Here is a 56050-nt window from a genome sequence, read left to right on the forward strand (position 1 = left end):
GTGGGATGGGATGCGTCAGGAGGTGGTGGGGGGATCAGGCGGTGGCTTCCCTGAGAAGTTCGCGGCCGTAGTCGTTGCCGTTGGGGGTGCGGACCACGGTGTGCATGTGGAACGGGGCGGGCTCCTCGTTACTGAGGAAGACGCCGGTGTGGTGGTCCAGTTCCAGCACCACCACCGGGCTCTGCACCCGGAAGTAGAACGCTTCCTCCCCCTCCCAGCCGCCGATCCAGCTGAAAAACGTCTCACCGTAGTGCTCCTGGATCTCCCGGCGGCGCGCGGCGCGGGGACCGTCCGGGAGGTAGGCGATGAAGTCCTCCACCACGGCGTCAAGCAGCTCCCGGGCTCCGGGCGGCATGCCGGTGACCGGGATGCCCTCGTACGGGATCACCCGGTTGTCCTGGAAGCAGCCGCCCAGGTGCCGTTCGTCGCCCGGGTGGAGGCGGCCCGCGGGCATGGCCGGATCCACCATCGCCGCATAGACAACAGCGCGTTCCTGCAGGTCTTCGGGCAGCGCGGCCATCAGCTGCCGGGCCAGGGCGATGCGCTCCTTGAACACCTTGACGCCCTGGTGCGGGCCGGCGTCGATCATGTCCGGTTCGGCGCCCATGAATACCGGCGAGACCACCAGCTGTGTCCCGGCCACCAGGCAGTTCAGCGCCGCGTGGTGGCCGAACAGCTGCCACCCCCACGGCTCAGTTTCGGACGGCTCCCCGTACAGGGCGAAGTTGTAGCTGAACTCGTTCATGAGCAACGGCAGCTCCACCAGGTCACCCAGGAAGCCATTGATGCGCATCAGGTTCCGCACCAGTTCAAAGCCGGCCGGGCTCAGCGAAGCCTCCATCACGCCCAGCACCGCGTCCCGTACGGGGGCGACAATCTCATCCAGGCGCAGACCGGTATCGTGCTGCATGAATTCGGGGTTGGCCCAGCTCTGCCACTCCGGCGCGTCCACGGCGTAGCAGAGCTTCCCGGCCTGGTCCGCGGTGACAGTACCCAGCAGCTTCCGCGCCGCAGCCACCATGGCCGCGGTGGGCGCTTCCTCCCCGGGCCGGGCCTGCGCCAGCGGGTAGAGGCCCTCCCGGCGGACACCGTCGCTGGTGATCCCGGTGAACGGCTGCGGATAGAGCTTCCGCCAGCCCTCGATCATGGGCCCGGCGAACGCGTCGGTCTTGGCGGCCTCGGCGTACCCGCGGGCATCCAGTCCGCGGATGTCCGCCACGCGGGGGTGGTCCGGGGCGAAGAGGTAATCACGGAATGACGGCGTCGACACGGGCGCTCCTGGTTTCGGGGGTAGGTGCAGGTTCTTCAGGACGTGCGGGAGGAAAAGCGGGCGCCCAGCCCGCGGCAACGGACAGCGCGGCGGCGGCTTCCACCGGGGAGTTGCCGCGCCAGGCCACGTGCTGGTCGGGACGGACCAGCACGGCGGGAGCACCCCACAGGTCCGCAGGGTGCGTGCCGTCGACGGACGGCCCGACGACGGCGACGGTCACCGGGATGCCCTTCCGGGCACCGGCGGCCAGGACCGGCTCGAAAAATGCTGCGGCGTCCGCCCCGCCCAGCGATCCGGCGTCGGCCAGCAGGGTGAAACCTGGCCCCAGGGCGCTGTACAGGGAACGGGAATCGGCCAGCCAGGCGTGCGGCAGCAGTGCCCCCGGAGACGCGGACGGGACGTAGCGGATGGGGTCTTCGGCGGGGAGGGCTGATCCGTCCGGCAGCACCACGGGCGAGCCGCCGTACGCGTAGCCCAACACCAGGCCGAGCGAATCGAACTCGCTCTGCTTCACGGCGAGCGCCTGGCGGGCAGCGCCGCGGGCGGCGTCCCCCGCCGGCCCGTCCGCACGCAGCTCCGGATCCGCGAAGTGGTAGGCCAAGGCCTTGCCGTTGGCCGCGGCGTCGCGGATGGTGCGCGCAGCCACGGGCCGGCGCTCGACCCCGTAGCTGGCGAGGAGTCCGGGACCCGCCCAGCCGTTGATGGTGGCGGCGAGCTTCCAGGCCAGGTTGGCGGCGTCGCCGATACAGGTGTTAAAGCCGTGGCCTCCCCAGGGCGGGTTGAGGTGGGCGGCGTCCCCCACCAGGAAGACGTTGCCGCGGCTGTAGTCAGGAGCCAGCAGCATCCGGGCCGTCCACGGGTCGGTGGCCACCACCTCGATGTCCACGTCCGAGCCCACCAGGGAGCGGACCATCGCGGCCGCATCCCCGGCAGTGACCGTCACCGAGGGATCCACGCCCTGGACGATCGCCCACCACGTGCCGTCACGGTCCATCGGCCCCACCATGCCGGAGGTCTCGGAGCCCACCACCCAGTACTGAACGGCCGGGTCCAGGGCGACGGCGGATGCCAGCGATTTCGAGCGGAAAAGGATGCTGATGTTGGACAGCTCGGCGGAGCCGCCTTCCAGCCGCAGTCCCAGGCTGCGGCGCACGGCGGAGGACCCGCCGTCCGCGCCGATGACGTACTCCGCGGCGAGGGTGCGTTCGGCCCCTGCGGGGTCCCTAACGACGACGGCGCAGGGTTCCGTGGCTGCCCCGCCTTCCGGGGCGCTGACGCCGGTAACCGTCCACCCGGGCAGGAAGGTCACCAGCGGGTGGCGTTCGGCGGCGGTGCGGAGCACCTCTTCGAGGACGGGTTGCGGTACCTGCTGCCCGCACTCCGGCTGCGGTCCGTACCGGCCAGGGACCAGCTGGAACGCGTTGCGGAACCGGCGCAGCTCATGCGCCGCAGGGCCGGTGAGGCCGGTGCAGAAGATGACGTCCTGGGCGTACTCCACCGGCAACGGCGACGCTTCCCGCAGGGTGTCGGCAAGGCCCAGGCGGCGCAGGTGCGTCATGGTGCGGGCGTTGGTGGTCTTGGCGCGCGGACGGGTGTGGTCCAGCGTGGTCCTCGGTTCGATGACGGTGCTGGGCACGCCGCGGGCAGCGAGGTCCAGTGCCAGGAACAGGCCGCTGGGGCCGCCCCCGGCGATCAGGACCTGCACCTCCGCAGGAAGGTCCGCAGCGGACTGGAGGGAGCCCATCAGGCACGGCTCCGCAGGGAAAGATCGCCCACCGGAGTGGTGAGGGTGCCCAGTTTCTCAATCTCCACTTCCACTGTGTCGCCCGGCTGCAGGAGCCACTGCGGGGTGCGTGCATAACCGACCCCTTCGGGGGTGCCGGTGGCAATGACGTCCCCCGGGTGCAGGGTGAAGGTTTCGCTGATCAGCGAGATGATGGCCGGAACAGAGAAGATCATGTCCCGGGTGTTGCCGTTCTGGGCTTCGATGCCGTTGACTCGGGTGCGGACCTGGAGCCCGTCGCGCAGGTCGCCCACCTCGTCGCGGCTGACCAGGGGGCCCAAGGGTCCGCTGAAGTCGCCGTTCTTGCCCAGGGTCCACTGCGAGGTGAGCTTCTGGGCCCTGCGGGAGGTGATGTCGTTGAACGTGGAGTACCCAAAGACGGCATCCGACGCGGCTTCTTCGCCGGCGGACTCCACGCGCCGGCCGATGTAGGCGGCCACTTCGCCTTCCCAGTCCAGCCCTGCCTCGCCCGCCGGCACCGGCACGGGAACGTTGCCCACGGAAAGGGACGCCGTCCACCGCGCGAACAGGGTGGGGTACGGCGGCAGCTCCTGGTCCTTGAAGCTGCCCTCGGCCACGTGCGCCTTGTAGTTCAGCCCCACGCAGATCACCCGCGCGGAGGCGGGGACCAGCGGCACTTCGGCGACACTGCCGCGCTCCAGCCAGCCGTCGCCGTCGGACGCTTCGGTGTGTGCCGCGCCGGCAACCAGGGCTGCCGCCTTGTCCTGCCAGCCCTCGGCGTCGGCCCAGAAATCGTTGACGGACGTGAGCTGAAGGACGCGGGAGCCTGCGAGCGCCGCCACCCAGGGTTCGCCGTGGTGGGTGATGCCGATGAACTGCATGGGAGGCCTTTCGGTCTGGTCCGGGGTGCGCGTGCTGCCCCGGCGTGATGGTGGGAAATCAGTGCTGTTCCGCGTGGCGGCGGAAGAAGTCGAGTGTGGCGGCAATGGCCCGCTCCGCGGCGCCGCTGTTGCCGTCCGGGCTGGTCCACATGTGGTCCGCGCCCTCGAGCAGGAGGAGGTCGACGGCGTTGCCCGCGCCTTCCAGCGCAGCGGCCAGCGAGGTGGACTGGGCTGCCGGGACGAAGCGGTCCGCCGTGCCGTGGATGAGGAGGAAGGGCGGGGCGCCTGCGTGGACGTAGCTGAGCGGGCTCGCGGCCCTGGCCTTGTCCGGGGCGTCGGCGGGCTGTGCGCCAATCAGCAGCGCTTCGCGGGATCCCGGATCATCCGCCCGGGCCACGGCGTCCGGTCCCGCCTGTTCGCCCATCCTGAGCAGGTCCGTGGGCGGGTACCAGGCCACGACGCCGGCAACGGAGTCGTCGCTGTCCGTCCCGTCGGTGCCGCCCTGGCCCGCAAATTCCGCAGCCCCCGCGGTCAGGCCCAGGAGGCTGGCCAGGTGCCCGCCGGCCGAATCGCCCCAGGCGTAGATGCGGTGCGGGTCCACGCCGTATTCGGCCGCGTGGGTGCGGAGCCAGCGGACAGCCGCCTTGGCGTCCGCCAGCTGGGCTGGGAAGGTGGCCACCCCGCTGAGGCGGTAGTCCGCCGAGGCCACCACGAACCCTGCGTCCGCGAGCTGCTCGATGGGGCTGAGTCCAAAACCGTCAACAGCGGGGCCCAGTGAGGACCGCTCACCCATCCGCCAGCCGCCGCCGTGGAAATGGACCACGGCGGGCCGGGCGCCCTGGCGCGTTTCTCCCGCAGGAAGGTAGAGGTCCAGCAGCAGCGGCTCCGCGTTCCGTGGCCGGGCGAACTCGATCCCCTTGAGGATCCGCGGTCCCGTCATCGTTGACTCCATGTGTAGCGCGCCGTTTCTGTGCTGGGTGTAGTGAAGCGTTTAGTGAACTGCTGGATGGGCTGGGCGGGGGCCGCAACGGGCCACCCGTTCATTGACTCAACTCTGTGCCATGGGCCGGCCTGCACGCGCCGCTAGTTTCACTGAATGAAACTGGTTCGCCCAGCACTGGATCCTCCCACGGGGTGCGTGCGCCGGAGTTGAACCTGACGCGGCGTCAGGTTCTACGGTGGGCGAGATGGAACCACCGGAAGAATCCCGCTGGAGTTGGCGAGATTGGCGCCCTGCTGGACGGGTCGAAAGGAAGTTCCGGTTCCCTGCAAAAACTGCTGCGGAGGCAGCTTGAGGCCTTAAGCGAGCAGGCGCTGCAGGTCCTGGTGGCGCACCTCCAGGCGGCGCGGGAGACGCTCTGAAAGTTCCCGCAGCCGGCGCTTAGCTGACCAGGATCTGGGTGGCGGACTCCTTCAGCTTCCCGTTGGCCCACTTCATCTGGCGGATGGTCTGCGGGTGGCACTTCTCCGCCAGGGCCAGGAGGTTCTTGTCCTTCATCCCCTGGGCGGCCTGGGCCAGCAGTTCCCAGTCCGCTGACACCCCGCAGGCCTTCAGGTAGAGCTCGCGGAGGTCGCGCAGCAGCAGCATCCCGGTTTCGGGGCGCCGGCCAACCATCCCGCTGCCCTTCTCCCGGATGGTTTCCATCAGCCCTGCTTCACTGCGGGGCTCCGGGTCCAGGTTTTGGCCGTAGTTCTTGGCGATGTGCGCGATGTCCCGGACGTGCTGCTGCGACCAGCGCGCCAGGTCCCGGGCCAGGTGGTAGATCTCGTGGTCCACCTTGTGCCGCTCGGAGACGACCAGCAGATGGTGTGCCAAGTCATTTTCGGAGCGGTGCATTTCCTCCAGTACCAGCCCGAATTTCATCGTGCGACTCCTGCCGTGCCGGTTGCCTCGTCCGCCAAAGCGGTGGCGATGCCCTTGGTCCTGGCGCCTTCCGGGAAGTCGCCCACCGGAGCCGACGCCGTGGTGGTGGGCGCCTGGGACGGCCCGTCGCCGCCGGAAATGCGGGTAACGCGTGCTGCCGCCGTCTTGAAGATGGGCTGCTTGGACGCCGCATCCCAGTCGGTGATGGTCAGTTCGTTCGCTGCGCGCCCTGCCCCGTCCGGCTGGTGTCCGCCGTTCGTGTCCCAGTAGCCGTAATGGAAGGGTAGGAAGAGGACGCCGTTCCGGATGCCGCTGATCCGCACCTTGGCACGGACCGAACCGCGGGGTGTCTCCACCTCGGCAAGGTCGCCTTCGGCGATCCCGTACGCGCCGGCGTCGTCCGCTGACAACTCCACCCAGACGTCCGGCGCGGCCGCCTGCAGCTCAGGTGCCCGTCCCGTCTTGGTGCGGGTATGGAACTGGTAGAGCGTGCGGCCGGTGATGAGCTGGAGGGGGAAGTCCTGGCTGGGCAGCTCGTGCGGCGGCATGTATTCGGCGGCCTTGATGATGGCCTTGCCCTCCGGGTTCAGGGCCTTGTACTCCGTGGGTTCCACGGGCGCACCGGTGATGAGGTCGCGGCCGTAGGTTTCGCAGTAGTCGGGGTGCGCCCAGAATTTTCCGTCAGCGTAGATGCGCTCCGTACCGTCCGGATTTTCGTCGTTGCAGGGCCACTGGATGCCGGAGCCGCCGCGCAGTTTGGCGTAGGTGATGCCCGTGTAGTCGCAGGGCCGGCCGCGGGTACATTCCTTCCAGGCCTCGAAGGCGGATTCGGGGTCGTGCCACTTGATCAGCGGCTGCCCGTCCTTGTCCTGCAGGCCCATGCGGTGGGCGTAGTCGATGAAGATCTCCAGGTCCGGCCGGGCCTCGCCCGGCGGGTCCACGGCCTTCTCGGAGAGGTGGACGGTGCGGTCCACATTCGTGAAGGTGCCGGTCTTCTCGCCCCAGGTGGCGGCGGGAAGGACGACGTCGGCCAGCTGGGCGGTCTCGGACAGGAAGATGTCCTGCACCACCAGGAACAGGCGGTCCTGTTCCAGGATGCCGCGGATGCGTGCCAGCTCGGGCAGCGAGACGGCCGGGTTGGTGCCGCTGACCCACAGCATCCGGATGGAGCCGTCCTCCGCGTACCGCATCATCTGCATGACGTGCGTGGGCGGGGAGTAGTGCGGGATGGACATGGGATCTATGTTCCAGACCCTGGCCAGGTCCTGGATGTGCGCATCGTTGGACCAGTTCCGGAAGGCGGCGAGGTCGCCGTCGGCCCCGCATTCGCGGGTGTTTTCGGCGGTGGGCTGGCCGTTCATCTGCAGGATGCCGCAGCCGGGTTTGCCCAGCATGCCGCGGATGATGTTGACGTTGTTGACCTGCACGGCGGCGGCCGTGGCCTGGTTGGACTGGTAGAAGCCCTGCAGCACCGTGGACAGCAGCCGCTCCGCGTGGCCGATGATGCTGGCCGCCTCGGAGATCTGTTCCGCCGGGACGCCGCAGATTTCCGCCACGAGAGCCGGAGGGTAGTTCTTGACCTCTTTTTCGAGCTCCGGGTACCCCACGGTGTGGGCCCGGATGTACTCCTGGTCCACCCAGCCGTTGGTGATGATCTCGTGCAGGATGCCGTTCATCAGGGCCACGTTGGTGCCGGGCCGCGGCGCCAGGTGCACGGTGGCGGCCCTGGCCACGGGCGTCCTGCGCGGGTCCACGCAGATGATCTTCGGCGGGTTGGGGCCGGCCAGCCGGTCCAGCATGCGGGTCCAGAGGACGGCCTGGGTTTCGGCCACGTTGTGCCCGTACAGCGCGATGACATCGGCGTGGTCCACGTCCGTGTAGGAGCCGGGCTGGCCGTCGCAGCCGAAGGATTCCTTCAGGGCCTCGCCGGCAGTCGCGGTGCACAGACGCGTGTTGCCGTCCACGTGGTTGGTGCCGATGCCACCGTGGGCCATAGTGCCCAGGGTGTAGTACTCCTCGGAGAAGAGCTGGCCGGTGGTGTAGAAGCCAAGGGCGCTGGGGCCCTGCTCCGCGAGCAGCGCCTTGGACTTGTCCACGATGCGCTGCATGGCGGTGTCCCAGTCCGTCTCCACCAGCTTTCCGCCCTCGCGGATGAGGGGTTTGGTGAGCCGGTCCCGGGAGGCGTTGGCCTGCCAGCCGTAGAGGTCCTTGGGGCCCAGGCGGCCGTGGTTGACGCGGTCCACGGCCCGTCCCCGCACGCCGACGATCCTGTTGTCCTTGACGGCGATGTCCATGGCGTCGCCGTTGGAATGCAGGAGCGACGCCGTCTGGACCCATCGGTCCACGTCTTCCGGCGCCACCCCTTCTGCCAGGTGGGTATCCACCCTGACCGGCCAGTCAGCGCCGCTGCCGTACGGCGTCCGTGTCCCCCATGGTTCAGCTATTCGGTCAATCCGAGCCATCTGTCCATCTCCTTACAGGAACCGGCGGACAGCGCAGAAACGGCGCTGTCCCTATCGGATTCTGTACCCGGAATGGCTGGCTGGAAACGGGCTTCTTAGGCCTGGTTGTCCTGCAGCGGACGCCGGGCCAGCCACGCGGCCACGATGGCGCCGGAGATGTTGTGCCAGAGCGAGAAAACTGCGGACGGCAGTGCAGCCAGCGGAGTGAAGTGTGCGGTGGCGAGCGTCGCGGCCAGGCCGGAGTTCTGCATGCCCACTTCGAAAGCGAGGGCGCGGCGGGCTTTGTCGTCCAGGCGGCCCAGCTTGCCGGCCAGGTAGCCGAGGCCCAGTCCAAAGCCGTTGTGCAGCACCACGGCAAGGAACACGATGGCCCCGGCCTCAATGATCTTGTTGGCGCTGCCGGCCACCACGATGGCCACGATCAGGGAGATCACGACGGCGGACGCCCACGGCAGCGCGGGCAGCACCTTGTCGACGAGCTTCTTAAGGAAGACCCGGGCGAGGAGCCCGGCGATCACCGGCAGCAGCACGGTCTTGACGATGTCCAGCACCATGCCCGCGGCGTCGATCTGCAGGTAGGAGCCAGCCAGGAACAGGACCAGCAGCGGGGTGACGATCGGGGCGATCAGGGTGGAGACGGAGGCCACCGCCACGGAGAGGGCAACATCGCCCTTCGCCAGGAAGGCCATGACGTTCGAGGCCGTGCCGGAGGGTGCGCAGCCCACCAGGATCACGCCGACGGCCAGTTCGGGCGGGAGATTCAGGGCACCGGCGATCAGCCAGCCGGCGCCGGGCATGATCACGTAGTGCGCCACGATGCCCAGGGCTACAGCCCACGGCCGCTTGGCCACCGCGGCGAAGTCCGGCGGGGTGAGGGTCAGGCCCATGCAGAACATGATGATGCCCAGCAGGTAGGGCACGCTGGGGGCCATGGGCTTGAAGACTCCGGGGAGCAGGAAACCGAGGATGCCTGCGACAACCACCAGGATGGGGAACACGGTCACCGCGATGCGGGCGATTTTGCTTTCCGCTTCGAGCGCGGGGTTGACGGGTGTTCCGTCCGAATTCTGGGGTTTAGTTGCCTCAAGCATCCAATCATGGTGGCACCGGCTGGTATGGTTCCGCCAATTGATGACCGTGAACGGTAACAACGGCGGAACCACATGGAGTGGCAGCCTTGGGCGGCATCAGCCTTTCAAAGCTGCTTCCGGAGCTCCATCTTCCGGATCTTGCCGCTGGCGGTGCGCGGCATGTCCTCCACCACCACCATCGACTTGGGGATCTTGTAGCGGGCAAGCCGGCCGTCGAGGAAACTGCGGAGCTGCTCCGCGGTCAGCGATTCCCCCTCGCGCAGGGTCACGATCGCCTGCGGGACCTCGCCCCACTTGTCATCCGGAATGCCGATGACGGCCACGCCGCCCACGGCGCCGTGCGCGGAGATGACCGCTTCCACCTCTGCCGGGTAAATGTTCTCCCCGCCGGAGATGATCATGCCGGCCGAAGCCGTTGGGGTGGTCACGCTGGTGGACGACCTGGAACGCCGCGGCCTGGTGGAACGGGCGCAGGGCAAGCAGGACCGGCGCGCAAAAATCATCGTCTCCACGGCTGAGGGGCGGAAGATGCATGCAAAAGCCCGCACGGCCATGGACGCGGCGGAGCTGAACCAGCTGGCTGTGCTGTCCGGGGAAGAGTCCCAGGAGTTGAAGCGGCTGCTCCGCAAGGCCCTGTGGGGTGCGGCGGAGTAATGTGCGTGTTCCCGCGGCGCGGGGTTTCAGTTCCCGGCCGTCGTCCGCCCGGAGCTCACGGATTCGTAGTGTTCCACCAAAGGGAACGGCTCGTAGAACCTGTGCAGAAGCCCCCGCCACTGCTGATACTCCCGGGATCCCCTGAAACCGACGGTGTGGTCCTCCAGGCTGTCCCACTCGACCAGAAGCAAGTACGTGTTGGGTGTCTCGATGGAGCGCGAGAGCGACAGCGAGATGAAACCGGGCATCGACGCGATAATCGGGCGGGCGTGGTCGAATGCTGCCTCAAATTCTGCTTCCCGGCCTGCAATGACAGGCAGCAGCGCGTGTTCGGTAATCATGGGGCAAGTTTGGCAGACGCCGGGACAGCCGCGGACGGACGCCTGCCGTGGTTAGCTTTAGCCCTACCCGGGGGAGAAGCCTGATGACAACAAACGTTGAAGAACTCGCATCCGACATGATGAGGTTTGCCTTTCTGCTGCGGCACTTGAATCTTGTGGCAGTGGCCCTCAAATGCGAAGCCTTTGCACGGGCGCTTCAGAGTGAACCAACGCAGGAGTCCGTGGAGGAGGTCCGGCTGTGGCTCCGCGGGGCAATGAAAGGCGGCAGCGGGAGCCTCAGCGACAGGTACGTGCAGAAGGAGGGAGCGGTGGACGAGGTCCTTAACGCCGAGTACGAGGGGCTCCTCCAGAAGTTCACGGATTTTGTCAACGCTGGGCCTGAATCGAAAGAGAGTGCCGCCGCTGCGATGTTCGGCGACGGCAGCACGTACTTCCGCCTGGTTGAGGTTCCGGTCCGCAGGGGATGGTTCTCACGCACCGGGACGTACACGTACGAGGTAGCCACCGGGCCGGGAGCCACCTGCCTGGTGACGCGGGATCAACTCGGTGACGCTGTGGGCTATGGACCCGGGCGCTCCCGGAAGGACTGGCAGGAGTGCCAGATGACTGCTGACCGCCTGTTCCGGGAGGCACGCAAGGAGGACTGGGTCCACTACTCCAGCTCCTGGGTGGTTCCGGATGAGGTACTCCGCCGCCACTGGTAGCGGAATGGCCGCCAAAGGATCAGGCCGGCTTCGAGCACACAAACATGACGGTGCGGATGCGCCGTTCGGCGAGGTTGGCCACCTGGTTGGCCGTCATCTGCGCGAAGCTGTCACCGAGGAAGGTTGCGAACGTCACCGGTGGTGGCCCTTCCCGCTGGATCTTGGCACGCATCTTCTGGAACCAGGCCAGGCTCTCCTCCGTCGAGTCCAGCTCTGAAATGACATCGAAGCCTGCTGCCGGAAGGAATTTCCGCATCTCTTCCAGGGTCGCGGGAAAGCTGGTGGAGGAGTCAGCGGCCCACGGCACCGGGTAGTGCACTTCACCTCCTTCACCCTGCAGGACGTCGTAGGCCACAAACCTGCCGCCGGGCCGGAGGACGCGGAACGCTTCGGCGTACAGCGCGGGCTTATCGGGAATGTTCATCGCCACATGCATGGTCAGTGCGGCATCCACCGATTCCGCCGGCAGGCCGGTGGCGGTGGCGTCCCCAACGCGGAAGCGGGTGCGGCCGGACATGCCGGTCCACTCCGAGAGCGCCCCCGCCACCTCGCAGAACTCCGGCGTGAGGTCCACGCCCGTGACCGTGCACCCGGCCACCTCGGCGAGAGTCCGTGCCGGCCCGCCCAATCCGCTGCCAAGATCCAGCACATGGGAATTGGCGGTGAGGGCCAGCGCCTCCAGGATTTCCAGGGTCGCCCTGCGGCCACGGATATGGAACTCGTCAACAGCAGCCAGATCGACCGGACGCAGCGCCGTGCGGTCCACCCCGGCCGCGTCCAGGGCCGAACCGATAGCCGCCAAGAGCTTCCCGGGCCCGGTGTAAAAGTCCGAAACCTGGTTCATGGCGCCATCCTCACACCCGGCGCCGGAAGCGTCAACGGGACGCATTTCGCCGGCCGCCGGGGTTCCGCGCGCCTAAGGGCGCACAGCCGCCAGTTGGCCGGCCAGGAAGTCCAGGGCCGCCTGCCCTTCCGGCAGCCCTGCAGTGTGGTTGAGGTGGCCGTGCACTGCGCCCTCGGCCAGGAAGTAGGACACCGGAACCCCGGCCCGCTCCAATGCCGAGGCAAACTGCTCGGTGGAGCCGCGGGCGTCGTCGTACTCGCAGGCAAGCAAAGCGGCGGGCGGAAGCCCGGCAGGATCCGCGTAGCCGGGCATCGCGTAGGACGGTGCCATGCTGACTGGTCCGCCCACGTAGTTTTCCGCCGTCCGGATGCAGTCCTCCAGCGTGAACCGCAGGTGCCGCGGCAGCCCGGCCATGACCTCGCCGTCCAGGCCCCCGGCAGGCGGCGGGAGTTCGGCGTCCAGGAAGGGGTACGCCAGCAGGAGTTTGGCAGGCAGTGGTTTGCCGGCGTCGATCAGGTAGAGCGCTGCGCCCACGGCGAGGTTGCCGCCGGCACCGGCTCCGCCCAGGCAGAGCAGATCCGGGTCCAGGCCCAGGGATTCAGCGTTCGTCCGCGCCCAGAACCACGCGGCCAGGGCGTCATCGTGCGGGATGGGAAAGGACACGCCGTTGCGCGCCAGGCGGTAGTCGACGGACAGCACCGGCGTTCCCTGGTCCGCGAGAACGCGTGCCAGGTAGTCCGATTCGGGGCTGTCCATGCTTCCGCTGACGAACCCTCCGCCGTGCAGCCATACGAGCCCGGGGCTGCCGGCAGCAGCCGGCGCGCCGTAGATCCGGATGGCCACCGGCCCGTGCCGGCCGTCCGCCGCCACCGTGCGGATGGGCACGTCCGGCCCCGGCGAGCGCACGGCGTCCGGGTTGAGGAACTGCGGGCCTTCCGGCCTGGCCAGGTATTCGGCGAACCCGGCGTCGGGCGCCTGGCCGTCGTTGTGCAGGCCGGCCTCGGGGGCGGAGGCGACGGGTTTGGTGGGTGTCATGGCGTGCACAGCTTCCGTTCGAAGTAATCGATGGCGGTGGCCAGGATGGTGTCCAGCTGGTCTTCCGCGCCGAAGAAACAGTGATCGCCGCCCTCGACGGTCACCAGGTCATGGTCTACGCCGGCGTCCGCGAGTGCCGCGGCGAGGAGTTCGGACTGCGAGTGCGGGACCAGCCCGTCGGAGTCCCCATGGACCAGCAGGAATGGTGCGGCCCCGGGGGCCACGTAATTGACGGGGCTGGCCGCGGTAAGCAGACGGGGGTCATCCGAGCCCCCGACCAGCATGTGGTCGGGCTGCAGGGACGTGCCCTGCGGCACGGCCGCGGTCAGCGCTGCGGGGAACAGTCCGTCCGGCTGCTGCATGCGCGGCAGGTCCGGCAGCGAGGAGACGCCGTAAAAGTCGACGACGGCGCTGACACCGCTCGGGTGCCCCTGCGCACCGAGCCCGCCCTCCAGGTCCTGGCGGTTTCCGGTGAGTCCCAGCAGGGCCACCAAATGGCCGCCCGCGGACTCGCCCCAGGCGCCGAACCGCTCCGGATCCACATTGAGCTCCACAGCGTATTCGCGGAGGTAGCGGACTGCGGCCTTGAGGTCGTGGAGCTGCGCCGGGAACGGCGCTTCCAGGGAGTGCCGGTAGTCCGCTGTGGCGCAGGCGATGCCGGCTTGGTTGAGGAGCCGGAACACGGACTCCGGTGCGAAGGTGGGCGGCAGTTCCCGGCGGTCGCCCAGCTGGAACGCGCCGCCGTGCACCCAGAGCACCAGCGCCGTGGGACCGGAGGCACTGCTTGGCAGCCAGATGTCCAGCTTCAAGGGCCGGAAGCCAAGGGCGCGGGCGTACGTCAGTTCACGGTGCACCAGGGAAGATTCGCCGGCCGGTTCCGGCATACCGGGGGCGTCGTAGACCGGGAACGGTGGAACGTCCCGGCCGCCCGGCCTGGAAACGTCGCGGCCCCCCGTAGCTTCCTCCACTGTCATAGTGTGCTCCTCATTAGCTCAGATTGGGTGCTGTCCCCGCCGGTTGCGGCAAGGAAAGTATGGCGGCCGGGCCCGACGACGGCGGCAGGCCGGCCGGGCAGCAGCACCTGGGCGGTGGTGCCGGCGGGGATGGTGGCGGTGAGCGCCAGCACGGCGCCGTCCCCGCTTCCCTCCCGCACCGTCCACTGCACGTCGATCAGGCCGCGCGGCCCCTGGTGGGAGGTGGACGCGGAGGTGAGCCCGGCACCGGGCCGGGGTTCAATGACCAGCCGCTCCCAGCCAGAACTCCCGGAGGCCTGCCGCAGCCCGGCGGTGTAGCGGTGCAGGAAGGACACCACGGCGCCCTTGCTGTAATGGTTGAGCGACTGGTGCGCGACGCCGGCCGCGTCGATGCCGTTCCACAGTTCCCATACGGTGGTGGCGCCGCGGTCCACCATGGCCAGCCAGGACGGCTCGGAGTCCTGCAGGAGCAGTTCGTAGGCGAGGTCCAGTTCGCCGTTGTCCGCCAGGACCGGCAGCAGGTAGGGCGTGGCCAGGAAACCCGTGCCCAGGTGGGTGCCCGCGGCACGGATCAGGTCCACCAGCTGCGCGGTGACGGTGGCGCGGTGTTCCGGGCTGACCAGGTGGAAGGCCAGGGCGCGGACGCAGTTGGCCTGGCTGGCCGGCGCGACCTGCCCTGCGGCGTCGAGGTATTCGGTCTCCCAGGCCGCGCGGACGTTGGCCGAGAGCTTCGTGAGGGAGGCCGCCTCGGCGTCCCGCCCCAGGACCCCGGCGATCCGTGCCATCAGGTGGGTGGTGTGCCGGTAGTAGGCGGTGGCCACGATGCCGTTGTCCGCGGTGCGGGCGGCGAACAGGTCAGGTTCCGGGCCGTCCGGTTCCATCCATTCGCCAAAGTGGAAGCCGGTGTCCCACAGGTACTGCTCGTGCGGGGCCGGGACAGGGCTGGCGGCTGCGCGGGCTGCGTGCCGGCGGGTTTCCGCGCTGGTCCGGACGAAGCCCAGCCAGCGCTGCATGGCTTCCCAGTTTTCGGCGAGGATGGCGGCGTCCCCGGTGGCCAGGTAGGCCTCCCACGGCACCATGGCAATGGCGTCGCCCCAGCCGGCGGACCCGTTGGTGAAGCCCATGAACTCAGCGGAGGTGACAGCCGGGCCGGGCGACGGGGAGATGTTGGTGATGATGCCGTTGTCCCACTGGTCGGCGCGGACGTCGCGGAGCCATTTCCGGGTGAAGCCGGTGACGTCGTACAGGTAGGCGGCGGCGGGAATGAACAGCTGCCAGTCGCCGGTCCAGCCGGCCTTCTCGCGCTGTGGGCAGTCGGTGGGAACCTCGCAGGAGTTGCCCAGGAAGCTCCATTCGACGATGTCGTGGAGCTTGTTCAGCCGCTGGTTGCTGCAGTGGAAGGCGCCGATGCGTTCCAGGTCTGTCCGGACCAGGCAGGCGGTGATGTCAGCGGCCTGCAGGTCCGCGGCGAGGCCCTGGACGGAGACGTACTGGAAGCCGTGGGTGGTGTGCCGGGGCTCGAAGACCTCGCCGGCGGCGCCGGAGGCGGTGACGGTGTCCACCTGCCCGGCATCCCGGAATGCCCCAGGCGCGCGGAAATCGTGCGGGCGGAGGTGGTCCCGGGTGACGTCACCGTCCGGGCCGAGCGCTTCGCCGTATTTTAGCGTGATGGTTTCGTCCGGGGCCCCGAGCCGGGACAGCCGGACCCAGCCGTGGATGTTTTGGCCAAAGTCCACCACCTGGTGGCCGGTGGGCAGGCGCTTGATGGACACCGGCGCCAGTTCCTGCGTCACGCGGGTGGGAGGGGCCAGGGGGCCGGTGAGCTGCGTGAAGCTGCCGGGACGGACGACGGCGGGACGCGCCCCCGGTGCCTTGCCTGCGGGCGGTGCGCTCCCGGCGTCGCGCGCCCGGAAGTCAACCTGCTGGCCTGCCATGAGGTCAGCGCCGGTGATCCCGGTGGCGGATACCAGCCAGGAGCCGTCGGTGCCGATGACCCGCTTCCCGGCCCCGGACTCCAGCTCGAGCTGGGCAAGGAACGCGGTGTGCGTGCCGTACATGTCGGCGTCGCGCGTGTACCCGAAGGTGCCGCGGAACCAGCCGTCGGTGAGGATGGCGCGGATGGTGTTGGGGCCTTCGCAGAGCAGGTCCGTGACGTCGTGGGCCTGGACCTGGAGGGTGGTGTGGTAACTGGTGGAGCCTGGGGTGAGCTGCTGGTCGCCCACGCGCCGGCCGTTGATGAAGAGTTCGTAGATGCCGTGGGCGGTGGCGTAGGCGCGGGCCCTGGCCGGGGCGGAGCCCAGCGTAAAGGTTTTGGTGAACGCGTAACCGGGGCGCTCCCCCGCTGCCGGGATCTCCGGTTCGTCGGAGCCGATCCACTGCGCCACCCAGTCCGTGGCGTGCAGGAGGCCCAGTTCCACGGACACGGGCCGTGACCATCCCGTGGCTGTTTCGGCGCCGGTTTCATCGGTGTTCCAAGTGCGGACGCGCCATTCGAAGTGGCTGCGGGAGGCCAGCGGGGGGCCGCTGTAGGGGACGGCGCACGCCGCTGATTCCTGCCGGCCCGTGTCCCAGCCGTTGCTGGCGGTGATCCGGTAGGCCGTCTGGCTGCCGGTGCCCCCGGGCGGCGTCCAGCTGAGGCGCGGCTCCCGCACGGCCAGGCCCATGGCCTCGCTCAAGTGTTCGGCCCGAAGCCGGGTGGGGGCGGCGCTCATGCGGCAGGACTCCTGGAGTGCGGTTGCTGGGATTCCAGCTTCGCGGCATGTGACGCCGCTCCACAGGCGGCTTTCAATGGTTGGAATGGTATTGTGGTTCAGCTCACTGCGAGCCGGAAACTGCCACCGCCGCTAGGAACCACTGCCATGACTGCCACTCCGGACACGGATACCCCGCCTGCCCGCGGAAAGCGGCCCAAGCAGGGCGAACCCGTCATCGACCGGGCCCTGAGCCTGCTCGCCGTCTTCTCGGACAGGCGCCGCGCGCTGACCCTCTCCGAGCTGGCCCGCCACGCGGACATGCCCGCACCCACGGCGCTGCGGCTGATCGCCCGGCTGGTGGCCTGGGGCGCCCTGGAGAGGCTCGACGACGGCCGGTACGTGGTGGGGGTCCGGCTGTGGGAAGTAGCCTCCCTGTCTCCGCGCGGGCACGGCGTACGGGAAATCGCGCTTCCCTACCTGGAGGACCTGTTCGAGGTCACCCGACACCACGTGCTGCTGGCGGTCCGGGACAACGAGGAGGCGGTGCTGATTGAACGGCTGTCCGGCAAGGACGCCACCGAGGTGGCGTACCGGGTGGGCGGCCGCGCCCCGCTGCGGTCCACGGCCATCGGGCTGGTGCTGCTGGCCGGTGCGGACCAACAGTTCCAGGAGGCCATCCTGAAGCGGCCGCCGGAAGACGAACCCGGCGTGCCGGAGATGCCGGAAGGCCAGCTGCGGCGCACCCTCTCCGATGTGCGGCGGACCGGCATCGCCATGATCCGGCGGACCGTTCCCTCCCACACCGTGTCCGTGGCTTCACCCATCTTCGATGCGCAGGGTGCCGTGGTGGCGTCGCTGTCCATTGTGGTTCCGGACGGTGCCACGCCGCCCAACGTCCTTGCCCCGGCGGTCCGTGCCGCCGCCCGCGCAGTGTCCCGCAACCTGGGCTTCCAGGCGCAGGCGAGCTCCGGGATGTGGACCCACTCTCGGCGGTAGCGCTTCCTATCCCGCCGGCGCCGGGGCGTCCCTGGTGAACGTGCGGGCAGCCCGCGACCCTGCCGCGGCGCTGGCCGCGATGGTGATCAGGGCACCCAGGATCAAGGCGGAGGCTTCGCCGGGCTCCAGCAGATCCGTCTGGGTGCCGATGGCGGCTGCGGCAACCGGGATGCCCAACTGGGAGGCCGAGAGGACGGCGAGCGGAAGCGGCTGGCCCAGCAGGCGCAGGCTTCCGTGGACCACCAAGGTGCCCGCTCCAAGGCAGAGCCCCAGGAGCACCATGCCCGGCGTGCCGGCGAGCGCCCGCAGGTCCAGCGATGCGCCCAGCCAGACGAAGAACACGGGGCCCAGGAAACCATCGCTGACTGCGAAGAGCTGGTGCGCCAGCCGCCGCGGTTCACCCACTGCCGCCACCACCAGGCCGAACGAGAATCCGGCGAGCATGACGGACACGTGCCCCGCCACGGCAAGCCCGGACAGTGCGAAGAGCAGGGCAAGCTGGATCCGCAGTTCCAGGGCGAACTTCCGCTCCTCGGAGACGGCATGTACCCGCCCGCGGGCTCCACTGAGCTCCAGCCGGCGCAGCACGAAGAACAGCACCAGCGAACAGGCGCCGACTGCTGCCGCCCCGAGCGCTGCCCTCGGCGCGTTGGGTGGATCGACTGCGAGCGGAAGCGCCACGATGCAGGCGATGTCCGCCACCGCCACCTGCGCCGTTGTGGTGAGGACCTTTGGCCCCGCCAGCCGCAGGGAATCGATAATGGGCAGCACAAGGGCCGCCGACGAGGATGCCAGCAGGACGATGTAGAGCGGCGCATGTCCGGTGCCGAAGACGAACGCAATGAGGGTCCCTGAGGCCGCCGCGAGGGCAGCGGCGATGGCTGCCCTCAGCGCTCCGCCGCCCAGGGCGGGACGGATGGCCTTGTCCCGGACCGGCACGTGCGTTCCGGCGACGAACATGATGAGCGCGAACCCCACATCCGCAACAAACGTGAAGGTCGGGTCTGAGGAGTCCATCAGGCCCAGGCCGGTGCGTCCGATGGCGATGCCGGCCAGCAGTTGCCCCAGCACCATGGGAAGGTGCCATGTCCGGGGGAATGCCAGCAACGGGCCCAGGAGTGCGACGGCGGCAATCAGCGAGAGCTGGAAGAACGACACCTGCCTCCTTTTGCCGGCGCGCCCGGACCCTGCCCGCCCAGGCTCTGGCTGCCTGCCGGGCCGGCGGACGGATAGTGCGCCCACAGTACTCACGCCCATGCACGCGGTCAACGGCGCGCGCGGACGTCAGTCCCGTCCGCGGTAGGACAGCCGGCGGACCAGGACCTCGCCGTCCACAGCGAAGACGCCGAAAGCCCTGCCGGTGAAGGCCTTGGCTGTTTCGAAGGCCCAGTGCCTGCCGTCGAGTTCGGTGAGCAGCTGCCCGCCGGCGCTGCCGCCCTGCCCTGCGGGCCGGACCCACAGCTGGATCCTGTCACCGCCCACGCCACCGGCGCTGAAGTCCGACGGCGGCGGGCTGGCAACGATGGCGAGTTCAACGTCTCCGGAGGGAACGGTCGTTTCCCAAGTGCGGTCGAAGCCTGCGACGACGGCGCGCGCCGTGATCCTGACGGATCCGCTGTCCTGGCCGGCTTCTATGCCGAACCAGTTGTCCTCGGCATAGCGTACGGCGATGCCGCCGGCGCCGGTGGCGACGTCCAGCACGGCCTTGAATTCCATCCCGAGGTGGCGCTGGCGCTGGGCCAGGAAACAGGGCCGGGGCGAGCTCATGGTGCTGCCCTCGCCCCTGAGCAGGAGCCCCTTGGAGGTGGGGGCGGAAAACTCGGCGGGCGTCCGGCGGACCCCGATCCACTGCGGGTCCACCAGCCCTGCGCCGTTGCTGAAATCATAGGCACGATCCTCGGGCGGGGCGCCCGTCACCTGGGGCATCCGCGCATGCGGCCAGCCGTCCGCCCAGTCCACTGCGGCCAGGAATGTCTCGCGGCCCAGGGGCGAGAACGACTTCGCCAGCCCCACTGGGCGGACACCCAGCAGGACCATGGCCGTTCCGCCGTCGGGAAGCTCAACCAGGTCTGCGTGCCCGGTGTTCTGGACGGCCGAACCGGATCCAGCGGCGGTAAGGATGGGATTGTGCGGCGCGGATTCGAACGGGCCGTCCGGGCGCCGCGAGCGGGCCACCGTCACGGCATGCCCGCGGTCCGTTCCGCCCTCCGCCGCCACCAGGTACCACCAGTCACCGCGCCGGTACAGATGCGGCCCCTCGGGCGCGTAAAGGCCGCTGCCGGGCCACAGGGCCCGCGGCTGTTCGAGGGCTTGCCCCGTTTCGAGGTCCACCCGCACCTGCTGGATCGCGTCAGGGTGGCGGGCAAAGGTCACATACGCAGTTCCGTCGTCGTCCCAGGCGAGGTCGGGATCGATGCCGTCCACCGCGCCAATGACGGTGCCGTCACTCCAAGGCCCGGCGGGGTCCGTTGCCTTAAACACCACGCAGCCGCGGCCGCCAAGGAACACAGAGACAATCAGGTAGAACACTCCGTCCCGGTAGCGGAGGGTGGGCGCCCAGACGCCTCCCGGCGTGGGGACGTGGGCTATCCGCACCTGCTCCTCCCGCGTGGCCACGTGGCCCACCAGTTCCCAGCGTGCCAGGTCCGGGCTGTGGTAGACCGGCAGGCCCGGCAGGTATTCGAAGGACGAGGTGACCAGGTAGTAGCCGTCCGGGGTGCAGGCGATGCTGGGGTCGGGGTTGAAGCCCGGAAGGATGGGGTTGGAGTTCATCCCGCCATCGTGCCGCCCAGCGGCGCCCCCGGCTGGGCCCGGTTCCAATCACTGGAAGGCGTTCTTTGGCGCCGCGGCCCGGTGCCGGCCCTAGTACTGGCCCTTGATCACGAAGTAGGAGCCACGGATGGTGCCCGCGAGCTTGGATTTCTGGCGTGCGAACTTGAAGCTGGCGGCCAGTTCCTCCGGGACCTCCATGCCGTCGGACAGCTTGAAGCCCACTGCCCGCTTGCCGCCCTCTTCGACGGAGTACATGACGTTGATGGACAGCCCCGATTCGTAGAAGACATAGGCCATCCGCAGCCCGTCCACCTCGAAGGAGGTCACCTCCAGCGGCTTGGAAGCGATCACCAGGTTCCGCTCCGTGGAGAGGATATTGGTGATGTACTGCAGCGTCTCCGGATCGTCTTCGGCCGGAGTGACGGTGAAGTCGTGGTCGTACTTGTTCTTGTAGTAGCGCGCCTCATTGGCGCGCAGCCCGGCCAGCGCTTCCGCCACCGGGGACGATTCCAGACCGGTGGTGGCGACGTTCTTGAAATCCACGGTGTAAGGCATGGGTCCTCCTGGGCTTGGTCCTGTGCCACATCGTTGCAGATCAGCGCCCCTGTTGCACCCTTCGCCAGATCTTCCGCAGGCTACCGCACCGCCAGGCCCAGCCCAGCCGCAAAGGAGTGCTGCCCGCCCTCAACCGTGTGCCGCGAACCGTCCGGAAGCACGACGTCGGCCGCCACACCGTCAGGGACGGTCGCCTCCAGCCGGAACTCTCCGTCGTCGGACGTCCAGGCCACGCGGATCTCACCGTGCGGGGTCTTCAGTGATGCCCTGGCCCAGCTGATCCCCTCCCCCGGCTGGGGTGCGATGAGCACGCGGGCGTAGCCGGGTTCGGCCGGGCGGATGCCACCGATGGCCTTGTGCATCCAGTCCGCCACGGCGCCCAGGGCGTAGTGGTTGAAGCTGGTCATTTCACCGGGGTTGATGGTGCCGTCCGGGAGCATGGAGTCCCAGCGTTCCCAGACGGTGGTGGCGCCCATGGTCACCGGGTAGAGCCATGAAGGGCAGCCCTCCTCCAGCAGCAGGCGGTAGGCCTCGTCCATGTGGCCGGTGTCGGTGAGCGCGTGGGTGATGAACGGGGTGCCGGCGAACCCGGTGGAGACCCGGTAGCCGTTGTCCCGGACCAGTTCCGCCAGCCGGTTGCCGGCGAACTCCCGCAATTCCGGGGTTTGGAGCACATCAAAAGCGATGGCCAGCGCGTAGACGGTGGTGCAGTCGCTGGTGATGGTGCCGCCGGCCGCGACGTAGTGGTCGGCGAAGGCTGTCCGCACCCGGTCAGCGAGCGCGTTGAAGTGCGCTTCGTCGCCGTGCTTTCCCAGGAGCCCGGCGGCCTGCGCGGTGAGGCGCGCGGTGCGGTACAGGCAGGCGGTGGCCACGACGCCGGTGTCCGCCTTGGCAGCCCACGGCTGGTCCGGTGCGGCGTCAGGGTCCAGCCAGTCGCCGAACTGGAAGCCGGAATCCCACAGCCCGGACGGCGAGAGCAGGCCCTCCACGCGGCGGGTGTGCGCGGCCATCGAGTCGTATTGCGTCTCCAGCACGCCGGGGTCGCCATAGGCCTCCCAGAGCGCCCACGGCACCCAGACCGAGGCCTCGCTCCATAGCGCGGACGATTCCGGCGACGGGAATTCCGGCGGCTGCGGGCAGTACTTCAGGACATCGGGCACCACGATGGGCACCAGCCCGTCCTGCGCCTTTTGCTCCGCGGCGAGGTCCAGCAGCCAGTCCTGCAGGAAGTCCTTGACGTCGTACAGGTAGGCGGCGGTGGGCGCGAAGACGCCGATGTCGCCGGTCCAGCCGAGCCGTTCGTCGCGCTGCGGGCAGTCGGTGGGCAGGTCAAGGAAGTTGCCGCGCAGGCCCCAGACGATGTTGCGGTGCAGCTGGTTGACCAGGTCGTTGGAGCACTCAAAGGTGCCGGTGCGCTTCAGGTCGGAGTGGACCACCACGGCTTCGAGGTCACTTTTCGTGAGGTCCCCGGGCCAGCCGGTTACCTCGGCGTACCGGAAGCCGTGGAAGGTCTTGGTGGGCTCGAAGGAGTCCCGGCCGCCGGAGAGGATGAACGTGTCCGTGGCCTTAGCGGAGCGCAGCGGCCGGACGCCGAGTTCGCCGTCCTCCAATACTTCAGCGTGCCTGATGGTGATTGTGCGGCCGGCTTCACCCTGCACGGTGAACCGCAGCCAGCCCACCAGGTTCTGGCCGAAGTCCACCAGCGTCTTCCCGCCGGGTGAGGTGAAGACTTCTACGGGACGGACCGCGGCGGCGCGCACTACGGGTGGGCCCACCGGCTCGGCCAGCCGGGCGGCGTCGAACGCCAGTTCCCGGACCCCGGTCCAGCCGGTGCCCGGGCTGAAGCCGGGCTCCGCCCAGCCTGCCTGGAGCCTGCGGGCGTCAATCATCTGCCCGTCATAGAGGTCATTCGCAGTGGTGGCGGACGGGCCGGCCTGCCAGGTGGTGTCCGAAGCGACCGTCTGGATGTGGCCATCGGCAAACTCGATATCGAGCTGGCCGAAGAACCCCAGTTCACTGCCGTACAGGTTGGCCAGGCCGTGCCAGGCCAGCCGCCCGCGGTACCAGCCGTTGCCGAGTTCAACGCCGATCACGGTGGAGGGGCCAACCAGCGCGGTGACGTCATAGCTGCGGTGGCGGAGGCGCCATTCGTAGGAGCTCCAGCCCGGGCTCAGCACGTCTTCGCCCACCGGCGTGCCGTTGATGGATGCCTCGTAGACACCGAAGGCCGTCGCCCGCAGCGTTGCCTTCACCAGCGCGCCGTGCTCCTCCTCGAGGGTGAATTCCTTGCGGAGCAGCGGAGCGCCGTCGAAGTCCTCTTCGGGCGTGATCATGGCGGCGTGCCAGGGGGTGGAAATCATGGATGAAGTGATCCGTTCTGGGTGGCAGGTCGGGGGTTTGGTGGGCGGCGCGGCAGGGGATACAGCGTCCTGCTAGAGCGGTATGACGTCCAGCGCCTTCGGCGCGATGATTTCGCCCTTGTAACCGATGGCTTCCGCCGCGGGGGTTGCCATGGCAAGCCAGACAGCAGGCGGGTGCGCAACAGGCGTGTAATGGCTGAAGACCAGCTTTTTGGCGTGTGCGCCCTGTGCGACAGCCGGGAGGTCAAGGACGCTGGAGTGTGCTTCGAAGAGATGCTTCTTCAGCTCCTCACCACGGGGGTGGGGAAGTCCGGCTGCAATGCGCTCGATGGCGCTGTTGTCCTGCGTTTCGTGGACCAGCACATCGCATCCCCTGGCGATGGCGGCAAGGTTGGCGTCGTGGGCGGCGGTGTCACCCGAAAAGACGACCACCTTGCCCGTTCCCTTAACGGAAAACCGGTAAGCATAGGCATCCGCCACTTCCGGCCCGTGGAACACCCGGGTGGCCTCAACACGGACATTGTCGTCTTCCATGACAGGTACGATTCCGCCCTCCAGGGGGACCTCCACGTCATGTCCAGCCGGTGCCGTGAAATCTCCGAAGCCACCGCCGGCTTGAAAGAGCGCGATCTCGTCCTCAAAGCCGGCCAGGAGCTGGGTTGCCTTTTGCTTGGCCCCCGGCGGCCCCCAGATGTCCACGGCCGGCAGGGGCGGCCGCGCTGTCCAGCCGTGCAGCAGGAGCCCGGGGAGCCCGGAGGTGTGGTCCAGGTGATGATGCGTGATGAAAATGCCCCGGATTCCGGCGAACCCCAATCCCGCAGTGAGCAGCTGGCGGGATGTGTCCAGCCCGCAGTCAACCAGGTACACAGCGTCGTTGACCACCAGCGCCAAGGCAGGTTTGGCTTCGTCAGGGGCCAGGACGGGGCCGCCGTTGACCCCCAGCATGACAATCCGATCGCTTGCTATATCCGGTTGCTGGTGCCGCTCTGTCATCGGGGCTCCCCTTCTGGGTTGGGTGGTGTCTTTGAGGTGATGCAGGAAGCTGCACGTCCGGAACTGCCGGCGGCGGTCCGCTCAGGCATAGTGGCAGGCGACGTCCGACGCGCCCACGCGGCGCAGGGCCGGCCGTTCGGTGGCGCACAGGTCCGTGGCGAGCGGGCAGCGGAGCCGGAACGGGCAGCCGCCGGAGCCGGGAACGGCTGCGGCACCGGTACGGACCCCCAGCGCTTCGCGGGCTTCGCGGCGCGCGGCCTGCTCGGCCGGCCGCGGCACGGGAGACGCGGCAACGAGCGCCTGGGTAAACGGGTGCTTCGGGCTGCCGGTGACGGCGACGGCGGGACCGGTTTCCATCACCTGTCCGCGGTACAGCACCACCACGCGTTCGGCCAGGAACTGGACCACGGCGATGTCGTGGGCGATGAACAGGTAGCTCAGGCCGCGTTCGTCGCGGAGGTCCGCCAGGAGGTTGAGCACCTGTGCCTGGGTGGAGAGGTCCAGTGCGCTGACGGCTTCGTCGCAGACCACCAGCTGGGGGTCGCAGATCAGGGCACGGGCCACGGAGATGCGCTGCCGCTGGCCGCCGGAGAACTGGCTGGGGTACCGGTCCACGGCTTCGCGCGGCAGCCCGACACGTTCCAGCATGTCCTCCGCCTTGGCCCGCGCCTCGGTGGCGGAAACACCGCGGAGCCGCAGCGGTTCGCCGAGGGAAGCGCCGATGGTGTTGCGCGGGTTCAGCGACGAGTTGGGGTCCTGGAAGACCGCGCGCAGTTCCCCGCCCAGCGCCCGCCGCTGGGCGGCATTGGCGGCGGTGATGTCCCGGCCCTGGTAGGTGATGGACCCACCGGAGACCTTCTGCAGGCCCAGGATGGCTTTGCCGATGGTGGATTTTCCCGAGCCGGACTCCCCCACCAATCCCACGGTCTCGCCAGGGGCAATGCTGAAGCTGACGTGGTCGACGGCGGCGGGTGCGGCGGCTGCCTTGCGGCCCCGGCCGTAACGGACCACCAGGTCCTTGACCTCAAGCACGGGGGTGCCGGCGGCAGAGGGCGGTGTATCGCGGCGTTCCGTGACTGCGGTGCTCATGCCAGGTCCTTTTCAACGATGCCGGAAAGTGGGGTGTTCAGTTCGCGGGTGCCACCCTTGGGGGTGACCTCCAGTGCGCGGGCGGAGGGCAGGTCCGTGGCCAGCCAGTCCATGCCCTCGACGGCCAGCTGGTCCGCTTTGACGCAGCGCACCAGGCCGTCGCCGGCGCCGGAGGGCAGCAGCGGGACCGGTTCCAGGCAGGCGGACCCGGCGAACTGGCACCGGGCGGCGAAGCGGCAGCCGGCGGGCCAGTCCTTGGGCTGGGGAACCTGGCCGCTGATGGTGGCCAGGCGTTCCGGCATGGCGTCCCCGTCGTTGGCGTGCGGGTCGGCGGCGAGCAGGGCCAGGGTGTAGGGGTGGCGCGGGTTGTCCAGGATGGCCTGGGTTTTCCCGTTTTCCACCACCTGCCCGGCGTACATCACGGCCACCTGGTCGCAGATGTCCGCCACCACGCCCAGATCGTGCGTCACCATCACCACGGACATTCCGGTGTCCTTCACCAGGGCCCGGAGCAGGGACAGGATCTCCGCCTGGACCGTGACATCCAGGGCTGTGGTGGGCTCATCCGCCACCAGCAGTTTCGGCTGGCCGGAGAGTGCAAGGGCGATGGCCACGCGCTGGGCCATGCCGCCGCTGATCTGGTGCGGATACGTCTTCAGGATCCGGGCGGCGTCAACGATGCCCACCTTCTCCAGCAGGGCCAGGGCCTCCACCCGCGCGTCGGCTTTGCCCATCCCGCGGAGGCGGCGGATGGTTGCGGTGAGCTGGTAGCCCACCGTGAACATCGGGTCCAGGGCGCGCATGGGCTCCTGGCTGATCAGGGCGATGTCACGGCCCCGAATGGCTTCCATGTCCTTGTCCGTGGCGGCCGCGAGGTTCTTTCCGTTCCACAGGATCTGGCCGCCGGTGGCGGATACGCCGGAGGGCAGCAGGCCCAGGAGGGACAGCGCCGTCATGGTTTTGCCGCAGCCGGATTCACCCACCAGGCCCAGGACGGTGCCCTGTTCGACGTCGAAGGAGACGCCGGTGACCAGGCGGACGCCGTTGCCCGCGCCCGCGCTGTCGACGCCGACGGACAGGTTGCGGACGCTGAGCGTGCCCTTCGCACCGGAATGAATGCCGGCGTCGTCCTTTTCCTTCCCGCCCGGCGCTGCGGCGGCAATGGCGGCAACGGCTTTGGCGCGCTGCCGCCGGGACGCGGCGGAGGGCAGGTGCGGGGCGGCCGCATTGGGCGCCTTGCCCAGGGCATTGCCGATGGCATTGGCGGAGAGGACGGTCAGTGCCAGGACGGCCCCCGTGGGCACCATCATCCAGGGGGCGTCGTAGACGTGCTGGGAGGCGCCCTGGATCATGCCGCCCCAGCTGGGCTGCGGGATGGGCGGGCCGAACCCGATGAAGGCCAGGCCGGCCTGGATGAGCATGCCGACGGCGAAAATCAGGGCCGCCTGCACCACAATGGTGTTGGCAAGGCCGGGCAGCACGTGCCGGAGGCTGATGCCCAGCGGTCCGACGCCGTCCACCTTCGCCGCGTCCACATAGAGCTGGGACTGCAACGACTTGGCCTGGCCCAGGATCACCCGGTAGATCCCGGCGGACATCAGGATGCCCAGGATGGCCATGACCATGGGAATGTTGGTGCCCACGGCGCCAATAACGGCCAGGATGATCACGGTCCCGGGCAAGGACATCATGATCTCGGTGACACGGCTGATGACACCTTCCACCCGCTCGCCGCCACCGGCGGCCGCCATGGCGAGGATGGTGCCAATCCCGACGCCGACAATCACCGTGAGCATCGATGTTCCCAGGGTGCCTGCGGCGGCAGCGAAGATCCGGCTGAGGATGTCGCGGCCCAGTTCGTCGGTGCCGAGCCAGTGGGCGGGCGTGGGGCCGGACAGGACGGCGGTGAAATCCTGGTCCTCGGTCTTGAACGGCAGCCACAGCGGCGCGGTCAGTGATGCCGCCACCACGGCCACGAGCCAGAGCAGGCCGGCCACCGCGCCGGGTGAACCGAGGAGCCGGTGCCTGGACAGCCTGGTGGGTGCAGCTTTGCCTGCGCCGGGCACGGAGGCGTCTGCCGTCGTCGTACTTCCTGCCTGGTCCGCGTCCGCGGAGGCCGGGGAAACTGTGGGGATCATGAGGCACGCAACTTCGGGTCGAGGAACTTGGTGGCCAGCTCCAGCACCAGGTTGACGGCGACCACCACCACGGTGGCGATCACCACTACGCCCTGGACGGCGGGAGCATCGTGGGTGCTGACGGAGGTCTGGACGGCCTGGCCCAGCCCGGGCATGGCGAACAGCTGCTCCGCGATCACGGAGCCGCCGAACAGGCCGATGAACTGCAGGGCGATGCCGGCCACAATGGGCAGGCTGGCGTAGCGCAGGGCATGGACGTAGAGGATTTTCCAGGTGGGCGTGGCCGTGGCGCGCAGCGTGCGGATGTGCTCCTGCTGCAGCGCCTCGAGCATGGACGCCCGGGTCTGGCGGGCAATGAAGGCGGCGCCGCCCACCGCCAGCGTGATCACCGGCAGCGCCAGGGAGAGGGCCCAGTCCTGCGGCGAAACCTCGAACGGCACGTAGCCGGTGGCCGGAAAGATAGAGGACTGGACGGCGAACAGGTAGACGAAGAGGACGCCCACCCAGAACGCCGGCAGGGCCACCAGCAGGCCCACGAAGCCGCCGATCACCTGGTCCAGGAAACCTCCGCGGACCGCGGCGGTCACCCCCAGGGCGATGCCCAGGATGGCGCTGAGGAGTGTGGCACCGGCGGCGAGGGATGCCGTGACGGGCAGCCGGCTGGCGAGGTCTGCGCTGACGGAGCGGCCATCAATGAGCGAGACGCCCAGGTCGCCCTGCACTGCCGAACCCAGCCAGGTGATGAACTGTGTGGGCAGTGGATCGTTCCAACCCATCCGCTGGTTGACCTCGTCAATGGCTTCCTGGGACGCACCGGCGCCGAGGGACACGGCGCCCGGGCTGCCCGGCATCGCGTGCACCAGCAGGAATGCCAGGACGGCGACCACCAGCACGGTGGCCAGCGCCATCAGCAGGCGCTTGGTGATGAATAGTGCCATGGTGACCTCCATCGGTCAGCACCTTCCCGGGCGGCCCTAGCCTTGCGGCCGCCCGGGAAGGTGCGGGTATCAGCTAGCCGGCGTGTAGGACGAAAGGAGCGGGTAGGCGTTGGTGCCGGCGAACTTCACCGGGGCTACCTTCTTGGTGTTGTACCCCTGGTTGGTCAGCGCCTCGTAGAGCGGGATCATCCAGCCGGACTCCACCAGCCGGGTGTTCAGCTTGGTGGCGGCAGCCTTCACGGCAGCGTCGTCCTTGGCCGCCGCCAGCTCGCCGGTGGCGGCGCTGAGCTGGTCATCGGTGGCCTTTTGCACGTTGGTGAAACCATTGAGGACGACGCCGTACATGACGCCCACGGGGTTGTCCCAGTTCAGCGGGGCGTAGCCCAGGGGCGTGGTGGCGACGGCGGCGAAGGCTTCGTCGGTGGAGGCGGCCATCTTCACGTTCATGGTGATGCCGACGGCGGCGAGGTCCTTTTGGACGGCCTGCAGGTCCGTCTGGGTCTGGGCGCCGGCGATGATGGTGTACTCGAAGCCGTTGGGGTAGCCGGCCTCGGCCAGCAGGCTCTTGGCCTTGTCCGGGTTGTACGCGAACTTCGTTTCCAGGTCCTTGGTGAATCCGGCAGAGTCCTTGGGCAGGGCATTCCAGGCAGGGATGTCACCCTTGTGCAGGGCGTCCACCAGGGCCTGGCGGTTGATGGCGTACTGGATGGCCTGGCGGACCTTTTCCTGCGCAAAGGCCGGGGCGGTCTTGCCGATCTTATCGAAGGAGATCATGGTGTTGACGGTGCCGCCGGCCTGGGAAACGCCGACACCCTTGGACTTGGCGAAGTCCACGGTGGAGGACGTCAGCATCGCGACGTCGGCCTGGCCCGAGACCAGGGCGTTGGCGCGGGCCTGGGGGTCCAGGACCACGCTGAAGACAACCTTCTTGTAGGCGTACTTGGCAGCGTCAGCGCTCTTGTCGTTCTTCACCAGGACGTACTTGTTGCCCTTCACGGTGGAGGGGTCAAGGGTGTAGGGGCCGGAACCGTCCGGCGTGGCAGCCAGGCTGGCGGTGTCCGTGACACCGTTCTTGCCCACGATCATTCCGGTGGTGGAGGCCAGGTTCTTCTCGAATCCGGGCTGCGGCTTGGCGAAGGTGAGGGTCACCTGGGTGGGGCTGACCACGTCCACGGACGTGATCTCCTGGGCGCCGCCCTTGGCGACGGCGGAGTAAGCGGTCAGGGCGGGGTCGGACCGGCGGTCCAGGTTGGCCTTGACCAGTGCCGCATCAAGCGTGGAGCCGTCCGTGAACGTGATGTTGTCCTTGAGGTTGAGCGTCAGGACGGTGTTGTCCGCGTTGTAGCTGAAGTCCTTGGCCAGCCCGGGGCCCGTGGAGCCGTCCGGCTGGAGGGTCATCAGGCTGTCGTAAAGGCCCTCGAAGAACTGGCGCTGGGCTGCAGCAACGCGCAGGGGGTCGTAGCCGAAGGAGGCAGAATCGCTGTCGATGGCCAGGGTCAGGCTGCTCGCATCAGCCTTCGCTGCGGCCTGGCTGGACCCGCCGCCGCAGGCTGCCAATGAACCCATCAGCAGGGCACCGGCCAGGACGGCTGCGCCCGCACGGGCGGTGGAGTTCGGAAGTTTCATGTAATGCGCCTTTGCAGTCTGATGTGATGACGGAAGAACGGTTTTAGGGGGCTGGCTGCTCGCCGGCTCCCTTCAAGAATCGGGCGGAGCCGCAGGCGCCAGACATGAGAATGTCATTGATTGAAAAGGTATTGTGGCCCCGGTCACGCCGGGCGGAAGGATGGATGCAGGCAGTGAGGCCTGGACGCCGCCGCGCGTCCATCATGAGAGGAATCCCCCGATGACCAACCCATTTCCGCGCGACTTCCTTTGGGGCGTGGCCACCGCCGGCCACCAGGTGGAAGGCAACAACGTCACCAGCGATGTCTGGTTCCTGGAGCACCTTCCGGGCACCATCTTCGCGGAGCCTTCCGGGGACGCCGTGGACCACTACCACCGCTACCGTGAGGACATCGCCCTGATCGCCGGCCTGGGCTTGACCAGCTACCGGTTCTCCCTGGAGTGGGCCCGGATCGAGCCGGAAGAGGGCCACTTTTCGGTGGCCGAACTGGACCACTACAGGCGGGTACTCGAGGCCTGCCACGAGCACGGGCTGACGCCGGTAGTCACGTTCCACCACTTCGCGTCGCCGCTCTGGCTGCTCCGCCTGGGCGGCTGGGAGGGCGAACGCACGCCGGAGCTGTTCGCGCGCTACTGCAGCCGCGTGATGACGCACCTGGGTGACCTTATCGGCGTCGCCTGCACCCTGAACGAACCCAACCTTCCATGGCTGCTGGCATCGTTTGGCATCGGCGGCGAAGCGCCGGAAAACCGCGGCAATGTCCCCATGTGGGCAGCCGCCGCGGAACGCCTTGGCGTGGACGCCGGTACGGTGGCCCCTTTCCAGTTCTGCTCCACGGAGGCCGGCTTCCACGTCAAACTTGCGGCGCACAAGGCGGCCACCGCAGCCATCAAGGCCCACCGCCCGGAGCTGCAGGTGGGCTGGACCCTGGCCAACTCGGACATCCAGTCCATCCCCGGCGGCGAGGAAACCGCGGACCGGGTGCGCCGGGAGGTCAACGAACGGTTCCTGGAAGCCTCCCGCGGTGACGACTTCGTGGGCATCCAGACCTACGGCCGCACCGTGTACGGCCCGGACGGCCACGCCCCCGCACCGGAGGGCGCGCCCACCAACGGGATGGGCGAGGAGATTTACCCGCAGGCCCTGGAGGCCACCGTCCGGGAGGCGTGGCGCGTTGCCGGCATCCCGGTGATGGTCACCGAAAACGGGCTGGCCACGGACGATGACACGCAGCGCGTGGCGTACCTGGAGGCAGCGGTGGACGGCGTGGCCGCCTGCCTTGCCGACGGCATCGACGTGCGGGGCTACATCGCCTGGTCGGCCTTCGACAACTTCGAGTGGATCTTTGGTTACCGGCCCAAGTTCGGCCTGATCGCCGTCAATCGTTCCACCCAGGAGCGGACGCCCAAGGAAAGCGCACGGTGGCTGGGCGGTTTTGCCCGGCAGCACGCCCGGGCAGCGGCACCGCAGCCGGCCTGAGACCACTAATGGCCCGGACTTCCACGTGGAAGTCCGGGCCATTTGCTTTGGCACGCCGTTACGCCTGCAACCCCAGCTTCGCGACAAAGTCCGCCATGATCAGCCTGGTGTCCACGGAGGTGTAGGTGCGCCTTTGGGGTTCAGCGGACGTTTGGACGTAGGTGGACGTGACGTCGTCGAGCCCGGTGACCACCAAGGGCGCGCTGTCGCCCAGGCACCAGAGCGGCCCGAACTTCACGAAATCCGGCACCTCAAGGCTGTTGAAAAGCTCCCACAACCAGGTGCCGGCCGGCCCGGTGTTCCGGAACGCACGGTCCAGTTCAGCCACGGGGGCAACAACCTGCCGGTAGGTCTCTGCCGGGAACTGCCATACCGCCAGTTCCCGGTTGCCCAGGACGTAGTCCGCGGCAGCGGGATCCGTGAAGTAGTTGTACTCCTCCCCGTTCGCTGCTGCTCCGCCCACCCAGGCCAGGGTGAGGGAAGAAGCGACGGCGGGATCCAGGAGGAGCGCGTCGGCCACGTTGGTGAGCGGGCCGGCACAGACCAGGACCAGGGGCAGCTCTCCTCCAGCCGCCGCGGCGTCCACCATGGCCCGGGCGGCAGCATTGCCGCGGACGTGCCCGGTGAAGGGAGTGTCCGGACCGGCCTGCACGCCCGGCACGTCCGGCCGCTTCAGCACCCGGAGCAAATCGGCCGCCAAATCCGCGCCTTTCTGCGCCATACCCTGGGGCGGTCCAAACATCGGGTTGGTCAGTGAGCTCGTAACACCGGCGATCCTGTTGGCGGGCGACATCGCATGGTGGGCCAGGGCCACCAGCCCGTCCGGGTCCCCCGCAAAGTCGTTGTCGATTATCACGCGGCACCGGGGCTCGACCTGAATCATGTCCATGATGCAAGCCTTGCAGCGCCACCGCCCTGCCGGGCGGTGGATTCCATTCGCTGGAAGGAAGGATGCGTGGAGAGCCTTAGTCCGCGCCCTGCCCACGGATGATCAGCACGGGGCAATGCGCGTGATGGATGGTCTGGTGGGACACGGACCCGAGCAGCATTCCGGTGAAGCCACCGTGGCCGCGTGAACCGACGGCCACCAGATCCGCATCCCGGGAGGCATCGATGAGGGCCGAGGCAGGGTTTCCTTCCACGATGCGTCCGGTAATCGGCACGCCGTGGTCCTTGACGCGCTCAAGCTCAGCTTTGAGGATGGCTTCGGCGTCCTTTTGGAAGATGTCGTAGTCCCAGGCGGTGCCGAGGGCATCGCTGACGTACGGGAAGCTCCAGGCTGTCACCGCCTGGACTTCGCCCCCACGCAGCCGTGCTTCCTCCATGGCCCAATCCATGGCGGCCTGGGACTGGTCCGATCCGTCCACGCCCACCACAATCCTGAAGCTTCCGCTGCCGGCCACTGCGTTCCTTTCTTCGTGTGATGTTGTCCCGCAGGGCTAGCCCTGGCCCGGCGCGTTGCCGTGCGCCGGTACGGCCACCGCCGTATGCCCGGCCTTCGCGGCCTGGTGCGGGTTCCCTGCTTCCTTTGCACAATGAAGGCAGCAGTAAATGCCGGCTTCACTGTCAACGGGGTGGCCCAGGATCCGGCAGCCGCAGTGCTCGCATGCGGGAGCCATCATGTGGATGGCACATTCGAAACTGTCGAAGGTGCCCGTCTGGTTCCCCATATTGACGGTGAACATGCGGCCCTCGGTGCTGCCGCAGACATCACATGCGCCCATGGTCCTGCCTCCTGTTGTGCTTGTCCGGTCCAGACACTCAAGTTGACTGCGTGGGCGGGTTGGCTGCCTAGGGGCGAAGGTCCTCCGGGCCTAGATGTGGCGCAGGTAGCGGTGCGGCGAGTCCATGAACCGGCGCCAGTTCGCCACGAGTTCCAGGTCCTCCCAAGTGCGGGGCCGTAAACCCCAAGGCCCCACTTCGAGGATCGTGGCGCCGGGAAGGGCGGCCAGCAACGGGGAGTGGGTGGACATCACCACCTGGGATTTGCCGTCGGCGAGCAGGTCCTTCAGGACGGACAGCAGGCTCAGGCAGCCGGAGAAGGACAGGGCCGATTCCGGTTCGTCCAGCACCCACAGGCCGGGGCCGGTGAACCGGTCAGCGGCCAGCTGCAGGAAGGACTCCCCGTGGGACATGTCGTGGAAGGCGATGTCCGGGAGGGAGGTGCTGGGGTTCTGCTCCAGGTATGTGTAGAACCCGTGCATCGTTTCGGCCCTGAGGAAGTAGCCGCGGCGGGTGGCGCCTGCGTTCCGGACCAGTTGCAGATGGTCGCCAAGGATGGATTCGGTGCGGCGGGTGGCATGCCGGGCGCCTGTCGACCCGCCCTCGGGCGACAGGCCGTAGGCGAGCGCCAGGGCTTCCACCAGCGTGGATTTTCCCGACCCGTTCTCGCCCACGAGGATGGTGGCAGGACCCAGGTCCAGCCCCTGGTCCAGGACCTGGGAAACCGGCGGCAGCACGGCCGGCCAGCATGCACGGTCCAGGACGTTGGCCGGGTCCTCCGCCAGCCGCCGGACGGGGTAGGTGCGCAGGGACATGGCCCCATTTTCGCAGGCTTAAAAACTTTTTGAATTTTTTCCCATCCATCTGGCCCATCGTTCCGAAGACCAAGAGTAGGAGTGTTGCCAACGCGAGGACGGGACGATGGATGCCGTTGACCAGCAAGCCCTGACCGTTGCTGTCATCCAGGAGCACCGGTTGGATGTGGCACGGTTGTGGCTGGCGTTCGTTGGGCTGGGCGGCGATGCCTCGGAGCAGCACATCCGCGACTACTGCGCCGGCCAGGCCACCCTGTCCCCCAAAGAACGGGACGCGCTGGCCCTGGCCGTCAACGAATACTGCGCGGACGAGGGGCTGCCGCTGCGCGCTCCCCTCAGCAGCTTTTCCCTGTTCCGCTTCCAGCCTGAGCCGTGCGATCCGGACCGGAACGGCCCCTACTCGTCGAAGTAGGTGAAGGTCTCCCCGGCGCCGGCCACCGAAGCGACCACGGCGGCGGCAACCTCACGCAGCTTCATGTTCCGGCTGTTGGACGCGTCCCGGAGGACTTTGAAGGCAGCAGACTGGCTGCACCTGTTCTGTGCCATGACGGCCCCCGTTGCCAGGTCGATGACGGTGCGGGTCTGCATGGCGGCGCTCATACCGTCCCTGGTCTCTTCCAGCTTCAGCATGCGAAGGGCAAGTTTCAGGCCCTTGGAAGCCCGCCGCACGAAAGCCTCGGCAGCGCTAATGCCGTCGCTTCCTGAGGCAACAGGATGTGAGCAGTACAGCGTCAGGACTCCCTTAGTGTCCCCTTCCAGGTCCGCCGGGATGCTGAGCACCGAGAGGACGCCCTGCTGCCGGGCCGCCGTGGCGTACTCCGGCCACCGCAGGTCACTCCGCAGGTCAGCCATCAGCACCGTGCCGGCAGTGCGCATCGCAGTCAGCCCCGGCCCGTCGCCATGGTGCAGTTCCAGCGGGGTGATGAGCGCAGCGCCCGGCCTGCTGCTGGCGGTCGCTGGGGTTTTCTTGGGCCGGAGCACCGTTATTTCGCAGGAACATTCCTGGCCCTGGGCGCCCAGCCGGGTGGCGGCGTACTCGGCCAGGTCCCGGAGGAGGGCCTCCACCTCCATGTTGTGCAGGAACGATTCCTGAAGGTGCAGGGCAACGTCTGCGAAGTCCCCGTATGCAGGGACGTCGGCGTTCGGCACGGGTCTTACCTCCGGACAATGGTTAAACTCCACATCATCGTGGCCGCCCACTGCCGAACGGTGATGACAGCCTACCTGTGCGGACACCGTACGCTGTCAACCATGACGCGCCTCACTACGCCCAGCGGCCCCTTGCACGGCAGCCGGCTGGAAATTGACGGGACCACCGTCCACCGGTTCCTTGGCATTCCCTACGCCGCGCCGCCGTCGGGGAAAAACCGCTTCCGGGCGCCGGTTCCGGCGGACCCGTGGACCGCGGAGCTGGACTGCACGGTTCCGGGTCCTGCCGCGCCGCAGAACCCGGAATCCGCCGCTCCCCCAGGCCTCCAACCGCGCGCCTGGAGCGAGGACGGGTGCCTCAACCTGAACATTTGGACACCCGGGACGGGCGGCCCCGGCAGGCCGGTGATGGTGTGGATCCACGGCGGCGCGTACCTTTCGGGGGCCAACAGTGACGGCATGTACGACGGCGCCCGGCTCGCCGCCGCAGCGGGCGTGGTGCTGGTATCTGTCAACTACCGCCTGGGCGCCCTGGGCTTCCTGCACCTGGCAGACCTGCTCGGTGCAGGGTATGAAGACTCGGGCAACCTGGGCCTGCTGGACCAGGTGGAGGCACTGCGCTGGGTCCGGCGGAACATCGACGCGTTCGGCGGCGACCCGGGCAACGTCACCGTTTTCGGCGAGTCCGCGGGCGCGGCAGCGATCGGCACCCTGCTGGGCATGCCGGCGTCGGAGGGGCTCTTCCGCCGGGCCATCATGCAGAGCGGCACGGCGGAACGGTACCGGCAGCCGGAGGGATCGGCCCGCATCAGCGCCGGGTTCCTGGAGCTGTGCGGCCTGGATGAATCGTCGGCGAGGGAGCTCACGGCCCTCCCCATGGAGCGCCTGCTGGCGGCCCAGGCCGCCCTGGAGAAGCGGCTCGCGACTGAAACGTTTGCCGTGCCGCTTCCTTTCCAGCCGACGGTGGGGACTCCATCGCTGCCAGTGCCGCCGCTGGAGAGCATCCTCGCCGGGCTCAACAGCAGGGTGGACCTGCTGGCCGGGACCAACCTCAACGAGGGCTCCTTCGCTGTCCAGATGCGCCCGCCGGCGGCAAGCGACCCGGACTACCCTGCCCGTGCTGCTGCCGTCCTGGCCGGTGCGGGGGTTCCGCCCGGAGACGCGTCCGGGTACACGCAGGCGCTGGCCCGGGTGCTGTCACGGGAACCTGCCGGCAAGGAACTCCTGGAGGCCGCCATCGCCGATTCCGTCTACCGCCAACCCACCAACAGGCTCCTGGCAGCGCGCCAACTGGCAGCACAGAACAGCACCGGAAGGACCCTTGCCTACCTGTTCACATGGCGCAGCCCGGCCATGGGCGGAAAACTGGGTGCCTGCCACGCACTGGAGATCCCCTTCGTCTTCCGGCACCTGGACGCACCGGAGGCCGCGTTCCTCACCAGGGGCCAAGCTCCGGCAGCCCTTGGCGACACCATCAGTGACGCCTGGGCGGCCTTCGCGGGCACGGGAACACCGGTGGCTGCCGGCACGGCATGGCCGGAATATGGCGAAGCACGCAGCACCCTGGTGCTGGGCGACGAAACCCGGCTGGAGGACGATCCGCGCCGGGAGCTCCGGGAGTTCTTCGAAGCCGTCAGGCCGCTGCCAGCGCGTTAAGCGTGTCCCGGATCCCGTTCAACGCGGGATCCCGAAGGGAATTGAAGGCAGGCTTCAGGAGCGGCTGGATGATCTTGGCCGGCCCGTGGATGCTGAACTCGGCCGTGTACTTCACCACCGAGCCTGCCCCGCTGGGGCTGACATCGATGGAATCGAACGAGGTGACGGTCTTGTTCTCGCCGCGCAGCTTGATGTGGTTGTCCGTCAGCTCGATGACCTCATAGACCAGGGTCTGGCGCTTTCCGCGGAACTCGGACTCGGCGTGGTACTTGTGGCCCACGGCAACCGGCCCCGGCGTGATCTTGTCCATGACAGGGGTGTTGGGGTCCCACTTGGGGGTGTTTTCGAACTCACGCATGAAGGCAAAGGCCTTCTCGGCGGACAGGTTGGTTTCCACACTTCCGGTGACTGTGATCATCACCCCAGTCTAGGAGCACTGTGCAGCCGGGCGGCGGCCATTTTTTAACAGAGTCTTCCGCCCGGCTCCCGGAGCCTGATCCACGCCTCGTACCCTTCTGCGGCGGTGAACAGTTCCCGGCCGCCGCCGGCATCGGCGGCGAGCCACAGCGCGGCCGGGCGCGGCCTGGCCTCATCCACCACGCCGCCCCGGACCAGCTTCGAGTCCAAGCGGATCTCCACCGGTACGCCGATCAGGCGGTGCCAGTCGGAATAGGGGTAGGGCTTCATATCGGCTCCCTTGGCGCTTTCCGCCGGCAGTTTGGGGTCCTAGTGGATGTGGCTGCCGCCGTTGATGTCGATGGTGGTGCCGGTGAGGTACGCCGAGTCCTCGGAGGACAGGAAGGCGATCACGGCGGCCACTTCCTCGGTGGTGGCATTGCGGCCCAGCGGGATGCCGGCGTTGATGGCCGCCTCCTGCTCCTCGGTGCTGCCCACGCGGATGTTGGTGTCCACGGCGCCGGGGGTGATGGCGTTGACGGTGACGCCGGTGGTACCGAGCTCGCGGGCCAGAGCCTTGGTGAAGCCGAGGATGGCTGCTTTTGCTGCGGAGTAGGGGACCTTGCCGAAGACGCCGCCGCCGCGCTGGGCGGACACGGAGGACATGTTGACGATCCGGCCCCAGCCGTTGTCGATCATGTCCGGCAGGAAGGCCTTGGTCACCAGGTAGGTGCCGGTGGCGTTGACGTCCATGACCTTGTGCCACAGCTCGAGGGTGGTCTCCAGGAACGGGATGGGCGAGGTGATGCCGGCAATGTTGGCCAGGGCGCCGACGGGCGGGAGGTTGCCGGCGGCCACTTCAGCGGCGACGGCGGCCTGGGCGGCAATGACGGAGGCTTCGTTGGCGACGTCGATCTCGTGGCCGAAGGCGGGGACGTTGAATTCGTTGCCGATTTCCGCGGCGACCTTGGCGGACTTTTCGCCGTCGAGGTCCAGGATGACAATGCCCCAGCCGTCACGGGCGTAACGGCGGGCCGTGGTGATTCCGATGCCGCGGTCCGATGTTGCTCCGGTGAGGACGGCGGTGCGCTGGATGGTGGTCATGGTGGTGCTCCTTGAATTGTTTTATCGGATCGATTGCTCCGTAAGTGTCGTTTTGGACGTTCAAAACGACACTTACGGAGCAATCGATGGAGGGGGTGGGCTCAGATGAGGTCGGTGATGAAGCTTGCTGCCTTGGCGGCGGCGGCGGGGCGTTCGTCGTTGGTGACGTCCCGGGTTTCGAGTTCGAGCGAGAAGTGGCCCGTATAGCCATCGGCGGCGAGCCTTTTCAGGCCGCCGGCGAAGTCGGCGTCCCCATTGCCGATACGGAGGTTGATGTTCCCCGGCACGGCGTCGCGCAGGTGGACATGGCTGATGCGGCCCCGGTGCCGGTCCAGGTAGGCCTGGATGTCTTCGCCGGAGGCGACAATGTGGCTGAAGTCCATGACAATTCCGACGCCGGAACCGGCCAGGCGGTCGGCCAGCAGTCCTGCGCGCTCCAGGTTCCAGCAGAACCGAAGGAAGTGCAGCGACTCAGTCCAGAGTTCGACGCCGAACTCCGCCGCCCGCTGTCCGGCACCCATGAGCTGGGCGGCAACGAGGTCCAGGTCCTCGTCAACGCTCCGGACCGGGGTGTGGTCCAGGGCGCCGCACGGCAGGACCAGTGCCTTCGCACCGATGGTGGCCGTCAAGGTGAGCAGGGCGTCAAGGTGGCGGTCCCGCATAGCCCGGCCCTCGTCGTCCAGCACCTTGTTCAAGTCCCCGATATCGCCGTTCACGGAGCGGACCCGCAGGCCCGAGGCAATGACCTCGGCGGAGACAGTATCCACCGCATCCGCGGTGAGCTCGTAGGGCACGTGGTTGCAGACGCCGGGCAGGGCGCCCAGGTCGATTTCCTCGAAGCCCAGCCCCTTCATGGTCCGCAGGGCGGCGCCCAGGTCCTGGTGCCGGAAGCTGATGGACGAGCACCCCAGTCGGGAGTGGAACATCATTGATCCTTTGATTCGTGCCGGGCGGTAGTGATGGAGACCACAATACGGACGTCAACTGTCAACAGTCAACTCTAAAAGTCGACTGTTGACAGTCATAATGATGTGGGTCACACTGGTGTCCATCAATTGTTAACAGTCGACAGCGGCCGACCTCCTTCAGCCGCTTTTCGAAAGGGAACCACCATGAGCAAAGATGCTCTGACCATGCGCGGCCCGGTCCACGGCACCAAGGACGCCCGGCGAGTTGCCATCGGATCCGGCGTGGGGGCCGTGATTGAGACGTATGACTTCATCGGCTTCGGCACCGCTGCCGCACTGTACTTCGGCACTGCATTCTTCCCCGGCACCGATCCGGTCACCGGCACCCTGGCCTCCTTCGCCACCCTGGGCGTCGGCTTCGCAGCCCGCCCCCTTGGCGGCATCATCGGCGGCCACCTCGGCGACAAAGTAGGCCGCAAGCCGGTCCTGGTGGCCTCCCTCATCCTCATGGGCCTGGCAACCTTCGCCATCGGCCTGCTCCCCACCTACGCGGCCGTCGGGCTGCTGGCCCCGGCGCTGCTGGTATTCGTCCGCATCGTCCAGGGCCTGGCCTTCGGTGCTGAGTGGGGCGGCGCCATCCTCATGAGCTACGAACACGCCCCCTGGAAGGCCAAGGGCAAGTACACCGGCATCGTCCAGGCCGGCTTCCCCGTCGGCCTGCTGCTGGCCAACCTTACCTTCCTGTTCAGCGTCCAGCTGGGCGGCGAGCTCGCCTGGCGGATCCCGTTCCTGGCCAGCATCCTGTTGGTGGCCGTGGGCCTGGTGATCCGGTCGAAGGTTCCCGAGTCCCCGGTCTTTGACGAAGTCAAGGACAGCGGCGCCATCGTCAAGGCACCCATTGTGGAGGTCATCAAGACCGACTGGCGCAACATCGTCAAGGGCATCGGCCTTCGCATCGCCGAAACCGCCGGTTACGCCGTGTCCATCACCTACATGATTTCCTACATCAACAGCCAGCACCTGGCGGACAAGAGCCAGACCCTGATCGCGCTCTGCATCGCTTCGGCCATCGGAATCTTCGCCACCCAGGCCTGGGCCGCCCTGACAGACCGCATCGGCCGCCGTCCCCTCTACGTCTGGTCCACGGCCTTCGCCGCACTGTTCGCGATTCCGATGTTCCTGCTGGTCAACACCGGAATGTTCATCGCCATCATCCTCACCATCGTGATCTCCTACGCGGTCTGCCAGAATTCCCTGGCCGGCGCCCAGGGCGCCTGGTTCCCAGAGCTCTTCCAGGCCAAGACCCGCGCTTCCGGCGCCAGCCTGGCCTACCAGATCTCGGCCATGGTGTCCGGATTCACCCCCTTCATCACCACCCTGTTGTTTGTCAGCTTCGGCTGGATGGGCCCGGCCCTGCTCTTCGGCGCCTACGCCCTGATCGGCCTGTGGGCCGCCATCGCCACCCGGGAAACCTGGGGCCAGCGGGAACGCGAACTGGCTGACGAGGCCACCAAAAGCACCCCCAACACCGTCAACGCCTGAATGACCACCACTCACGAAACGACCACGGAGCCAGCAATGCCTACAGACACCGTCCAGGACGCCGCCCCGCAGGAAAAAACACTGCCGACCGCAGTAACACCCGAACGGCTGGAGAAAATCAGCGCTGCCGCCTACCGGATCCGGCACCACGCCCTGAACATGGGAGAGGTGCAGGGCCAGGGGTACGTGGGCCAGGCCCTGGGTGCCGCGGACATGCTCGCCACCGTCTACGGGGACCAGCTGAACTTCCGCGCCGAGGACCCGCACTGGGACGCCCGCGACCGGTTCCTGCTGTCCACCGGCCACTACGCGATCGGCCACTACGCAGCCCTCGCCGAAGCCGGAATCGTCCCCGTAGAGGAACTTGAGACCTACGGCTCGGACGATTCCCGGCTGCCGATGTCCGGGATGTCCACGTACACCCCCGGCATGGAAATCTCCGGTGGCTCCCTGGGCCACGGCCTGACCATCGCGGTCGGCATGGCCCTGGGGCTGCGCTGCCAGGGCTCGTCCGCCCGGATCTTCAACTTCCTCTCCGACGGCGAACTGGACGAGGGCTCCACCTGGGAAGCGGCCATGGGTGCACACCACCACCAGCTGGGCAACCTCACCGCCATGGTGGACATCAATGCCCTGCAGGCTGACGGCAAGACGGACACGGTCCTCCGCACCGAGCCGGTGACCGAGAAGTGGGAATCGTTCGGCTGGTACACCCAGCGCGTGGACGGCAACGACGTCGGTGCGCTGCTCGCAGCGTTCGACAACGCGGCCGCCCAGGCCACCGCCGTCGGACGCCCCTCCGTGATCCTGTGCGACACCAAGGTTGGCCGGGGCGTGCCGCTGCTGGAAAACCGTGAAAAGGCGCACTTCATGCGCATCGAAGAGAACGAATGGCAGATCTGCCGCGAGCAGCTCACTGCCGGCTACGAAGGAAAGGCTTCAGCATGAGCACCACCACCGAGGCCCCCGACACCGCGGCGGCCGCTGCACCACCCGCCAAGCCGAAGCTGAAGACCTCGGCGATGATCGCCTCATTCGCCGACCCGGGCCAGAAGACCTCCAACGCCCCGTTCGGGCATGCCCTGGTCAATGCCGCACAGGAAAATGACAAGATCGTGGGCCTGACCGCGGACCTGGGCAAGTACACGGACATGCACATCTTTGCCCAGGCGTTCCCGGAGCGGTTCTTCCAGATGGGCATGGCCGAGCAGCTGCTCTTCGGCGCAGCGGCCGGCCTGGCCGAGACCGGGCTGGTACCGTTCGCGTCCACCTACTCCGTGTTCGCCGCCCGCCGCGCCTACGACTTCCTCTGCCTGGACGCCGCGGAACCAAACCTGAACGTGAACATCGTGGGCGGCCTCCCCGGCTTGACCACCGGGTATGGCCCCAGCCACCAGGCCACCGAGGACATGGCGATCTTCCGCGGCATGCCCAACCTGACCATCGTGGACCCCTGCGACTCGATCGACATCGAACAGGCCGTCCCGCAGCTTGCCGCCTCCGAAGGCCCCACGTACCTGCGGCTGCTGCGCGGCAACGTCCCCACGGTCCTGGACGAATACGACTACACGTTCGAACTTGGCAAAGCCAAGGTCCTCCGCGGGGGCAACGACGTGGTGTTCATTTCTTCCGGCCTGATGACCATGCGCGCCCTGCAGGCAGCCAAGGCCCTTGCGGCACACAACGTGGACGTCGCCGTCGTGCATACCCCCACCATCAAGCCGTTCGACGCCGAAACCGTGCTCAAGGAAATCAACACGGACCGCCTCGCCGTCACCCTGGAGAACCACTCCGTGGTGGGCGGCCTGTTCGAAACCGTGGCCTCCGCCGTCGTCACGGCCGGAGTGGGCAAGCGCGTGGTGCCCATCGGTCTTCCGGACCAGTTCCTCGACGCCGGCGCCCTGCCCACCCTGCACGACCGGTACGGCCTGTCCGTGGACCGCATCGTGGCCAAGGTCCTGTCCGAACTCGGCTAGGACAGGAAACCACTGCAGAAAGCACGGCACCGGTTCCCCGCCGGCGCCGTGCTTTCTGCCGTAATATCTAATCCAGTATCGACTGTAAACAGTCGACTTATGACATTGAGGACAGAAGCCATGGCCGGACTGACCGCCCCACTGCTGGGACTGGAAAAGAAAAGCCTGCGCGAGCAGGCACTCTCGGCTCTGCGGACCGCCATCACCAGTGGTGAGCTGGAACCGGGCCGGCACCTGGTGGAAACCGAATTGTCCGAAATGCTCCAGATCAGCCGCGGCACGCTCCGCGAAGCCCTGCGCCAGCTGGAACAGGAGGGCCTGCTGTCCGCCGGCCCCCGCGGACGCCTGTCCGTGCGTCACCTGGACGAGAAGGAAATCCGGGATATCTACGCTGTCCGGGCCGCGCTGGAATCCCTCGCCGCCCGCTCTCTCTGCGAACTCCCGGACCGGCAGCACGTCACAGAGTCGCTGCACAAAGCCATCGACGCCATGACGGCAGCCACCACCGGCACCCTGGAGGAACGCATCGAGTCCGACCTCGAGTTCCACCGCACCCTCTGCCGGCTTACGGGCAACGAAACCCTGCTCCACTCCTGGGAATCGCTGGAGGGCTCCATCCGGATGTCCATCATGTTCGCGGGCCTGGAAAAGGGCGTCAGCAACATGAGCGTTGACCGCCACAAGGACATCGTGGGCGCTATCGACACCGGGGACGCCACCTTGGCCCGAAAGACCATCCTGGAACACATGGACACCGCCGCGGCCAACCTGGTGGCGTAGCCCATCGGGCCCGTACATCCGGGAATCCTCCCGCCCTCCCGGCCGTTAACTTACTGCGCGGTAAATAACCGCGGCGTAATCGAGGGACGGTATGACCGCAAAGTTTGTGTCAGTTGAGGACGACGCCGGTAAGGTCACCCGGTACGCCCGCCACGACAATGGCGGCGGGCTCATCGCGCCGGGAGCCAAGGTTGCGGACAGCGCCCGCATTGGACCCATGACCTACATTGAACATGGCGCCGAGGTGGGTGCCGGGTGCCTGATCGGCCACGGCAGCTGGATTGACCGTGGCGCCATCATCGGTGACCGCACGGTGATCGGTGACGGCGTACGCATCGGCCGGGGGACGGTTATTGGCAACCGCGTCCACATCGGCAGCCATTCGCGGATCGGGTCCAGTGTCCTGGTTGAGCATGGCGTGCACCTGGATTCGGACAGTACCGTGCCGGACGGCAGCGAAGTCCTTGCCGGCGCCCATTCCCGCCTTGCCAGGGCGAAGCGCCGGCCACACCGGAAAACACGGGGCGGCCTGGCCGCCTAGGCCCGCCGCCGGGCAGCCACCCGCCGTTTCCGACGTGCTACGCCACGGAGCTTCCGCGCACCACCAGTTCCGCAGGATAGATGACTGGTTCCGGCAGCTCCCCGGGATTCGCGATGGCGTCCACCAGGAGCTTTCCGGCCGCGGCCGCGATGTCCGCCATGGGATGGGCAACCGTGGTGAGCCCCAGGCCGTTTGCCGCCTGGATGGAGTGGTTGTCGAAGCCCACCACCGCCACCTCGTCCGGTACCCGCCGCCCCTTCCCGCGAAGAGTGTCCACGACGCCGAGCGCCATAAGGTCTGATGCGGCGAATATTCCGTCCACATCGGGGGCCTCCGCCAGCAGCCGGGCCGCAGCATCGGCGCCGCCCGCCGTCGTGAAGTCCCCGTGGATGACCGGTCCGGGCTGGAGGCCCGCTTCCCGGAGTCCCTGCAGCCAGCCCTGCAGGCGGTCGACGGCGGCCGTCATGTCAGTGGGTCCGGCAATGGTTGCCAGTTTGCTGCGCCCGGCGCCGGACAGGTGCCGCGCCGCCAGCCGGCCGCCCTCGAAATTGTCCAGGTCCACGTAAGGGATCCCGGATTCCGTGTCCCACGGCCTGCCGATGAAGACGGTGGGCAGTCCGGTGGCGCCCAGGGACTCCACCCAGTCATCGGCGCGGTGGTGGGAGACCACGATCGCGCCGTCAACGTGGCCGCCGCGCAGGTAGCGGATGGTCCGCGCCGAGTCGTCCCCGGCCCGGGACATGAGCAGGACCAGCTGCAGGTCCGTCTCGCGGAGTGCTTCATTGACGCCCATGATCACCGCGGCGAAGTACGGGTCCATCATCACCCGGGCGTCAGGTTCGGGGATCACCAGCGCCACGGATCCGGCGCGCCGGGTGACCAGGCTCCGGGCAGCACGGTTGGGCGTGTAGCCCAGCGCCACGATTGCGGCGTCAACGGCAGCCTGTGCCTGCGCGCTCACCTTGGACCCGCCGTTGATGGCACGGGAAGCGGTGGAGCGGGACACCCCGGCTGCCAACGCCAGGTCCTCCAGCGTAGGACTGGGGCGCCCTGCCGCTGCCGGGGCAGGGCGGCTGGAGTTTGCGTTCATTACACCGACAATACGACACCCCGGGCCGGCGGCGGGACGGGGCTGCTGCCCGCAGGAAGGGCGTTGCCGGATGCCACCGATGAGTACCACAGCGCGCTCGCTTTCGGAATCCTTTCCTGGGTGCGGTAGTCCACCCGGACCAGGCCAAAACGCTGGTGGTAGCCGAAGGACCACTCGAAGTTGTCCAGCAGTGACCACGCGAGGTAGCCGCGGACATCCACGCCGTCCGCAATGGCCCGGTGCACGGCGTCAAGATGGGCGGCGAAGAAGCCCAGCCGGTCCTGGTCGTCCACGAACCCTGTGGCATCGGGCACGTCGTCGTAGGCTGCGCCGTTCTCGGTGATGTAGATCGGGATTCCGGCCGGTCCCGTGTACTCGGTGTGGAGTCGGTTGAGCAGGCGCCGGAGTCCTTCGGGCTGCACCTCCCAGCCCATTCCCGTGACAGGAAGGCCCCGGCGGACCGACCTGGCGCCGTCGGCCGCCACGAACGGCGATGCCACTGCGCGGGTTGCCTGCCCGGGGACCGATGTGGTTTCCGGGGCCGCCTGTTCCTGTGCCCCTGCCGGATCCTTGGTGAGCGATTCGCCGTGGTAGTAGTTGACGCCCAGGAGGTCCAGCGGCGTGGCAATCAGCTCAAGGTCGCCGTCCTGCACCAGGTCCGCCATTCCCAGGTGCGCCACGTCCGCCAGGACGTCGGCCGGGTATTCACCGCGGAACAGCGGGTCAAGGAAGATCCGGTTGAACTGCCCGTCAATCCGCCTCGCTGCATCACGGTCGCTTTCGCTGCCGGGATCCCTCGGGTCGGCGACTGTCAGGTTCAGGGTGATGCCCAGGGAGGCCTCCGTATCCCGGCGGCGGAGCTCCGCCGCTGCCAGGCCGTGGCCGAGCAGGAGGTGGTGCGCCGCAGCCAGGGCGGCCCGGGGTTCCTGCCGGCCCGGAGCGTGGATTCCTGCCGCGTAACCCAGGAACGCCGAGCACCACGGTTCGTTGAGGGTGGTCCAGATGCGGACCCTGTTCCCCAGCACGCTGTGCATAAGTGCCGCGTAGTCGGCGAAGCGGTAGGCGGTGTCCCGGTTGGCCCACCCGCCGTTGTCTTCCAGGGCCTGGGGCAGGTCCCAGTGGTAGAGGGTCAGCCACGGGGTGATGCCGGCAGCCAGCAGCTCATCCACCAGCCGGGAGTAGAAGGCGATTCCGTCGGGATTGGGGGTGACGCCGTCAGGCATGCAGCGGGCCCAGGAGGTGGAGAACCGGTAGGCCTTCATGTTCAGCCGGCCCATGAGCGCCACGTCCTGCCGGTAGCGCCGGTAGTGGTCGCAGGCCGTGTCCCCGTTGTGGCCATCCGCCACGGCCCCGGGGAGCCGGGCGAACACATCCCAGATGGAGTCCCCCCGGCCTTCGGCGTGTGCTGCGCCCTCGATTTGGTAGGCAGCTGTTGCCGTCCCCCAGAGGAAGTCCTCCGGAAACGGACGTTGGGTGGAACTCATCCTTTGACTGCTCCTTGCATGATTCCGGATACGAGTTGACGGCCTGCGGCAATGAACAGCAGCAGGAGCGGGACGGTGGCCAGGACGGCGCCGGCCAGGACCACGGAGTAGTCCACGAAGTGGGCGGCCTGCAGCAGCTGCAGGGCCACCGGGAGGGTGGGGTTGGAGGGGTCAAGGACAATGAATGGCCAGAAGAAGTTGGTCCAGGTGGCCACGAAAGTGAACAGCGCCAGCATGGCGGCCGCCGGGCGCGCTGCCGGAAAACCGATGTGCAGGAACGTCTGGATCATCGAGGCGCCGTCCATCCGGGCGGCCTCGATCAGCTCGTCCGGCAGGGCGTCCCGAAGGTACTGCGTCATCCAGAACACCCCGAACGCCGTCACGAGGCCGGGGATGATGACCGCCCACAGGGAGCCCGTCCACCCCAGTTTGGACATCACGATGAACAACGGGACCACGCCCAGCTGGGTGGGGACCGCCATGGTGGCGATCACGAACACCAGCAGGGCCCTGCTGCCGCGGAAGCGGAGCTTGGCAAAGGCGAACCCCGCCAGCGTGGAAAAGACGACGACGGATGCGGCCGTCACGCCAGAAACGATCAGGCTGTTGCCCATCGCCTTCCAGAACGGGATGCTGTCGAAGACCTTGGCCGCATTGGCCAGGAAGTTCCCGCCGGGAAGCAGCGGGATGCCCCGGCTGAGGAAGGTGTTGTCATGGCTGCCCACCAGGAACGACCAGTACAGCGGAAAGATCGAGGCAAGAAGCACGGCACCGAGGAAGCCATAGGTGGGGAAGCCCGGGCGGCGGCCTGCGCCGAAGCCTGCCGGGCGGTTGCCGCCGCCGCGCCGGGCCGCTGCCCTGGCCGCACCTTTGCCGGCAGTCTGTTCGATCATGGGAATGGAGCTCACTTGCGGCCTTCCTGGCTGGCAATGCGTTTGGTGATGACGAAGTTGAGCAGGGCAATCAGGACGATGATCAGGAAGAGCAGCCACGCCACCGCGGAGGCCCTGCCGAAGTTGCGCTGGCCCCAGCCGAGCTCCCAGATGTACATGGTCAGCGTTTGCCACTGGCGGTCCGCGCCGCCCAGGCCGGACTGGTCAAAGACCCGGGGTTCATCGAAAATCTGGAGGCCGCCGATGGTTGAGGTGATCACCACGAAAATGATGGTGGGGCGAAGCATGGGTACTGTCACGGAGAAGAACTGCCGCAGCCTGCCGGCGCCGTCGATCGTGGCCGCTTCAAACACGTCCCGCGGAATCGCCTGCATGGCAGCGAGGAATATCAGGGCGTTGTAGCCCGTCCAGCGGAAGTTCACCATGGTGGCTATGGCGGCATGGCTTGCCACCGGGTCGGAGTGCCACCGGACCGGGTCAAGCCCAAGCGCCTTCAACATCTCGTTGATCAGCCCGAACTGGTCGGCAAAGAGGTTGTTGAAGATCAGCCCCACCGCCACGGGGGCCACCACGAACGGCACCAGCACCCCCATCCGCCAGAACGTCCTTGCCCGCAGGTTCGCATCCAGCACCGCAGCGACCACCAAGGCCGCCACCACCTGGGGAACGGAGGAGAGGATGAAGATGCTGAAGGTGTTGCCCACAGCGTTCCAGAAGTACGGCTGGGCCACCACGAAGGCGTAGTTTTCCAGTCCCGTGAACTTTCCCTGCCCGCCGATGAGGTTCCAGTTATGCAGTGAAACCCAGGCCGTGTACACCAGCGGGAAAAGGCCAGTGACGGCGAACAGCAGGAAGAAGGGAGAGATGTAGAGGTACGGGGACAGCTTGACGTCCCATCTGGAAACCTGCTGCGAGAACGCGAGGCGCCGGACGTTTCCGCCGTCGCGCCCCGCGCCGGGGCTGGGGCTGGGACCTGCCTCGGGCGTGACCCGGTCGGTGACTGCCATGCCTAGAGGGACGTCACTGCGGTGACGAACTTGTCCCAGGAGGACGCGGCGTCGTCCGACTTGTCAACGTCCACCCGGGTGAGGGCCTGCTGCATGGCGTCGTTGATGGCGAAGTACTTGGTTCCCTTGAAGGGCGTGACATCAACGGCCTTGGCCCGCTCGGCGAAGATTTCGCCGGTGGGGGCGCCGTTGAAGAACTTGCTCGTCTGGCCCAGCAGCTCGCTGCTTTCCAGCGCCTCCTTCTGGCTGGGGAAGGTGCCCTTGGCGGTGAACGCCTTGATCTGCTGCTCAGGGGCAGTCAACCATGCGGCCAGCTTTTTGGCTTCGGCCTGGTGCGCTCCCTGGGTGGGAACGGTCAGGTAGGACCCGCCCCAGTTTCCGCCACCGCCGGGGAAGACGTTGGCCACATCCCAGCCGGTGACCCCGGCTGCGTTGCCCTCGATCACCCCGAGCATCCAGCCCGGGCAAAGCGTGGTGGCGAAGGCGCCGGTCTGGAAACCGGAGGCCCAGTCATCGCTCCACTGCTTGAGGTGCGCGGACAAGCCGTCCTCGGTGGAGGCTTTCAGGACCTGCTTGTAGGTGTCCTTGACCTGCTGGTTCTCCGTGGCGATGACGGAACCGTCTTCCTCCTCATAGACCTTTTCCAGCTGGTTGCTCATGCCCTGGTAGATGGCCCCGGCGGAGTCGAACCAGGCGGAACCGGGGTTTGCGGCCTTGAACTTCTTTCCGGCGTCGAAGTAGCTGTCCCAGGAGGTGCCCAGCATTTTGGCCACCTCGCCACGCTCGGTGGGCAGGCCGGCCTTCTTGAGGAGTTCGGAGTTGTAGCAGACGGCCTCGGGGCCGGAGTCTGTCCCGTAGCCAAGCAGCTTGCCGTCCGCGGTGGTGGCAGCCTGGGCCTTCCAATCCAGCCAGCGCCCTTCAACTGCGGGGTCGGCCAGGTCCGCGAAGCGGTCAGGATACTGCAGCAGTTCGGGAAGCCAGTCCACTTCCACGGCCTCGATATCGGACAGGCCCGAGCCTGCGGCGAGGCGCGTCGTGAGGTTGTCACGTGCCTCGTTGGTGGTCGCGGCCTTCTTGTGCTGGATGGTCACATTGGGGTTCTGTGCTTCGTACTCCTTGAAGAGCGCTTCGTAGCCAAACTCGTTGAACGTGCCGACGGTGAGCGTGACAGCCTCTGACCCGGTGGCGCCGTTCACATCTGACTTCCCGGGCGATGAGGAACCGCACGCCGTGAGCGACAGGGCAAGGCATGCGGCAGCGGCCGAAAGCACGGAGAGCTTGCTGGGGTTTTTCACAGGGGGAAGACTCCTTCGTCAGGGTGCCCATGGGGCCGCGTGCGCGGCCGGGGCTAGGGAGGTAATGGAGCGGCCGGCTGGCCGATGGACGGCTTTAGTGGGAGCGCTCTCACCACATGGTGTCCCACCTCACAATGTCTTGTCAAGAAAATTTAGGAGCGCTCCCACCACTCTTGCCGGGTCCTGCAGGCGGTGTTACGCTTCCCCGACGGGAGCGCTCCCACCACCTGATCCCAGCCTTCGGCCAGCAGCCGCCAATGGGTCATCCAGCCCCACCACTGACAGGACCAGCAATGCCGCTATCCTTACGCCCTGATTCGCCCAGCCCCCTTTCGCCGCAGCGCCGGCACCACCCCGGCACCATTGCCGCAAGCACCGCCCTCCTCATCGGACTTGCCATCGCCGGCGGGACAGCGCCGGCGCAGGCGGCGCCTGCCGTGAAACCCGGAGTCCAGGCTCCGGCTTCACCGCCCCCGGCACCGGCGCAGCAAAACCCGTTCGGGTCAAACACCTACGTCTTCGACCCCAGCATGCCGGTAGCCCAAATCCAGGCCACGGTGGACGCCATTGCGGCGCAGCAGGTGGATGACGAAATGGGGACCAAGCGCTACTCCCTGCTGTTCAAGCCCGGCACCTACGGCACCCCCGAAGAGCCGCTGATTGTCCAGGTGGGCTACTCCACGGAAGTGGCCGGGCTGGGTGCTGCACCCACCGACGTCACCATCAACGGACACGTCGACGTCTACAACCGCTGCCTTACCGCTGACAACTGCATCGCCCTGAACAACTTCTGGCGGTCCCTGTCCAACCTCACCATCAACGTCACCGGCCTCGAAGGCTGCCGCAGCTCGGCAAACTTCTGGGCAGCCTCCCAGGCCTCACCGATGCGCCGGGTCAACATCACCGGCGGCAACCTCTCCCTGATGGACTACTGCACCGCCGGACCGCAGTACGCCAGTGGCGGTTTTATTGCGGACTCCAAGACCGGAGCGGTCATCAACGGCTCCCAGCAGCAGTACCTGGTGCGCGACAGCAGCATAGGCAGCTGGTCCAACGGCGTCTGGAACCAGGTGTTCTCGGGCGTCAACGGCGCACCTGCGGATTCCTTCCCGGACCCGCCGTACACCACCCTGGACACGACTCCCATCAGCCGGGAGAAGCCCTACCCGACCGTGGACCCCGCAGGGCAATACAGCGTGTTCGTTCCCTCCGTCCGCCAGGACTCAGCAGGAACCACATGGGAGTACGGTCCCACCCAAGGCCGCAGCATCCCGCTGGCGGAGTTCTACATCGCCAAGCCCGGCGATTCGGTGCAGGCCATCAACACCCAGCTGGCCCGCGGAAAGAACCTCATCCTGACCCCCGGGGTCTACGACGTTGACCGCAGCATCGAGGTCAAGAGGGCCGGAACCGTGGTGCTCGGCCTGGGCATGGCAACACTTACCGCCGTGAACGGATCAGTTCCCCTGACGGTGGCGGATGTGCCGGGAGTGGACATCGCGGCCGTCACGGTGGACGCAGGCGAGGTCAACTCCCCCGCGCTCATGCGCGTCGGCAAGGCCATCCCGGGCGCAGGGGGCGGACCGGCCAACTCTGCCGTCCACAGTGATCCCGCCAACCCCACCACGCTCCACGATGTCTTTTTCCGCATCGGCGGCCCCCATGTGGGCAAGGCCTCGGTCAGCCTGGAAGTCAACAGCGACAACGTCCTCCTGGACCACATCTGGGCCTGGCGCGCAGATCACGGCAACGGAGTGGGGTGGGACACCAACACCGGCAGGAACGGCGTGATTGTCAACGGCAACAACGTCACCGCCACCGGTCTCTTCGTGGAGCATTACCAGCAGTACAACGTCATCTGGAACGGCGAAAACGGCAGGACCGTCTTCTTTCAGAATGAACTGCCTTACGACGCCCCCAACCAGGCCGCATGGCAGCACGACGGAGTCCTGGGCTGGGCCGGCTACAAGGTAGCGGACCCGGTCAAGACCCACGAACTGTGGGGCGGCGGAAGCTACGTGTACAACAACGTGGACCCCACCATCCACGCCACCCGCGGCTTTGAGGTGCCGGTGACGCCGGGCGTGACGCTGCACAGCCTGCTGACGGTGAACCTTGGCGCCGGGACATTGGACCACGTGGTCAATGACACCGGAGCCCCGGTGTCCACCGACGCCGTCGGTATTCCCAGCTACGTGGCCGACTTCGGCTGACGCTGTCCGGGCTCACCAAGCCAGGGACAAAGGGTGCGGTGCCGGCAGTGGATGCCGGCACCGCACCCTTAGTTGTTCCGGGGCTGCCTCGAGGCCAGCGCTGCCCCGCCCCAGACGGCCAGCAGCAGCGCCACCAGCAGGAGGCCGGCCTCGCCCAGGTCGATCGAGGACAGCCATCCTGTCACCGGATCATCCAGGCTGAAGGCGGCATGGAAGAATCCGGCCAAGGTAATTCCGGCGATAAACAGGGCGGATATTGCCGATATGCCCGTCACCGCGGCGTTGAAGCCCAGCCTGCGCCGTGGGTCACCCAGCGCTGAGCGGTACATCCGCATCATCGCCATGCCGTTGACCGAGTCGCACAGTGTCATGGCGGCAGCGAAGGCCAGCGGCAGAGCAAGCAGGGCCAGCGGATGCACCCCGCCCAGGGACGCCGCCGTCGTCATCATCAGCAGCCCAATGGTGGTGGCGGTATCGAACCCCAGCCCGAACAGGAAACCGATCACGTAGATGTTCCGTGGCCGGCGCACCCTGGCGAGGGGCCGTGCCAGGATCCGGGCCACCAGCCCCTGCGGTTCCAGGTCCCGGGGATCGATGGCGGCACCGTTCCGCGAGCGCCGTACCGCAGCAGCAGAGCGGGCGAAGGCCGAGCCGTTGAACAGCCCCATGGCCAGCAGGAACAGCCCGGACACTCCGCTGCCGATCAGCCCCAGCACCAGGTTGCCGGCCGTGCCGTCCTGCATCAGGCCACCCACGGCTGAGGCCCCGGCGATCACCAGCACCCCGGCCAGGGTCACCACCGAGCTGTGTCCCAGGCTGAACGCGAAGCCCACGCTGACGGGGTCTTGCTGCTGTGCCACGAACTTCCGGGTGGAGTTGTCGATCGCGGCCAGGTGGTCCCAGTCGTAGCTGTGCTTCACACCGGCCAGGTAAGCAGTGAGGACAAGTCCCCATGAGAGTGCCTGCGGTGCGGCGGCCCCCGTGTTTCCGGCCAGCAGGAGCACGACGGCGGCGGCATGCAGGGCGGCCACGGCACCGAAGGTGAACAGCGCCCGGGTCCGGAGCGGCAGTGATTCCCGGCCACGGTAGAGCGCCGCGATGCTGGTCATCAGTGCTTCCTCAGGTCCAGGGCGCCCTGGCCGTGCCAGCGTCCGCGGAGCAGGTCCGTGCAGGACCGGAGCAGGCGGTTCAGCTGGTCCGTGCTGTTGGAGAGGCTCCGCAGCACCAGCCCGGTGGTTCCCAGGACAGTGCGGGTCAGCGAGATGCCGGTCAGGACCTGGTGGCCGGCGGTCAGCAGGTGGAGTTCGTCGGCGAGCGCCTGGTCCACCCGGGCGTCCACCACCACCAGCGATCCCAGGTGGCTGTACCCTTCCATGAACCCCATTCCGGTCACGTCGTGCAGCGGCGGCCGGATGAGCAGGTTGTCCACCGCCAGCAGCCCGGTGTCCGCCCCGGATTCCACGCGGATATCGTTGCGCAGCCGCACCTCCTCGTACCGGAAGCCGGCGCCGTCGGGCGACCAGCCGGGCGTCACCACTTCGGCCATGACCAGCGACGACGACGGCCGCAGGGTCACGGACATCCGCTGCCGGTAGCTGGCTTCCCGGTAGGCGATGAGCTGGTCCGGCATCAGTTCCAGCCGCGCCCCCTCCCCCAGGCGGACAGCCATCCGCTGCTCCGCAAAGGACCCGGGGGTCCGGTACACCTTCGTAGCGGACTGGGTAGTCAGCAGCAGGTCAGCCCCGTCCCCCACTTCAACATCGAGGACAAAGAGATCCGCCCCCAGATAAGCCCCGCCAGGATTCACGACGACATAACAAACCTGCCCGGAGTCATCAAGATAATGCGGCCGCATCACCCGAAGAGCGCCCTCATGGAACTGGTGCGAGGCAACCGAGCGGCCACCTCGCAAACTGACGCCCAACTCAAGCCGCCCCATCGGTGACTTCTCAGCGCGAGCGGAGTCGGGGATAGGGGGCCGCGGCGTGGCGGGCCTCGTGGGGGGCCCACTGGCGCGAGGGCCCCGACCCGAGCTTGCGAGGGTTGGGAGCGCCTGGGGACGGGCACGGCCCCTTACATCCGGTGAAGCCGCCGGTGGCACTGCCGCCGTCGTACTCATGCCAGGTCGAGCATCAGGACGTCGTGCCGGATCCATTCGATGACCTTCTCGAGGCCTTCGTCGGTTTTCAGGTTGGTGAAGCAGAACGGTTTGTTGCCGCGGAATTCCTTCGAATCCCGTTCCATGATGGCAAGGTCGGCGCCGACGTGGGGTGCCAGGTCGGTTTTGTTGATGATGAAGAGATCGGACTTGATCATGCCCTGGCCGGCCTTGCGCGGGATCTTCTCTCCCTGGGCCACGTCGATGATGTAGATGGAGAAGTCGACGAGTTCGGGGCTGAAGGTGGCGGAGAGGTTGTCGCCGCCGGATTCGACGAAGATGACCTGAAGGTCGGGGTGCCGTGCTTTGAGTTCCTCGATGGCGGCGGTGTTCATGGAGGTGTCTTCGCGGATGGCGGTGTGGGGGCAGCCGCCGGTCTCGACGCCGATGATCCGGTCCACGGGCAGGATGCCGTTGGCGGCGAGGATTTTGGCGTCCTCGATGGTGTAGATGTCGTTGGTGATGGCGGCCATGGAAATGCTGCCGCTCATGTGCCGGGTGAGCCGTTCCACGAGTTGGGTCTTGCCGGCGCCGACGGGCCCGCCGATGCCGATTTTGATGGGTTCAGTCATGGTTTCCTCCTAAAGCAAATGAGCATGGTCAGCTCATGAACATCCGGGCACGCTGGCGTTCGTGCCGCATTTGCGAGATTTCCAGGCCGGGGCTGACGGCGCCGAGGTCGTCGGGCGTGAGGTGGGCGATCGTGTCGATGGCGGCAGCGACGTCGTCGTGCGCTGTCCGGAGCACCCGCTGCCCGGCGTTCTGGCCGAGCGGGATGGCGCGGACGGCGTTCTGGGTCAGGGAGGTGACGGTGGCGAAGAGGTAGGCGGCGAGCGCCTCCTGCAGCGGGACGCCCAGGGAGCGGGCGACGACGGCGAACGCCAGCGGCTGGTGCCCGGCGGCGCGGCCGGTGGCCACCAGGTCGCGGTACAGTTCCAGCCCAGGCGAAGGAAATACCTCAGCCCCAATCTCCAGCAGCCGAGACCCCATCTTCACGCTGGCCTCCCGAACCTGCCGCGGCAAAAGCGAGGCAGAGAGGAGAGCATCCAGCTCCCCCAGCTCACCACCCTCATACAGCAGCCGAACAGCCAAGCCATCAGAGTAAGTCAAAGACTGCGAGATAAACGCGGAGAGCCAGCTTCCGAAGGACCCCTCATCAAAAACGAGCTCCCGGTCAAGGTACGCCTCAAACCCAAAAGAGTGAGCAAAAGCCCCAGTAGGAAGCGCAGAGTCAGTGAGCTGCTGAAGAGCAAGCTGGCAGCTGGTCACTGCACCGCCGCCCAACGGGACGGAGCATCGCGACGGCCCGGATTGGGGGCCGCGGCGTGGCGGGCCTCGTGGGGGGCCCACTGGCGCGAGGGCCCCGACCCGAGCTTGCGAGGGTTGGGAGCGCCTGGGGACGGGCACGGCCCCCAATCCGGGCCGGCGCACCCAAGTGACACCACCCGTGGAGCGCGCAGCGCTGCGACAGGGTTACTAGTGCGAGTGTTCAGCATGGCGAAAAGGCACGGGCATGACGCGTTCCTGGCGGGTGTAGGGCACGGCGTTGTGGATGAGGTAGTCCTCGACGGTGTGGTCGTAGGCGCACACCATGGCAGCCGCCCCGTACTCGCTGTCCGCGTCGAAGAATTGTGCCTGGAGGTGGCGGTTGCCCAGGGAGTGCGCGGTGACTCCCATGTCGTGGATGGTGCGGGGTGTGATGACCAGGACGTCGGTGGGGAGGACGGAGACCACGATCATGTTGGTGTCGGTGACGTGGAGGATGTCACCGTCGCGGAGGTCGCCGGAGCCTGCGGGGAGGCGGATGCCGATCTCGT

The 56050-nt window shown here is 67.7% G+C and carries 52 protein-coding genes and 1 pseudogene (1 of these 53 cut by a window edge); 12 read left to right on the plus strand and 41 right to left on the minus strand.

The genetic code is table 11. The features are described 5' to 3' along the window. Positions 1-34: 34 nt before the first annotated feature. From HNO81_RS09250 to HNO81_RS09285, 8 genes and pseudogenes are all read right to left on the minus strand, one after another. Positions 35-1270, minus strand: coding sequence for a DUF3500 domain-containing protein (locus HNO81_RS09250; RefSeq protein WP_175317837.1), 1236 nt, complete (start codon positions 1268-1270; stop codon positions 35-37). Continuing rightward, positions 1248-3014 (minus strand): FAD-dependent monooxygenase, encoded by a 1767-nt coding sequence (locus tag HNO81_RS09255; protein WP_175317838.1) that lies wholly within the window; start codon positions 3012-3014, stop codon positions 1248-1250. The genes HNO81_RS09250 and HNO81_RS09255 overlap by 23 nt, the downstream gene beginning before the upstream one ends. Continuing rightward, complete coding sequence (locus HNO81_RS09260) at positions 3014-3895, minus strand: fumarylacetoacetate hydrolase family protein (protein WP_175317839.1); 882 nt, start codon at positions 3893-3895, stop codon at positions 3014-3016. The genes HNO81_RS09255 and HNO81_RS09260 overlap by 1 nt, the downstream gene beginning before the upstream one ends. A gap of 58 nt (positions 3896-3953) precedes the next feature. Next, on the minus strand, positions 3954-4835 hold the full coding sequence (locus HNO81_RS09265) for an alpha/beta hydrolase (protein ID WP_175317840.1): 882 nt from the start codon (positions 4833-4835) through the stop codon (positions 3954-3956). Positions 4836-5276: 441 nt separating this feature from the next. Continuing rightward, positions 5277-5759, minus strand: a complete 483-nt coding sequence (locus tag HNO81_RS09270) for a hypothetical protein (RefSeq protein ID WP_175317841.1) — start codon at positions 5757-5759, stop codon at positions 5277-5279. Next, a complete protein-coding gene (locus HNO81_RS09275; RefSeq protein WP_175317842.1) occupies positions 5756-8221 on the minus strand; it encodes a molybdopterin oxidoreductase family protein in 2466 nt (821 codons plus the stop codon). The genes HNO81_RS09270 and HNO81_RS09275 overlap by 4 nt, the downstream gene beginning before the upstream one ends. A 95-nt stretch (positions 8222-8316) precedes the next feature. Continuing rightward, a complete protein-coding gene (locus tag HNO81_RS09280; RefSeq protein WP_175317843.1) occupies positions 8317-9312 on the minus strand; it encodes a bile acid:sodium symporter family protein in 996 nt (331 codons plus the stop codon). Between the two features lie 104 nt (positions 9313-9416). Further along, positions 9417-9713: pseudogene (locus HNO81_RS09285) on the minus strand (p-hydroxycinnamoyl-CoA synthetase); the annotation flags it as partial. On the opposite strand from HNO81_RS09285, the gene HNO81_RS09290 reads away from it, so the two are divergent. Next, a complete protein-coding gene (locus HNO81_RS09290; RefSeq protein ID WP_254703396.1) occupies positions 9712-9966 on the plus strand; it encodes a MarR family winged helix-turn-helix transcriptional regulator in 255 nt (84 codons plus the stop codon). The pseudogene HNO81_RS09285 and the gene HNO81_RS09290 sit on opposite strands and share 2 nt — an antisense overlap. Positions 9967-9992: 26 nt before the next feature. Here HNO81_RS09290 and HNO81_RS09295 read toward each other — a convergent pair whose 3' ends face one another. Next, positions 9993-10307 (minus strand): antibiotic biosynthesis monooxygenase, encoded by a 315-nt coding sequence (locus tag HNO81_RS09295; RefSeq protein ID WP_175317844.1) that lies wholly within the window; start codon positions 10305-10307, stop codon positions 9993-9995. An 83-nt stretch (positions 10308-10390) separates the two neighbouring features. On the opposite strand from HNO81_RS09295, the gene HNO81_RS09300 reads away from it, so the two are divergent. After that, a complete protein-coding gene (locus HNO81_RS09300; RefSeq protein ID WP_175317845.1) occupies positions 10391-11011 on the plus strand; it encodes a hypothetical protein in 621 nt (206 codons plus the stop codon). A 19-nt stretch (positions 11012-11030) separates the two neighbouring features. Here the strand turns inward: HNO81_RS09300 and HNO81_RS09305 are convergent, their stop codons facing one another. The 4 genes from HNO81_RS09305 to HNO81_RS09320 form a co-directional block, all read right to left on the minus strand. Continuing rightward, the gene (locus HNO81_RS09305; protein WP_175317846.1) at positions 11031-11855 is read right to left on the minus strand and encodes a class I SAM-dependent methyltransferase; all 825 of its coding nucleotides are present in this window, start codon (positions 11853-11855) and stop codon (positions 11031-11033) included. 72 nt (positions 11856-11927) lie between these two features. Beyond that, a complete protein-coding gene (locus HNO81_RS09310) occupies positions 11928-12890 on the minus strand; it encodes an alpha/beta hydrolase (protein ID WP_175317847.1) in 963 nt (320 codons plus the stop codon). Beyond that, positions 12887-13864: an alpha/beta hydrolase gene (locus HNO81_RS09315; RefSeq protein WP_175317848.1), complete on the minus strand. Its 978-nt coding sequence runs from the start codon at positions 13862-13864 to the stop codon at positions 12887-12889. Before HNO81_RS09315 ends, HNO81_RS09310 begins: the two co-directional genes overlap by 4 nt. Next, positions 13861-16575 carry an alpha-L-rhamnosidase gene (locus HNO81_RS09320; RefSeq protein WP_175317849.1) on the minus strand — a complete coding sequence of 905 codons (2715 nt, stop codon included), beginning with the start codon at positions 16573-16575 and terminating at the stop codon, positions 13861-13863. Before HNO81_RS09320 ends, HNO81_RS09315 begins: the two co-directional genes overlap by 4 nt. 147 nt (positions 16576-16722) lie before the next feature. Between HNO81_RS09320 and HNO81_RS09325 the strand changes: the two genes are divergently transcribed. Then, the gene (locus HNO81_RS09325) at positions 16723-17553 is read left to right on the plus strand and encodes an IclR family transcriptional regulator (RefSeq protein ID WP_175317850.1); all 831 of its coding nucleotides are present in this window, start codon (positions 16723-16725) and stop codon (positions 17551-17553) included. Positions 17554-17559: 6 nt separating this feature from the next. Here HNO81_RS09325 and HNO81_RS09330 read toward each other — a convergent pair whose 3' ends face one another. From HNO81_RS09330 to HNO81_RS09370, 9 genes are all read right to left on the minus strand, one after another. Then, positions 17560-18711: a cation:proton antiporter gene (locus HNO81_RS09330; RefSeq protein ID WP_175317851.1), complete on the minus strand. Its 1152-nt coding sequence runs from the start codon at positions 18709-18711 to the stop codon at positions 17560-17562. Positions 18712-18837: 126 nt separating this feature from the next. Next, the gene (locus tag HNO81_RS09335; RefSeq protein WP_175317852.1) at positions 18838-20325 is read right to left on the minus strand and encodes a glycoside hydrolase family 43 protein; all 1488 of its coding nucleotides are present in this window, start codon (positions 20323-20325) and stop codon (positions 18838-18840) included. 90 nt (positions 20326-20415) lie between these two features. Next, entirely contained in the window at positions 20416-20880 is a 465-nt protein-coding gene (locus HNO81_RS09340) for a phage tail protein (RefSeq protein ID WP_175317853.1), read from the minus strand. An 80-nt stretch (positions 20881-20960) separates the two neighbouring features. Then, entirely contained in the window at positions 20961-23240 is a 2280-nt protein-coding gene (locus HNO81_RS09345) for a family 78 glycoside hydrolase catalytic domain (protein ID WP_175317854.1), read from the minus strand. Between the two features lie 72 nt (positions 23241-23312). Next, entirely contained in the window at positions 23313-24233 is a 921-nt protein-coding gene (locus HNO81_RS09350; protein ID WP_175317855.1) for an MBL fold metallo-hydrolase, read from the minus strand. 81 nt (positions 24234-24314) lie between these two features. Then, complete coding sequence (locus tag HNO81_RS09355) at positions 24315-25322, minus strand: ABC transporter ATP-binding protein (protein WP_175317856.1); 1008 nt, start codon at positions 25320-25322, stop codon at positions 24315-24317. Further along, positions 25319-27460 carry a dipeptide/oligopeptide/nickel ABC transporter permease/ATP-binding protein gene (locus HNO81_RS09360; protein ID WP_175317857.1) on the minus strand — a complete coding sequence of 714 codons (2142 nt, stop codon included), beginning with the start codon at positions 27458-27460 and terminating at the stop codon, positions 25319-25321. The genes HNO81_RS09355 and HNO81_RS09360 overlap by 4 nt, the downstream gene beginning before the upstream one ends. After that, positions 27457-28410 carry an ABC transporter permease gene (locus tag HNO81_RS09365; protein ID WP_175317858.1) on the minus strand — a complete coding sequence of 318 codons (954 nt, stop codon included), beginning with the start codon at positions 28408-28410 and terminating at the stop codon, positions 27457-27459. Before HNO81_RS09365 ends, HNO81_RS09360 begins: the two co-directional genes overlap by 4 nt. A 57-nt stretch (positions 28411-28467) precedes the next feature. Next, positions 28468-30024: an ABC transporter substrate-binding protein gene (locus tag HNO81_RS09370; RefSeq protein ID WP_175317859.1), complete on the minus strand. Its 1557-nt coding sequence runs from the start codon at positions 30022-30024 to the stop codon at positions 28468-28470. 220 nt (positions 30025-30244) lie between these two features. Between HNO81_RS09370 and HNO81_RS09375 the strand changes: the two genes are divergently transcribed. Continuing rightward, the gene (locus HNO81_RS09375) at positions 30245-31504 is read left to right on the plus strand and encodes a glycoside hydrolase family 1 protein (RefSeq protein WP_175317860.1); all 1260 of its coding nucleotides are present in this window, start codon (positions 30245-30247) and stop codon (positions 31502-31504) included. A gap of 58 nt (positions 31505-31562) precedes the next feature. On the opposite strand, the gene HNO81_RS09380 is transcribed toward HNO81_RS09375, so the two are convergent. From HNO81_RS09380 to HNO81_RS09395, 4 genes are all read right to left on the minus strand, one after another. Continuing rightward, on the minus strand, positions 31563-32393 hold the full coding sequence (locus tag HNO81_RS09380; RefSeq protein WP_175317861.1) for a nucleoside hydrolase: 831 nt from the start codon (positions 32391-32393) through the stop codon (positions 31563-31565). A gap of 76 nt (positions 32394-32469) precedes the next feature. Further along, entirely contained in the window at positions 32470-32907 is a 438-nt protein-coding gene (locus tag HNO81_RS09385; RefSeq protein ID WP_175317862.1) for a universal stress protein, read from the minus strand. A gap of 36 nt (positions 32908-32943) precedes the next feature. Continuing rightward, entirely contained in the window at positions 32944-33228 is a 285-nt protein-coding gene (locus HNO81_RS09390) for a hypothetical protein (protein WP_175317863.1), read from the minus strand. Between the two features lie 90 nt (positions 33229-33318). Further along, positions 33319-34041 (minus strand): ATP-binding cassette domain-containing protein, encoded by a 723-nt coding sequence (locus tag HNO81_RS09395; protein ID WP_175317864.1) that lies wholly within the window; start codon positions 34039-34041, stop codon positions 33319-33321. A gap of 106 nt (positions 34042-34147) precedes the next feature. On the opposite strand from HNO81_RS09395, the gene HNO81_RS09400 reads away from it, so the two are divergent. Further along, positions 34148-34453, plus strand: coding sequence for a hypothetical protein (locus HNO81_RS09400; protein WP_175317865.1), 306 nt, complete (start codon positions 34148-34150; stop codon positions 34451-34453). On the opposite strand, the gene HNO81_RS09405 is transcribed toward HNO81_RS09400, so the two are convergent. Next, positions 34438-35190 (minus strand): ANTAR domain-containing protein, encoded by a 753-nt coding sequence (locus tag HNO81_RS09405; RefSeq protein WP_371818208.1) that lies wholly within the window; start codon positions 35188-35190, stop codon positions 34438-34440. The genes HNO81_RS09400 and HNO81_RS09405 overlap by 16 nt on opposite strands. Before the next feature lie 102 nt (positions 35191-35292). Here HNO81_RS09405 and HNO81_RS09410 point away from each other — a divergent pair, with 102 nt between their 5' ends. After that, positions 35293-36846 (plus strand): carboxylesterase/lipase family protein, encoded by a 1554-nt coding sequence (locus HNO81_RS09410; RefSeq protein WP_175317866.1) that lies wholly within the window; start codon positions 35293-35295, stop codon positions 36844-36846. On the opposite strand, the gene HNO81_RS09415 is transcribed toward HNO81_RS09410, so the two are convergent. From HNO81_RS09415 to HNO81_RS09430, 4 genes are all read right to left on the minus strand, one after another. After that, complete coding sequence (locus tag HNO81_RS09415) at positions 36824-37264, minus strand: SRPBCC family protein (RefSeq protein ID WP_175317867.1); 441 nt, start codon at positions 37262-37264, stop codon at positions 36824-36826. The genes HNO81_RS09410 and HNO81_RS09415 overlap by 23 nt on opposite strands. 44 nt (positions 37265-37308) lie before the next feature. Then, entirely contained in the window at positions 37309-37533 is a 225-nt protein-coding gene (locus HNO81_RS09420; RefSeq protein ID WP_175317868.1) for a hypothetical protein, read from the minus strand. A gap of 39 nt (positions 37534-37572) precedes the next feature. Then, positions 37573-38346, minus strand: a complete 774-nt coding sequence (locus tag HNO81_RS09425; protein WP_175317869.1) for an SDR family NAD(P)-dependent oxidoreductase — start codon at positions 38344-38346, stop codon at positions 37573-37575. Positions 38347-38447: 101 nt separating this feature from the next. Beyond that, a complete protein-coding gene (locus tag HNO81_RS09430) occupies positions 38448-39272 on the minus strand; it encodes a sugar phosphate isomerase/epimerase (RefSeq protein ID WP_175317870.1) in 825 nt (274 codons plus the stop codon). A gap of 186 nt (positions 39273-39458) precedes the next feature. Here HNO81_RS09430 and HNO81_RS09435 point away from each other — a divergent pair, with 186 nt between their 5' ends. The 5 genes from HNO81_RS09435 to HNO81_RS09455 all read left to right on the plus strand — a co-directional run bounded on the left by HNO81_RS09435 (position 39459) and on the right by HNO81_RS09455 (position 44093). After that, positions 39459-40796, plus strand: a complete 1338-nt coding sequence (locus HNO81_RS09435; protein WP_175317871.1) for an MFS transporter — start codon at positions 39459-39461, stop codon at positions 40794-40796. 36 nt (positions 40797-40832) lie between these two features. Beyond that, positions 40833-41744, plus strand: coding sequence for a transketolase (locus tag HNO81_RS09440; protein ID WP_175317872.1), 912 nt, complete (start codon positions 40833-40835; stop codon positions 41742-41744). Beyond that, positions 41741-42772: a transketolase family protein gene (locus tag HNO81_RS09445; protein WP_175317873.1), complete on the plus strand. Its 1032-nt coding sequence runs from the start codon at positions 41741-41743 to the stop codon at positions 42770-42772. Before HNO81_RS09440 ends, HNO81_RS09445 begins: the two co-directional genes overlap by 4 nt. Before the next feature lie 120 nt (positions 42773-42892). Continuing rightward, the gene (locus HNO81_RS09450; protein ID WP_175317943.1) at positions 42893-43552 is read left to right on the plus strand and encodes a GntR family transcriptional regulator; all 660 of its coding nucleotides are present in this window, start codon (positions 42893-42895) and stop codon (positions 43550-43552) included. A gap of 91 nt (positions 43553-43643) precedes the next feature. Next, positions 43644-44093, plus strand: coding sequence for a DapH/DapD/GlmU-related protein (locus HNO81_RS09455; protein WP_175317874.1), 450 nt, complete (start codon positions 43644-43646; stop codon positions 44091-44093). Between the two features lie 37 nt (positions 44094-44130). On the opposite strand, the gene HNO81_RS09460 is transcribed toward HNO81_RS09455, so the two are convergent. The 5 genes from HNO81_RS09460 to HNO81_RS09480 are packed head-to-tail and all read right to left on the minus strand — an operon-like array spanning position 44131 to position 49862. Continuing rightward, positions 44131-45183, minus strand: coding sequence for a LacI family DNA-binding transcriptional regulator (locus HNO81_RS09460; protein WP_175317875.1), 1053 nt, complete (start codon positions 45181-45183; stop codon positions 44131-44133). Then, entirely contained in the window at positions 45183-46667 is a 1485-nt protein-coding gene (locus HNO81_RS09465; RefSeq protein WP_175317876.1) for a glycoside hydrolase family 1 protein, read from the minus strand. Before HNO81_RS09465 ends, HNO81_RS09460 begins: the two co-directional genes overlap by 1 nt. Continuing rightward, positions 46664-47575 (minus strand): carbohydrate ABC transporter permease, encoded by a 912-nt coding sequence (locus HNO81_RS09470; RefSeq protein ID WP_175317877.1) that lies wholly within the window; start codon positions 47573-47575, stop codon positions 46664-46666. The genes HNO81_RS09465 and HNO81_RS09470 overlap by 4 nt, the downstream gene beginning before the upstream one ends. Continuing rightward, complete coding sequence (locus tag HNO81_RS09475) at positions 47572-48567, minus strand: carbohydrate ABC transporter permease (RefSeq protein WP_175317878.1); 996 nt, start codon at positions 48565-48567, stop codon at positions 47572-47574. Before HNO81_RS09475 ends, HNO81_RS09470 begins: the two co-directional genes overlap by 4 nt. Before the next feature lie 2 nt (positions 48568-48569). Continuing rightward, on the minus strand, positions 48570-49862 hold the full coding sequence (locus tag HNO81_RS09480; protein ID WP_175317879.1) for an extracellular solute-binding protein: 1293 nt from the start codon (positions 49860-49862) through the stop codon (positions 48570-48572). Between the two features lie 293 nt (positions 49863-50155). On the opposite strand from HNO81_RS09480, the gene HNO81_RS09485 reads away from it, so the two are divergent. Beyond that, entirely contained in the window at positions 50156-52075 is a 1920-nt protein-coding gene (locus HNO81_RS09485) for an adenylyl cyclase (RefSeq protein WP_175317880.1), read from the plus strand. Positions 52076-52143: 68 nt separating this feature from the next. On the opposite strand, the gene HNO81_RS09490 is transcribed toward HNO81_RS09485, so the two are convergent. From HNO81_RS09490 to ureE, 5 genes are all read right to left on the minus strand, one after another. Then, positions 52144-53184 carry a HoxN/HupN/NixA family nickel/cobalt transporter gene (locus HNO81_RS09490; RefSeq protein ID WP_175317881.1) on the minus strand — a complete coding sequence of 347 codons (1041 nt, stop codon included), beginning with the start codon at positions 53182-53184 and terminating at the stop codon, positions 52144-52146. After that, complete coding sequence (locus HNO81_RS09495; protein ID WP_175317882.1) at positions 53184-54014, minus strand: urease accessory protein UreD; 831 nt, start codon at positions 54012-54014, stop codon at positions 53184-53186. Before HNO81_RS09495 ends, HNO81_RS09490 begins: the two co-directional genes overlap by 1 nt. Before the next feature lie 176 nt (positions 54015-54190). Next, on the minus strand, positions 54191-54805 hold the full coding sequence (gene ureG / locus HNO81_RS09500; RefSeq protein WP_175317883.1) for an urease accessory protein UreG: 615 nt from the start codon (positions 54803-54805) through the stop codon (positions 54191-54193). 28 nt (positions 54806-54833) lie between these two features. Next, positions 54834-55502, minus strand: coding sequence for an urease accessory protein UreF (locus HNO81_RS09505; protein ID WP_175317884.1), 669 nt, complete (start codon positions 55500-55502; stop codon positions 54834-54836). A gap of 207 nt (positions 55503-55709) precedes the next feature. Then, on the minus strand, positions 55710-56050 hold the 3' portion of the coding sequence (ureE, locus tag HNO81_RS09510; protein ID WP_175317885.1) for an urease accessory protein UreE. 145 nt of this gene lie beyond the right edge of the window; the window shows 341 of its 486 coding nt (coding positions 146-486); the start codon falls outside the window, past its right edge; it ends in the stop codon at positions 55710-55712.

The sequence above is a fragment of the Pseudarthrobacter sp. C4D7 genome, assembly GCF_013359725.1.
In the GTDB taxonomy this organism is placed as follows: domain Bacteria; phylum Actinomycetota; class Actinomycetes; order Actinomycetales; family Micrococcaceae; genus Arthrobacter.

Bases quoted from the DNA above. Each gene is read 5' to 3' on its own strand.
- HNO81_RS09255 (WP_175317838.1), bottom strand. From the start codon at position 3,014: ATGGGCTCCCTCCAGTCCGCTGCGGACCTTCCTGCGGAGGTGCAGGTC.
- HNO81_RS09260 (WP_175317839.1), bottom strand. From the start codon at position 3,895: ATGCAGTTCATCGGCATCACCCACCACGGCGAACCCTGGGTGGCGGCG.
- HNO81_RS09265 (WP_175317840.1), bottom strand. From the start codon at position 4,835: ATGACGGGACCGCGGATCCTCAAGGGGATCGAGTTCGCCCGGCCACGG.
- HNO81_RS09270 (WP_175317841.1), bottom strand. From the start codon at position 5,759: ATGAAATTCGGGCTGGTACTGGAGGAAATGCACCGCTCCGAAAATGAC.
- HNO81_RS09275 (WP_175317842.1), bottom strand. From the start codon at position 8,221: ATGGCTCGGATTGACCGAATAGCTGAACCATGGGGGACACGGACGCCG.
- HNO81_RS09280 (WP_175317843.1), bottom strand. From the start codon at position 9,312: ATGCTTGAGGCAACTAAACCCCAGAATTCGGACGGAACACCCGTCAAC.
- HNO81_RS09290 (WP_254703396.1), top strand. From the start codon at position 9,712: ATGCCGGCCGAAGCCGTTGGGGTGGTCACGCTGGTGGACGACCTGGAA.
- HNO81_RS09295 (WP_175317844.1), bottom strand. From the start codon at position 10,307: ATGATTACCGAACACGCGCTGCTGCCTGTCATTGCAGGCCGGGAAGCA.
- HNO81_RS09300 (WP_175317845.1), top strand. From the start codon at position 10,391: ATGACAACAAACGTTGAAGAACTCGCATCCGACATGATGAGGTTTGCC.
- HNO81_RS09305 (WP_175317846.1), bottom strand. From the start codon at position 11,855: ATGAACCAGGTTTCGGACTTTTACACCGGGCCCGGGAAGCTCTTGGCG.
- HNO81_RS09310 (WP_175317847.1), bottom strand. From the start codon at position 12,890: ATGACACCCACCAAACCCGTCGCCTCCGCCCCCGAGGCCGGCCTGCAC.
- HNO81_RS09315 (WP_175317848.1), bottom strand. From the start codon at position 13,864: ATGACAGTGGAGGAAGCTACGGGGGGCCGCGACGTTTCCAGGCCGGGC.
- HNO81_RS09320 (WP_175317849.1), bottom strand. From the start codon at position 16,575: ATGAGCGCCGCCCCCACCCGGCTTCGGGCCGAACACTTGAGCGAGGCC.
- HNO81_RS09325 (WP_175317850.1), top strand. From the start codon at position 16,723: ATGACTGCCACTCCGGACACGGATACCCCGCCTGCCCGCGGAAAGCGG.
- HNO81_RS09335 (WP_175317852.1), bottom strand. From the start codon at position 20,325: ATGAACTCCAACCCCATCCTTCCGGGCTTCAACCCCGACCCCAGCATC.
- HNO81_RS09340 (WP_175317853.1), bottom strand. From the start codon at position 20,880: ATGCCTTACACCGTGGATTTCAAGAACGTCGCCACCACCGGTCTGGAA.
- HNO81_RS09345 (WP_175317854.1), bottom strand. From the start codon at position 23,240: ATGATTTCCACCCCCTGGCACGCCGCCATGATCACGCCCGAAGAGGAC.
- HNO81_RS09350 (WP_175317855.1), bottom strand. From the start codon at position 24,233: ATGACAGAGCGGCACCAGCAACCGGATATAGCAAGCGATCGGATTGTC.
- HNO81_RS09355 (WP_175317856.1), bottom strand. From the start codon at position 25,322: ATGAGCACCGCAGTCACGGAACGCCGCGATACACCGCCCTCTGCCGCC.
- HNO81_RS09360 (WP_175317857.1), bottom strand. From the start codon at position 27,460: ATGATCCCCACAGTTTCCCCGGCCTCCGCGGACGCGGACCAGGCAGGA.
- HNO81_RS09365 (WP_175317858.1), bottom strand. From the start codon at position 28,410: ATGGAGGTCACCATGGCACTATTCATCACCAAGCGCCTGCTGATGGCG.
- HNO81_RS09370 (WP_175317859.1), bottom strand. From the start codon at position 30,024: ATGAAACTTCCGAACTCCACCGCCCGTGCGGGCGCAGCCGTCCTGGCC.
- HNO81_RS09375 (WP_175317860.1), top strand. From the start codon at position 30,245: ATGACCAACCCATTTCCGCGCGACTTCCTTTGGGGCGTGGCCACCGCC.
- HNO81_RS09380 (WP_175317861.1), bottom strand. From the start codon at position 32,393: ATGGACATGATTCAGGTCGAGCCCCGGTGCCGCGTGATAATCGACAAC.
- HNO81_RS09390 (WP_175317863.1), bottom strand. From the start codon at position 33,228: ATGGGCGCATGTGATGTCTGCGGCAGCACCGAGGGCCGCATGTTCACC.
- HNO81_RS09395 (WP_175317864.1), bottom strand. From the start codon at position 34,041: ATGTCCCTGCGCACCTACCCCGTCCGGCGGCTGGCGGAGGACCCGGCC.
- HNO81_RS09400 (WP_175317865.1), top strand. From the start codon at position 34,148: ATGGATGCCGTTGACCAGCAAGCCCTGACCGTTGCTGTCATCCAGGAG.
- HNO81_RS09410 (WP_175317866.1), top strand. From the start codon at position 35,293: ATGACGCGCCTCACTACGCCCAGCGGCCCCTTGCACGGCAGCCGGCTG.
- HNO81_RS09415 (WP_175317867.1), bottom strand. From the start codon at position 37,264: ATGATCACAGTCACCGGAAGTGTGGAAACCAACCTGTCCGCCGAGAAG.
- HNO81_RS09420 (WP_175317868.1), bottom strand. From the start codon at position 37,533: ATGAAGCCCTACCCCTATTCCGACTGGCACCGCCTGATCGGCGTACCG.
- HNO81_RS09425 (WP_175317869.1), bottom strand. From the start codon at position 38,346: ATGACCACCATCCAGCGCACCGCCGTCCTCACCGGAGCAACATCGGAC.
- HNO81_RS09430 (WP_175317870.1), bottom strand. From the start codon at position 39,272: ATGTTCCACTCCCGACTGGGGTGCTCGTCCATCAGCTTCCGGCACCAG.
- HNO81_RS09435 (WP_175317871.1), top strand. From the start codon at position 39,459: ATGAGCAAAGATGCTCTGACCATGCGCGGCCCGGTCCACGGCACCAAG.
- HNO81_RS09440 (WP_175317872.1), top strand. From the start codon at position 40,833: ATGCCTACAGACACCGTCCAGGACGCCGCCCCGCAGGAAAAAACACTG.
- HNO81_RS09445 (WP_175317873.1), top strand. From the start codon at position 41,741: ATGAGCACCACCACCGAGGCCCCCGACACCGCGGCGGCCGCTGCACCA.
- HNO81_RS09450 (WP_175317943.1), top strand. From the start codon at position 42,893: ATGGCCGGACTGACCGCCCCACTGCTGGGACTGGAAAAGAAAAGCCTG.
- HNO81_RS09455 (WP_175317874.1), top strand. From the start codon at position 43,644: ATGACCGCAAAGTTTGTGTCAGTTGAGGACGACGCCGGTAAGGTCACC.
- HNO81_RS09460 (WP_175317875.1), bottom strand. From the start codon at position 45,183: ATGAACGCAAACTCCAGCCGCCCTGCCCCGGCAGCGGCAGGGCGCCCC.
- HNO81_RS09465 (WP_175317876.1), bottom strand. From the start codon at position 46,667: ATGAGTTCCACCCAACGTCCGTTTCCGGAGGACTTCCTCTGGGGGACG.
- HNO81_RS09475 (WP_175317878.1), bottom strand. From the start codon at position 48,567: ATGGCAGTCACCGACCGGGTCACGCCCGAGGCAGGTCCCAGCCCCAGC.
- HNO81_RS09485 (WP_175317880.1), top strand. From the start codon at position 50,156: ATGCCGCTATCCTTACGCCCTGATTCGCCCAGCCCCCTTTCGCCGCAG.
- HNO81_RS09490 (WP_175317881.1), bottom strand. From the start codon at position 53,184: ATGACCAGCATCGCGGCGCTCTACCGTGGCCGGGAATCACTGCCGCTC.
- HNO81_RS09495 (WP_175317882.1), bottom strand. From the start codon at position 54,014: ATGGGGCGGCTTGAGTTGGGCGTCAGTTTGCGAGGTGGCCGCTCGGTT.
- ureG (WP_175317883.1), bottom strand. From the start codon at position 54,805: ATGACTGAACCCATCAAAATCGGCATCGGCGGGCCCGTCGGCGCCGGC.